The following is a 55,662-nucleotide window of genomic DNA, read 5'->3' as shown; positions in this document are numbered from 1 at the left end:
GCCCGACCGCCGAGGTCGTCGTGTCGTCCCCGGCCTTCGCCCCCCAGGTGGCCAAGATCCTGGCCCCGGGCCACTGGCTCACGGTGACCCAGGTCGCGAATGCCCTGGCCGAGACCGAAGCCGAAACCCAGACCGAAGCCCAGACCGAGGCCGAGGCCACATGAGCACCCCCTCCCGCCCCCTCCGCATCGGCCCCCGCGCCGCCGCCGCACTGCTCCTCGTCACCCTCATCGGCATCGCGGCCTTCGCCTGGCCCCTCCTCGCCGACCGCCAGTCCGGCCTCGCCCACTCCCAGGACGCCCCCTGGCTCTTCGCGGCGCTGCTCCCCCTCCTCGTCGCCGTCGTCGTCGCGACCATCGCCGACCAGGGCATGGACGCCAAGGCGGTGGCGATGCTCGGCGTCCTCGCCGCGGTGGGGGCCGCCCTCAGACCCCTGGGCGCCGGCACGGCCGGCCTGGAGCCGATGTTCTTCCTGATGGTGCTCAGCGGCCGCGTCCTCGGCCCGGGCTTCGGCTTCGTCCTCGGCTCGGTCACGATGTTCGCCTCCGCCCTGCTCACGGGCGGGGTCGGGCCGTGGATGCCGTTCCAGATGCTGGCGATGGGCTGGTTCTCGCTGGGCGCCGGGCTGCTGCCCGGCGCGGTGGGGGTCCCCCCTGCTCGAGCGAAGCCGAGAGCTTGGGGGAGGATCCGGGGCCGGGCGGAGCTGCTGATGCTGGCGGCGTACGGCTTCGTGGGCTCGTTCGCGTACGGCACGATCATGAACCTGCAGGGCTGGGTGCTCCTGCAGGGCATGGGCCAGGGCATCTCCTTCCACCCGGGGGATCCGGTCACCGCCAACCTGGCCCGCTTCCTGGCGTACTGCGCGGCGACGTCGCTGGGCTGGGACCTGGGCCGGGCCGCGCTGACCGTCGTACTGACCCTCGCGGTCGGCGGCACGCTGCTGAAGGCGCTGCGGCGGGCGGTGCGAAAAGCGGCGTTCGAGGCGCCCGTTTCCTTCGGTTCGGGTTGAAAGTGGCCCGGCGCACACACCATTTCGTGTAACGAACCACCACAGAAGGTGACATTCGAGCCTTGTCCCGGTGACTCACCCCATAGGACCCACGTCACATACGACGCGGGGTAGTAGCCCTCACGGACCTCCCCCCACGACCCGGAAACCGGCCCTCGCCTGCAAGAACGCCAACACCCCCGCCGCAAGCCCGCCGGCCCCCGGCTGCGAGGGCGGCTAGTAATCGGGGTCGTTGCCAGAGCCTCGGGGACCTGTCTAACTGGTGTTGTCGCCACGGCGGCCCGGGGCCTTCGCCCCCCGCCCGACGAACCCCTCTCCTCTGCGTGAGTGGCTCACGCATGTCCTCGGCATGCGGCGACCGCCCTTGTCCCCTGCGGAAGGTTTCATCCGTGTCCCACGTCATCCGTCGCATCGCCGCCTCCAAGAAGGCCCTCGCCGGCTCCATCGTCGCCCTGGGCGTCGCCGGCACCATGCTCGCCACGGTCCCCGCTCAGGCGGCCCCGATGAGCGCCAAGGCGATCGCACACCAGATGATCAAGGACCCGGCCCAGTTCGCCGCCTTCGACAAGATCATTTCCCACGAGAGCGGCTGGGACCACACCGCCACGAACGCCTCCTCGGGTGCCTACGGCCTGGCCCAGGCCCTGCCGGCCTCGAAGATGGCCTCCGCGGGTGCGGACTGGAAGACCAACCCGGCCACCCAGATCAAGTGGGGCCTGGACTACATGAACTCCCGCTACGGCAGCCCCGTCGGCGCCTGGAACTTCTGGCAGGCCAACCACTGGTACTAAGCCACCAGTGAGCGCTTTGCCGCACGAGCAGTGCGAAGGCCCCGGTGGCCGGACCTCCCCAGGTCCGGCCACCGGGGCCTTCTGTTTCCCATCCCACAGGGTTCAGTGCACGCCGCGCGCGCTCACAGCCGCTGGATGATCGTCCCGGTCGCCAGCGCGCCTCCCGCGCACATGGTGATCAGCGCGAATTCCTTGTCGCGGCGCTCGAGCTCGTGCAGCGCGGTGGTGATCAGCCGGGCTCCGGTCGCGCCGACGGGGTGGCCGAGTGCGATGCCGCCGCCGTTGACGTTGACCTTCTCCAGGTCCTGCTCGAAGACCTGGGCCCAGCTGAGGACGACCGAGGCGAAGGCCTCGTTGATCTCGACCAGGTCGATGTCCCTGAGGGACATCCCGGCCTTGCCGAGCACGGCCCGCGTCGCGTCGATCGGCCCGTCGAGGTGGTAGTGCGGGTCGGCGCCGACCAGGGTCTGGGCGACGATCCGGGCGCGCGGCCTGAGCTTGAGCGCGCGGGCCATCTTCCGCGAGGCCCACATCACGGCGGCGGCCCCGTCGGATATCTGCGAGGAGTTCCCGGCGGTGTGCACGGCGGTCGGCATGACCGGCTTGAGCCGGGCCAGCGCCTCCATGCTCGTGTCGCGCAGCCCCTCGTCGCGGTCGACCAGCCGCCACATTCCCTGCCCGGCGGCCTGCTCCTCCTCCGTCGTCGGGACCTGGACGGCGAAGGTCTCCCGCTTGAACCGCTCCTCGGCCCATGCGGTGGCGGCCCGCTCCTGGGAGAGCAGCCCGAGCCGGTCGACGTCCTCCCGGGTCAGGCCCCGGTGGCGGGCGATCCGCTCGGCGGCCTCGAACTGGTTGGGGAGGTCGACGTTCCACTCGTCCGGGAACGGCTTGCCGGGGCCGTGCTTGGAGCCGGACCCCAGCGGCACCCGGCTCATCGCCTCGACGCCGCAGGCGATGCCGATGTCCATGACACCGCCGGAGATCATGTTGGCGACCATGTGGTTGGCCTGCTGGGAGCTGCCGCACTGGCAGTCCACGGTGGTCGCGGCGGTCTCGTACGGCAGGCCCATGGCGAGCCACGCGTTGCGCGCCGGGTTCATGGACTGCTCACCGGCGTGGGTGACGGTGCCGCCGACGATCTGCTCGACGCAGTCGGGCTGGATTCCGGTCCGGGCGAGGAGTTCGCGGTACGTCTCGCCGAGCAGGTAGGCGGGATGGAGGTTGGCGAGCGCGCCCCCGCGCTTGCCGATGGGGGTGCGTACGGCTTCGACGATGACGGGTTCCGCGGCCATGAGCTCGTCCTCTCCTGCACTGTGCCGGCGCGGCGGGCCGTCCCGGCGCCCCGCCCGAACTAGTACGCGTTCTAGTTCTCCTCGCAGTCTTATGACCCGGAGGCCCGGCACGCAAGGGTCTTGCACGCGGCTTACACGGATTCCACACGCAACAGTTGGCGCGAGGACCCTTGTCACTTCTGGAACTCGTTACTACCTTCAAGCCAACTTCTGATGGGCCGTCAGACTTTGGAGTCGCCCGATGCCCTGTCCCGCGCTGCCCGAAGGCTTCGACGCCACCGACCCCGACCTCCTCCAGGACCGGGTCCCGTTCCCCGAGTTCGCGCAGCTGCGGCAGACCGCACCCGTGTGGTGGTGCCCCCAGCAGCGCGGCATCACCGGATTCGACGACGAGGGCTACTGGGTCGTGACCCGGCACGCGGACGTCAAGTACGTATCCACGCACCCGGAGTTGTTCTCCTCCACCACCAATACGGCGATCATCCGCTTCAACGAGCACATCCAGCGCGAACAGATAGATGCCCAGCGCTTGATCATGCTGAACATGGACCCGCCGGAACACACCCGCGTACGCCAGATCGTGCAGCGCGGTTTCACCCCGCGGGCCATCCGCGGCCTGGAGGAGGCCCTGCGCGACCGGGCCCGGAAGATCGTCGAGCAGGCGCTGGAGGCCTCGGCCGACGGCAGCTTCGACTTCGTGACGCAGGTCGCGTGCGAGCTCCCGCTGCAGGCCATCGCCGAACTGATCGGCGTACCGCAGGAGGACCGCCTGCGCATCTTCGACTGGTCGAACAAGATGATCGCGTACGACGACCCCGAGTACGCGATCACCGAGGAGGTCGGCTCCAACGCGGCCATGGAGCTCATCGGCTACGCCATGAACCTCTCCGCCGCCCGCAAGGAGTGCCCGGCCAAGGACATCGTCACGCAGCTGGTGGCGGCCGAGGGCCAGGGCAACCTGGGCTCCGACGAGTTCGGCTTCTTCGTGCTGCTCCTGGCGGTCGCCGGCAACGAGACCACGCGCAACGCCATCAGCCACGGCATGCACGCCTTCCTGACCCACCCCGACCAGTGGGAGCTGTACAAGGCGACCCGGCCGGCGACGGCCGCCGAGGAGATCGTCCGCTGGGCCACCCCGGTGGTGTCGTTCCAGCGCACCGCCACCCAGGACACCGAACTGGGCGGGCAGAAGATCAAGGCGGGCGACCGGGTGGGGCTGTTCTACTCCTCCGCCAACCACGACCCCGAGGTCTTCACCGACCCCGACCGCTTCGACATCACCCGCGATCCGAACCCGCACCTGGGCTTCGGCGGCGGCGGCCCGCACTTCTGCCTCGGCAAGTCCCTGGCCATCATGGAGATCGACCTGATCTTCAACGCGCTGGCCGACACCCTGCCCGACCTGCGCCTGACCGGCGAGGAACCGCGCCGGCTGCGGGCCGCCTGGCTCAACGGCATCAAGGAGCTCCGGGTCAGCCACGGTTGAGCACGTGTCCGCGGCCGTACCGGTTCCACGGCGGCAGGGGCCGCTCCTCCCACGCCCCGGCCCCTGCCGTCGCCTGGAATGCCGCCGAGGGCGCGCCCGGCGTACGGGCGGGGCGCATCGGGGGCGCACGTATGCCGGATTGTTGACTTCCGGACCATTGTCCTGAGACCGGTGGGGCGTCACACTGCGCGGATGAACCTTCACGCTGCCGATACAGACACCGCTCACCGGGTGGATGCCCGCTGGCAGCGGCTGCCCACGACGTGGCGGCTGATCCAGGAGCGCGGCGGGCCCGAGACGCTCTGCCGCGGTGTCATCGAGCTCATCGAGGCCGCCTCCGCGCAGCCGCAGCTGCGTCGGCTGTACCCGTTCACCCGCCAGTGGACCCTGTGGTTCAGCTCCCGCACCCGCCACCCCTTCGAGGTGGAGGCACCGGCCGTCGAGCCCACGCCCGACGGCCGCTTCCGGGTGCGCAGCCCCAGCCTGACCACCGTCATCGCCGAGACCGACACCGCCGAGGCCGCCATCGCGCTCGTCGTGGACCGGCTCTCCTCGGGCGGCGCGGCGGGCCACTGATCGCCCCGGGTGGCGCAGGGGCCGCCGACGGCGGATCCTGACAGGACGCGGCGATCCACCGAAGGGGTGCCGGGGCGGGCACACGGCCTGCCCCGGCACCCCTTCGGCCGCCCCTGTGGCACCCCTTCGGCCGCCCCTGTGGCACCCCTTCGCGCTGCGGAACCCGCCCGTCGGGCGCGGCTGCTCAGCGCGCGCTGCTCAGGCGCAGTTGCTCAGGCGCGGTTGCTCAGGCGCGGCTGCGCGTGGCGGCGCCCACGCGCTCCGGCTCGCGCGGCCGCGGCACGCTCAGCCCGGCCGGCAGGGCGGCGCCGCGCGGCCCCGACAGGACGTACACGAGCCCGAACCCGGCGCTGATGACGACCGCGCCGCCGACCGCGTCGAGCACCCAGTGGTTGGCGGTGGCGACGATCGCGCACACCGTGATCAGCGGGTGCAGCGCCCCGAGGAGCTTCTGCCAGCCCTTCGGCGCGAGCGTGATGATCACGATCCCGCACCACAGCGACCAGCCGAAGTGCAGCGAGGGCATCGCCGCGTACTGGTTGGAGATCGCGGTCATCGCCCCGTACTGCGGGTGGGCCAGATCCTGCGGCCCGTGCACGGTGTCGATGAAGCCGAGCGCGGGCATCAGCCGCGGCGGCGCCAGCGGGTACAGCCAGAAGCCGACGAGCGCGAGGACGGTGCCCAGGCCCAGGGAGGCGCGGGCCCAGCGGTAGTCGCCCGGCCTGCGCCAGTACAGGACCGCCAGGATCGTCAGCGGCACCACGAAGTGGAACGACGTGTAGTAGAAGTTGAAGAACTTCTCCAGCCAGGGCAGGTTCACGACGGCGTGGTTGACGGCGTGCTCGATGTCGATGCCCAGCGCCCGCTCGACGGCGTGGATCTGACTCCCGTGCCCCTCGGCGACGCTGCGGCTGCTCGGCGCGGCGGCCCGGATGTGCGAGTACAGCGAGTACCCCACCCGTATCAGCAGCAGCTCCAGCAACAGGTTCGGGCGCGAGAGCACGCGCCGCCAGAACGGCATCAGCGGCACCCGCGACCACCGGGCGGCGGCCGGCCGGCCGTACGCCGTCGCGACGGGCTCGCGCCAGTACGGCGAGGAACGCGGCAGGAACGGCACCGCGCAGGCCGCCGCCAGCGCGGCGAGGAGCAGCACGTTGTCCCGTACGGGGGCCAGCGCGGCCAGGTTGGGCAGCAGCACGTCGCTGGGCAGCGTCATGGCGAGCACCACGGCCACCGGCCACACGGGCCGGTCCGCCGCCCGCTTGCCGACCTTGCCGGCCACCGCGAGCAGCACCCACAGCAGCTGGTGGCGCCAGCCGGTCGGCGCCACGGCGACGGCCACGCAGCCGGTGACGGCCACCGCGAGCAGCAGCTGGCCGTCGCGGGCGTAGCGGGCCGCGCGGCGCAGGCCGACCCAGGCGATCCCGGCCGCGAGGGCCACGTACAGCAGGATCTCGAGGGGGCCGCTCAGGCCGAGCCGCAGCAGCGCGCCGTGCACGGACTGGTTGGCGAGGCTGTCGGGGGCGTCGCCGAGGCCGGTGCCGGCCAGGTGGTGGACCCAGTACGTCCAGGAGTCGCGGGGCAGGGCCGCCCAGGACAACGCGGTGGCTCCGGCGAACGTCACGGCGGCGGTCTTGGCGGTGGGGCGGCGGCCGGTCAGCCACAGCAGCGGCGCGAACAGCAGCAGGGCCGGCTGGAGCGCGGCGGCGAGACCGACGAGGAAGCCGGCCGGGCGCTCGCCGGGCACCCGGAACACGGCCAGCAGCACCAGCAGCACGGGCAGGACGGCGGTCTGGCCCGGCGAGGCGGCCGCCCGGACGGGCAGCGACACCATCATCAGCCCGACCAGCACGGGCGCGGCGAGCAGCGCGGTGCGCCGCGGCACGGGATCGGGCAGACCGCGCGCGGCGACCAGCCCGACGGCGGCGACGAACAGCAGCGTCACACAGGTCCAGGCCACCTCCAGGGAGGGCGCCGCAAGACCGAGGAACGGCCTCAGGACCATCCCGGCGAAGGGGGTCCCGGTGAACTGGCCGCCGTCGTAGAGCGAGCCGGGAAAACTGCTGGGGAGCTGGAACTCGCTGAGCCACTCGCCCGGTGGCACGCGCAGCACTGCGGCGGCCTGTCTGACGGCGAGGACACCGGCCAGCGCCCACAGGAGGAACCGTGCCGCCCCCAGCCTGCCGCTACCGCCTATGACCCCGGCATGTCCGTTCGCACCACCGTGCTCTGCCGCGTTAGCCACGCCTCGCCGGCCTCCCGCCCTGTTGACCGCAACCTTGACTTCGCCTGGCTGCCGCGTTTCATGCACCACTTGATTACCTGGGAGGACGATATCCCGCACGCGATCCCTAGGATGGCGGGCATGAGCATCGTGAAGATCAACGCACTGGCCGTGCCCGCCGAGCAGCGGGAAGTACTGGAGCAGCGGTTCGCCTCGCGGGCGGGCGCCGTGGAGGGTTCGGACGGGTTCGAGTGGTTCGAGCTGCTGCGTCCCGTCGAGGGGACCGACCAGTACCTGGTGTACACGCGGTGGCGCTCGGAGGAGGACTTCCAGGCGTGGATGGAGGGGCCCATGAAGGCGGCGCACCAAGGCGGCGGCGCGGGTTCCGGTGAGCGGCCGAAGCCGGCGGCCTCCGGTTCGACGGTGTGGTCGTTCGAGGTCGTGCAGCAGGCGGCGCCGAAGCCGCAGGGCTGAGTCCGGGGCGGGACGAGGAGGCCGGAACGGCTGGAACGGTCGGCTGGATCAGCCCCAGAAGCGGTCCTCCTCGTCGATGTCCTGCGTGCACTGGTCGACGTCGGTGATCTTCCCGCCGACGATCGTGAAGAAGAGGCCGCCCTGGATCTCGATCCCGTGGTCGCCGCGGTCGCCGCGCGCCGTGTGGAAGGTCATGGCGTGGCCGCGCCCGTCGACCAGCACCGAGTGCAGATCGACCTGGAAGGTGCCGTTCGTCTCCTCGCCGAACCGCCGGTACAGGTCGAGGACGGCTTCACGGCCCTTGTGGTGCCCCGAGAGCGGGTTGCTGCCGGGCACGTGGTGGATGACGTCGGCCGTCATCAGCGTGCCCAGCGTCTCCATGTCGCCCTTGCCGAAGGCCTCGTAACCGCGGCGGATCAGGGCAGCGTCAGGGTGCTCGGACATGGCGTCTCACGCCCTCCGTGTGAGTGATATGCATCTTTTCCTATCATCGGCCCGTACCTGTGGATATTCCACGCGGCGAGACGCGTACGGACTCCACAATGGCGCCATGAACATCAACAGCACGAGCAGCAGCTCCACCGCCCCCGCCCTCCGCGAGGCGGGCGACTGGACCGTCGTCGCCGAGCACTTCGCCACCGCCGACGCCACCGCGCTGCGCCGCGCGTACTACGCGGAGGTCGCCGGCCGGTACTGGGAACGGTCCGTCACCGAGGCCGAGATCGACGCGGGCCTGCGGGACGACCCGGACGACGGGCTGGTCCCGCCGACGGGCCAGTTCGCGGTCGGCCGGCTGGACGGCAGGCCCCTGGCCTGCGGCGGCATACGACTGCTCGACCCCATCACCGCCGAGCTCACCAGGGTGTACGTGGACCCCCGCGCCCGCGGCACCGGCGGCGGGGCGGCGCTGCTCGCCGTCTTGGAGGACGAGGCCCGCGCGCTGGGCGCCGAGCGGGTCCGGCTCGACACCCGGTCGGACCTGGTCGAGGCCCGGGCGTTGTACACGCGGCACGGGTACGCGGAGATACCGGCGTACAACGCGGGCCGGTATGCGGAGCACTGGTTCGAGAAGCCCCTGGTCTGAGCCCGGTCGGCGGACGCCCGGAACGAGGCTGCCTCAGCCGGAGACGGGCGCGAGGTCCGCACCCCTGGACGCCGTATCCGCATCTAGGCAGGAGTCGATCGGCACAGTGAACGGTCGGAGCAGGACTGCTCGGCGCTCAGCGCGCGGAACTCGGTGGGGCTGATCCCGTACGCATCGCGGAAGGAGCGGCTGAAGACCACCGGGCCGCTGAAGCCCCACCGGGCGGCGATGGCCCGCACGGGACGGGCGGCGAGATCACGGCACCCGAGGTCGGCGCGGCACTGCTCCAGGCGGCGTCGGCGGATCCGGGCCTGGACGCTCTCCTTGCGGCCGTGGAAGAGCTGGTGGAGGCTGCGCACCGAGATGTGGTGGTGGGCGGCGATGACCGAAGGGTTCAGCTCCGGGTCGCCGAGGTTGTGCTCGATGAACGCATGGATCCGCTGCAAGAGGGCCTGCTCCCGGACCTCGAAGGGCAGATGGTCCTCGGAGTCCAGGTGCTGGGCCAGGCAGGCCGCCACGAGGTCGAGGGCGACCGCGCCCATGCGTCGTAGGTCTTCCGGCTCGCATTCGGCGCCGTGATCCTCGAGCGCCGTCATGAACGACGCCAGGATCGCCGCCACTCCGCGGTCGCCCGGTATGCGGCCGGCGAGCAACCGGTCGAGACGTTGCGTGCGCAGCGGCATGACGACCCGGGGAAGCATCAGGACCGTCGCCCGCACCTGGCCGCCCTCGGCGAGCATCTCGTTGTCGGAGGGCCGCGAGGTGTCCCAGAGCATGAGGTCCCCGGGTCCGACGGTGGACTCGTTCCGGTGCTGGGACATCCGCGTGGCACCCTTCCGCAGCAGCGCCAGCTGGTACTGCTCCGGATCACCGCGCCGGATCAGCGCGGGGGTGCGCCGCGAACGCAGTGGCGAGAGGGCAAACCTCGCGACACGGAGTTCCCCCAGGTCCAGTACGGCGGCCTCGCCCTGGAAGTCAGCGGGCCGCTCGCTGCTGAGCGCGGCGGGCATCACCTCACGCGAGATGACGTCGGCGTACCAGTCGAACCGCTCCCCCGCGGGCACCCCGCCCGACGACACCACTGACCACATCCTGCGCCCCCTTGCTCAAACGTCCCGAGGGACCCAAGAATGCACGGGCACGTGGGCAGGACACCTGTATTTCGTCAGGCGGCGTGGTCCCGGCGCGGCGCGGAGTCATAGGGCTCCTCGGCGTCGGATCCGCAGAGCTCGGCATTGATCTCCTTGACCAGCTTGACCAGGTCGGTCGGGCGGTCAGGGCCCCACCAGTCGCCGAGCAGCTCGGCGAGCGACTCCTCGCGGGCCTCGGCCAGCTTCTCGGCGTACTCCCGCCCGCGGTGAGTCAGGACGAGCGGCAGTCCATCCCGTACGGCGAGTCCGCGCTCCTCGATCTGGCGGGCGGCGTCCGTGATCACCTTCAGCGGCACGGTGGTCCGTTCCGCGAGCATCGCGGGTTCGGTCGAGCCGTACTTCTTGATCCGCAGCAGCAGCCAGCTGGACGCGGGCAGCAGGTCGAAGCCGGCCTTCTCGGTGATCTTCTCGTAGACGTGGCGGCGGCCCTCACGGGTCCCGAGGACCGTCAGCGCGCGGGCGACCTCGTCGCGGGAGGAGCGGTGGACGGGGTTGGAGGCGAGGGTCTCGGTGACATCGGGCGCGGTGACCGAGCCGCGGAGCACGTCCTCCTTCAAGAACCAGGCGATGACGAAGGCGACGAGGACGACGGGCACGGCGTAGAGGAAGACGTCGGTGATGGAGGAGGCGTACGCGTCGAGCACCCGCGACTGCACCGCGGCGGGCAGCCGTGCGATGGCCCGCGGATCGGCCTCCACCAGCGCGGCCGAACCGGGCGGCACCGGAAGCCCGGTGAAGGCAGTGGCGAGCTTGCCGTCGAGCCGGTTGGTGAACACCGTGCCGAAGATCGCGACGCCGAAGGAGGCGCCGATGGAGCGGAAGAACGTGGCGCCCGAGGTGGCGACGCCGAGATCGGCGTAGCTGACGGCGTTCTGCACGACCAGCACCAGCACCTGCATGACCAGACCCAGCCCGGTACCGAAGACGAAGAAGTAGATGCTCATCTCCCAGGTGCCGCTGGTGCGCTCCAGCTGGTGCAGCAGGAGCAGCCCGATCGCGGTCACGCCCGTGCCCGCGATCGGGAAGACCTTCCACCGTCCGGTGCGGCTGACGATCTGACCGGACGCGGTGGAGGAGATCAGCATGCCGAGCACCATCGGCAGCATGTGGACGCCGGACAGGGTGGGCGAGACGCCCTGGACCACTTGGAGGAAGGTCGGCAGGTAGACCATCGCGCCGAACATCGCGAAACCGACGACGAAGCTGATCACCGAGCAGAGGGTGAAGGTGCGGATCCTGAACAGTCCCAGCGGCAGGACGGGTTCGACGGCCCGCCGCTCGACGAACAGGAACACGGCGAGCAGGACGGCGCCGAGCACGGCCAGGCCGATGATCCGGTCCGAGCCCCAGCCCCAGGTGCCGCCGAGGGAGGCGACGAGCACGAGGCAGGTGGCGACGCAGGCGATGAGGAACGTGCCGAGGTAGTCGATGGTGTGCTTCAGCCGCCGCACGGGGATGTGCAGGACCGCGGCGATGACGACGAGCGCGACGAGACCGATGGGGAGGTTGATGTAGAAGACCCAGCGCCAGGACAGGTTGTCGACGAACAGGCCGCCCAGCAGCGGTCCGAGGACACTGGTCGCCCCGAAGACGGCGCCGAAGAGGCCTTGGTACTTGCCGCGCTCGCGGGGCGGGACGATGTCGCCGACGATCGCCATCGACAGCACGATGAGTCCGCCGCCGCCCAGGCCCTGCAGGGCGCGGAACCCGATGAGCTGCGGCATGTCCTGGGCGAGCCCGCACAGCGCCGATCCGATGAGGAAGAGCACGATGGCGCCCTGGAACAGCTTCTTGCGTCCGTACTGGTCGCCGAGCTTTCCCCACAGCGGCGTGGCGGCGGTGGCGGCCAGCATGTACGCGGTGACGACCCAGGACAGGTGAGCCATCCCGCCCAGCTCGCTGACGATCGTCGGCAGGGCCGTGGAGACGATGGTCTGGTCGAGGGCGGCGATCAGCAGGCCGAGCAGCAGCGCGCCGATGGAGACGAGAACCTCGCGGGAGGCGTGTTCGGCGGCCGGGCCGGACTTCTGCGGGTGGGGAGCGGGGTCCGCGTCGTCCGTGGTCACGTCCTGAGCCATCCGTTCCTCCTCGGGCCGGATCAACATGTCCATCCTGAGCGGTGTGGCCGGTTATGGCCTCTCGGGCGGGTTGGGCAGGCCCCGGAGGGTCTGCATAATCGCAGGCAATGGCCAGGGAGGGATTCCAGTGAGCGCTGAGCGCTGTCCAGAATGCGGCGCCGTGGGCGTCGACTGCGGGTGCGTGTCGGTGGCCGGTTTCGAGCCACTGCGCATCCGGCCGTACGTGACGCTTCCCGACCCCGGCCAGTCCGACGACCCGCCGCCCCCGCATCCGGTGCGGGGCGTGGTGGCCGGTCCCGCGGGCGGGTACGCCCGTCCCGCCGAGGCGCCGCCGGGGGACGACACCCCGGCGTACGGGATACCCGTGTCCGCCTGGCCCGACGCGCCGCCGCAGGCACTCTGGCCTGCCGAGACGGTCCAGCTCGGGGCGGCCGTCCCGGCAGCCGGGACGAGGGGCGGGGGGAGAAGGGGAGGGGGCCCCGAGAAGCGGACCGGCCCGTCCCGCCGACGCCGGCTCCCGACGGTCCTGGCCGGCGCCGGCACCGTGGTCGCCATCGGCACGGCGGCCCTGGCGCTGGGGATGCTCCCGCGCTCCGGTGACAGCGACACCGTCCTGCTCGACGCCAAGCCGTCCGCGCCCGCCGCGAGCCTGGCTCCGGCCGGCCCGACGCAGTCGGCCGCCACGAGCAGCCCGTCCCGCTCGGCCTCGGCCTCGGCTTCGCCGTCAGCGAGCGCCTCCAAGTCGGCATCCCCCTCCGCCTCGCCCACCGCCTCCCGCAGCGCGGCACCCGCATCCCCGACCCCGTCGGCGAGCCCGAGCAGCAGCAAGCCGAGCGCCCCGGCGCCACCCCCGCCCGCGCCGACGCTGCGGTACGGGGATTCGGGCACGGAGGTGGAGAAGATGCAGCGGCTCCTGGCGGGGCAGGGCGTGTACCGGGGGCGGATCAACGGCAGGTTCGACGACCGCACGGAGAAGGCCGTCTCGGATTTCCAGTGGCGCAACGAGATCTGGGACGACCCTGACGGTGTCTACGGTCCGCAGACCCGTCGGGCCCTGGAGGGCACGGGCTGATTCGGGGCGGAGTGGCGCGGACCGCCCGATGTTTTGTATCGTGTGGAAACAAAGTGGTTCCGCCCGCATTCCCTGACCGGTGGGCGGAACCGCTTGTTCTCTTTCCCGCCCCGTCTGGAGCACCGCCGATGTCGGCCAGCACCACCACCGCACCCGCCGTCCTCACCGCCAAGGCCCTGCTCCTGGACATGGACGGCACCATCGTCAACTCCGACGCGGTGGTCGAGCGCTGCTGGCGCGACTGGGCGGTGTCCCACGGGCTGGATCCGCAGGAGGCCCTCAAGGTGGTTCACGGCCGCCAGGGCTACGCCACGATGGCCATCCTCCTGCCGGAGCGCCCGATGGAGCTCAATTACGCCGAGAACACCGTGATGCTCGCCCGCGAGACCGCCGACACCGACGGCGTGGTCCCGGTCGGCGGAGCCGCGGAGTTCATGGCGGCGATCGGCGGGCTGCCGCACGCCCTGGTCACCTCCGCCGACGCGGCCCTGGCCACGGCCCGGATGGCCGCCGCCGCCCTGCCGATGCCCGCGGTACGGGTCACGGCCGAGTCGGTCGGGGCCAGCAAGCCCGACCCCGAGGGCTTCCTCAAGGGCGCCGCCGAACTGGGCGTGGACCCCGCTGACTGCATCGTCTTCGAGGACTCCGCGGCAGGCATCGCCGCGGGCCTGGCTGCGGGCATGCGCGTGATCGGCATAGGCCCCCGCGCCGCGGCCCACGCCCCGACGGCCCACGTCCCCGACCTCACGGCGATCCGCGTGACGACCACCCCGGACGGCTCGATCCACCTGACGCTGACGCCGACGCCGAAGGCCTGAGGGCCGCAGCCGCCCGGCCGGCGACGGAGGGGCGGGCGGGACCTCGGGGCGGGGGTGCGCGCACTCCGCACCGAAGGCCGGCCGGGACCGCCGGGTCGGGTCCGCGGCACTTCCGGCTGGGAAGGTTGGCCGGGACCTCGGGGCGGGGTCCGTGCACTCCGCGCCGGAAAGGCCGGCCGGGACCTTCGGGGCTGGGTCCTTGCACTCCGCACCGGGAAGACCGGCCGGGAGCTTCGGTGCGAGGTCCGCAAACTCGGCGTCACAAGGGCCGGCCGGGATGCCGGGGGGCGGGGGGCGGGGGGCGGGGTCCGCGCACTCCGCGTCGGGAGAGCGTCCGGGGGCGTCCCGGCCAGCCCCCTACTGCTACTGCCCCACCCGCCCGTCGATCCGCTCGCGCAGGAAATCGGCATGGCCGTTGTGGCGGGCGTATTCCTCGATCATGTGGACCAGGACCTCCCGGAGCTCCATCGGCTCTCCGCCGCCGTCGCCCACGACACCCAAGTCCGGGGCTTCGGCCACCAGCTGTTCCGCGAAGGTGATCTCGGCCCGCCAGGTGGCCCACGCGTCCGCGACCACCGCCGGGTCAGCCACCGCCTCCGTGAAGTCCGCCGCGGGATCCTCCGCCGAGCGGTAGTGCCGTCGTACGTCCTCGCCCGCCATCACCTGGCGGAACCAGTACTGCTCCACCCCCGCCAGGTGCCGTACGAGCCCCAGCAGGGAGAGGTTCGACGGCTCCACCGAGCGGCGGGCCATCGCCTCGGCGTCGAGTCCCGCGCACTTCAGCTCCAGCGTCAGCCGCTGGTCGCGCAGGTAACCGGCGAGGACGGCGCGTTCGCCCTGGAAGCCGCCATCGGTGCGGATGTCCTCGTCGGGGTGGACGAACATGTTGGACCAGCCAAAACGCCGATCGGGCTCGAACCCGGACGCGGACGCGGAGTCAGTGCTATCGATCACGCCCGCGAGCGTGCCCCGTACGTCCGCCTCCCGCAACGGGATATCCCCGCGCCCGGCCGGCAGCCCAGTCCGACCCCTGTCCACCCCCGCCCGCACTCCCGTCAGCCCGCGATGGCCTCGTACAGCGAGAACGCGGCCAGCGCCGCCATCACGCCCGCCGCGACCTTCGTGATCAGGCGCAGCGGCACGTACTTCATGAGGGTCTTCCCGCCCAGGATTCCGATGCCCGCGACCGCCCACAGGGCGAGGACGGCGCCCAGGCCGACCGAGACGGGGCTGTCGTAGCGCGCCGCGAGGTTGGCGGTCATGATCTGGGTCAGGTCACCGAACTCGGCCACGAGGATCAGCATGAATCCGGCCCCGGAGACCTTCCAGAAGGACTGGTCGGCAGGTGCCTTGACCTCCTCGTCCCCGTCGCTCTTCTTCAGGAGCAGCATGGCCGCGCCCGCCAGGAAGAGGACACCGACGACGCCCTGGACGAGCCGGTGCGGGAGCAGGGTGAGCACGCTGCCTGCGGCGATGGCGAGTGCGACGTGTACGGCGAAGGCGGCGGCGACCCCGGCGAAGACGTACGAGGCGCGGTAGCGGGTGCCGAGCATCAGGCCGGCGAGAGCGGTCTTGTCGGGGAGTTCCGCGAGGAAGACGACTCCGAAGGCGATCGCCGTGACGGTGATGCTGAAGGTGCTGCTAAACACGGGGGCGGAACCTCAATCGGTCGGGCAGGACGCCATCGATACCGAGAGACCTGGGGTGTTTCAGGCGTCGCTTCGGCTCGGCGGCGCCCTGACTGCGTCCACGCACCCGCGTGTGGACGGGTGCAGATGAACAAGAACAGGACACTGCGGCCGAAGGTCTCGCTGGCCGACCGCTGCATGCGGCCTGCCTCCGGGCGCCGGCTGGAGTGACCCAGCAGTATGTCGACGGTCCGGCGAAGAGCTACTCCCCTTCTGCTCCCCACAGAATACGCGACGGCCCCGCCGCCCGAAATAGGCCCTTGGTCCCGTCTCGACTCCACACCGCTCGCCGCCCCCGGCCGCACCCGCCCCACCTCCACCCCGCTTCCACCCCACCCCCACCACCCCCGCCGCCCCCACCTGGAAGAACAACTTCCGCTTAATCCCTGGGAGTTACCCGCGCACGCACATGACGTGCTCATGTCGCAAGCCTGTAACCTTGCGCCCGCCGCCACGCAATCTGGCGCCGCCACCATGGCCGCGCCCCTCCGGGGCCGACCGGCCACACCCCCCACCCAGGGAGCCCCCTCATGGCCCTCAAGACCCCCATATCCACTGTCTACGCGCGTCGAATCGGCATGTTCGCGTCAGCCGCCACGCTCGCCGCCCTCACCTCCCTCGTAAGCGCGCCCGCCGCCCAGGCCGCCCCGCCCACCCCCATCAGCGCCGCGGCCGCCCGCTCCTACCTCGCCACGGTCACCCCGAAGACCGAAGGCTCTCTCAGCGGCTACAGCCGCAGCCTCTTCCCGCACTGGAGCACCGTCTCCGGAACCTGCAACACCCGCGAGACGGTCCTCAAGCGCGACGGCGTCAACGTCGTCACCGACTCGGCCTGCGCTTCCGTGAGCGGCAGCTGGTACTCCGAGTACGACGGCGCCACCTGGACCGCCGCCGGCGACCTCGACATCGACCACGTCGTCCCGCTCGCCGAGGCCTGGCGCTCCGGGGCCAGCTCCTGGACCACCGCCCAGCGCCAGCAGTTCGCCAACGACCTCACCCGCCCGCAGCTCATCGCGGTCACCGACAACGTCAACCAGGCCAAGGGCGACCTCGACCCGGGCAAGTGGCTGCCGCCGCGGACCGCCTACCGCTGCACCTACGCCCGCATGTGGGTCCAGGTGAAGCAGTACTGGGCCCTGAGCATGGACTCCGGCGAGAAGACGGCCCTGGTGAACATCCTCAACGGCTGCTGATCCGCCGACGGGGCGAGGCCGAACCGGAGGCGGACCCGAAGACCGAACCGAAGGCCGAACCGAAGACCGATCCGAAGGCCGAACCGGCCGCTTGACCGGTCACCCGACCGGTCGCCTGACCGGCCGCTCGACCGGCCACCGACCTCGCCACCGACCATTCACCCGGCCTTTCCCCCGCCAGGGGGAGGCCACGCTCCCCCTCCCCGTCGTACCGTGATCGAAGGGGCTACGGAGGAGGGGGAGTTGCATGGCCGGATTGCGTCTGGGGCCGCTGCTTCGCTATGTCGACTGGGACACGGGCGGTTCGGCCACGATATGGGTCGAGGCCGACCGCCCGTGCACGGCCGAAGTGCGCTGCGCCGACGGGGCCGCCGGCAGCGTGCGCACCTTCCAGGTCGCCGGGCACCACTACGCCCTGGTGCCCGTGACCGGCCTGACCCCGGGGAGCACCACGGCGTACGAGGTGCTGCTCGACGGCGTGCAGGTCTGGCCGCCGGCGGGCACGGCCTTCCCGCCGAGCACGATCACCACGCCCGCCGTCGCGGCGGCCGGGCGGCCGGCCCCGGGGCTGCGGGTGACGTTCGGGTCCTGCCGGCAGGCCGCGCCGCCGGCCGGCCGGCACGGGCCGCACGGTCCGGATGCCCTGGACACCCTCGCGGCGCGGCTGGCCGCCGATCCGGACGAGGTGCGGCCGGATGTGCTGCTCCTGCTGGGCGACCAGGTGTACGCGGACCAGCTGTCCCGGGAGACCAGACAGTGGATCGCGGCCCGGCGGGATCTGCGGGATGCGCCCGGCGCGCAGGTCGCGGACTACGAGGAGTACACGCGGCTCTACTACGAGTCCTGGCTCGACCCGAAGATCCGCTGGCTGCTCTCCACCGTCCCCAGCCTGCAGATATTCGACGACCACGATGTCGTGGACGACTGGAACACCAGCGCGGCCTGGCTGGCGCAGATGCGGGCGACGCCGTGGTGGCAGGAGCGGGTGCTCAGCGGGCTGATGTCGTACTGGGTGTACCAGCACCTGGGGAATCTCTCGCCGGCCGAGCTCGCCGCCGACCCGCTGTACGAGGCCGTACGCAAGACCCCGGACGGTACGGATGCGCTGCGGGCCTTCGCCGCCGCGGCGGATGCCGATCCGGGCTCGGTGCGCTGGAGCTATCGGCGCGACTTCGGCCGGTCGCGGCTGCTCATGGTGGATACGCGGGCGGCGCGGGTGCTGGCCGAGGACGGGCGGGCCATGCTCGATCCGGCGGAGCAGCAGTGGCTCCGCGACAACGCCCTTGCCGGGCACGGCGGTTACGACCACCTCCTCATCGGTTCTTCGCTGCCGTGGCTGATGCCGCCGCTGATACATGACGCGGAGGTGTGGAATGCCGCGCTGTGCCGTGGTGAGCGGGGGTCGCGGTGGGCGCGGATCGGGGAGGATCTGCGGCGGCGCAGCGATCTGGAGCACTGGGCGGCGTTCCCGGCCTCGTTCGCGGTGCTCAGCGATCTGATCGAGGAGGTCGGGACGGGGCCGCGGGCGCCGGCGACGGTGTGCGTGCTGTCCGGGGACGTGCATCACGCGTACGTGGCCGAGCCCCGAATACCCAGTACGGCGCGGGTGTTCCAGTTGACGTGCTCGCCGGTGCACAACTCGATCCACACGGTGGTGAAGTGGGGCTTCCGGCTGGGCTGGTCGCGGGCGGGGCGGTGGCTGGGGCGCGGGTTCTCGCGGCACGGGCGGACGGGGCGTCCGCCACTGAGTTGGCGTCGTACGGGTGGGCCGTGGTTCGGGAACCAGCTGATGACGCTGGCGCTGGCGGGCCGGTCGGCCCGGCTGCGCCTGGACCAGGCGCACAAAGCCGGCAAGGGACAGCAGCGGGCCCGGCTGGTGACGGTGCTGGACCGCGAGCTGACGGCGGCGGACTGAGACGGACGGAGGGGGCTGACACACTGTGGGCCGGGAGGCCCCCGGGCGTACGGCGCACCAACGCCAGGCGTACGCTGTATGGCTGTCAAGCCGCTCCTGCCGCTCCCCCGCGACGTCGCGGCGCTTCATGCCGAAGCACGTCAATCGGACTGGGGAGTCCCGCTTTGTTTGAGACTCTGGGGTCGCTGACCACGAGCCCATGGATCTACGCCGTGGTGGCGCTGTCCGTCGTGCTCGACGTCTTCCTGCCGGTGCTGCCGAGCGGGGTTCTGGTGATCACTGCTGCGGCGGCTGCGGCAGCCGCCGGGGCGGCCGGGCCGGTGCCGGTTCCGGCGCAGGTGCCGGACATCCTGGCGCTGCTGGTCATCGCCGCGACCTCGTCGGTACTGGGTGACATGGCCGCGTTCCGGCTGGCCCGGCGCGGCGGGGCCCGGCTGGACCGCGCCATCGCCCGGTCCCGCCGCCTCACCCAGGCCCAGGAACACCTGGGCGCGGCCCTGGCCCGCGGCGGCGGCGCCCTCGTGGTGATCGCGCGCTTCGCCCCGGCCGGCCGCTCGGTGGTCTCCCTGGGTGCGGGCAAGACCCACCGCAAGCTCATGGAGTTCCTGCCCTGGTCTGTGCTGGCCGGCATGGCCTGGGCCGGGTACAGCGTGGCCCTGGGCTACTTCGGCACCCAGTGGCTCGGCGCCGCCTGGCTCGGCACGGCGGTCTCCGTGATCGCCCTCTTCGCCGCGGGGGCCCTGGCGGCCTTCGTCGTCCGCCGCCCCGCCCCGACAGCGGCGTAGCCCGCAGCCCTCAGCCCGCAGCCCTCTCGTACCGGTTCCCCCGGGCGGAGCAGCGGCTCACCCGTTCACCCGGCCCCGATCGCCGCCCCGGGCCCGGGCTCCTAGCGTCCACAACACGGTGCGCATCCGAATCCGCGTCACATCCGTGGCCTGGCCGTGCCGTTTCGAGGAGCCCGAGGAGTTCTCTCCATGCCCGCCAAGCCGCTCGCCCAGCTGCCGAACCGCCGCCTCCTTGCAAGGGTCGCGGCCGCGACCCTCGTCCTCGCCGCGGCCACTCCCCTCACGATCGCCTACGCGGCCTCGCCCTCTGCCGGAGTCTCCCCCACCGCAGTCGCCCCCGGCGGCCGGGTCAGCCTGAACGTCACCGGCTGCGGGACCAAGACCGGCCTTGCCTCGTCCACCGCCTTCGGCGACGTACGGCTGACGCCGGGCAACCTCGAGGCCACCAACCTCTTCGGCAACGCCACCGTCTTCAGCAACGCCAACGCCGGCGCGCATTCCGTCACCTTCGAGTGCGGCGGCGCGGGCGGTCAGCGCGTCACCGTCTCCCTCCAGGTCACCACCGGCGCGGCACGCGGCGGGCTGGGCGGCAGCATCGGCGCGATGAGCTCCGGCCAGATCGCCCTGGGCGGCACGATGGCCGCAGGCGCACTGGGCACCGGCGTCTGGGTCCTGCGCCGCCGCTCCCGCATGTCGTGACCCCGGGGCGGGTCGAACCTAGGCGGTGACGGCGGCGGTGGCGGTGGCCGCCACCGCGCCTCTGACCTGCAGCCCGTCCAGCAGGTCCCGCGTCGCCTCGGCAATCGCCTCCACGGCGGCCTCGAAGACCTCCTGATTGTGCGCGGCGGGCGCCCGGAACCCGGACACCTTCCGTACGTACTGCAGCGCGGCGGCGCGGATCTCCTCCTCGGTGGCCTTCTCGGGGATGGCGGGCGGGCGCAGAGTCTTGATGGAACGGCACATACCCCCACTATCCCGCTACTGGGGCAGCTCGGCCCCGGACAGTTTCATGATCAAACCAGCTTGCAGCCGCGCCCGCAGCACAGGATCCGCGACCTCGTCGAGCAGCTCGACGGCCTGCTGCATGGCGGCGGCGGCCCGCCGGTCCTCACGCAGGGAGGCGGTCTGATCGGCCATGTGCCTGAGCGCGATGTCGGCCCGCCGGTGAAACAGCTGCCCGACGAGCGTGACGACGACGCCGACCGAGCTCATGACCACGCCGAGGTAGAGATCCCCACTGCTCTCGGCCTTCCACACGGCCAGCGCCACCCCGAGCAGCAGTATGGCGGCGCCGGCCCCGGCAAACCGCTGGCTGGTGGCGAAGCTGCTGCGCGCCTGCGTCAGCCCGTACGCGTAGTACTCCACGAGCACGGTGGTGAACTCGGCGTCCCCGTGCCCCTCCCGCCCGGCCGGCATCCCCCCGACATCGGCGTACTTCGGATCCCCCCCAACCTCCGCTGGCCCCGCCACCCGCGCCAGCAACCGCGCCCGCTCATCATCCCGCCGCCGCTCGAACCCGTCTCTAGCCATGCGGTCCAAAGCGACGTACGCCACGCCGCCGGCCACGACTGCCAGCAACGCGACACCCCCCACCACCCACTCGCCCATCCCCCGACGATCGCCGGGCCCTCAACAACCCGTCAAGGCTCCCGTAACGACGAACTACCCGGTCACGTCAGGACGTTGCCCGCGATCCGGCCACGTGCCGGTGCGCGACCCGTACGCCCGGCCCCTTTGCGTGTCCCACCCCGAGCCCACACCGTGGGGAGGATGCAGCTCGGGCATTCTGACGGCGCAGGGGAGGGCGACGCATGGCGAGTTCGGTATCACTCTGGGCCGGGGAATCGTTCGGAGCCGTGACCGGCGGCCGGCCGAGACGATCCCGACCTGCCTCATGGAAGCCCACGCAAGGGCGCGTCACGCCCATGAACAGGTCCGCCCGCGCGGGCAGCCCGGCGACGAACTCCACGCAGCTCAGTACGAGACGCCCGCCGCCCGTCTGGCACCGATCGACGGGGCGGCTTGCATACGGCTGCAGGGCCGGACGGTGACCCACGCTACGTGCCGCGCACGATGACAAAAGGCCCCCAACCAAGATCGGTTGGGGGACTTGTACTGGTGGGCGTGGACGGTTTCGAACCGCCGACATCTGCTTTGTAAGAGCAGCGCTCTACCCCTGAGCTACACACCCGTGGACGAGTGGACAGCCTACATGGCAGCCGCACCCCCCACGCAAACCCGCATCCGTGGGAGAGAATGGACCGGGGCATGGCGGAGGCGGTACGGGAGAGGGATTGTGACGACGGCATCCCGGCGGTGGTTCGGCGGGCGGGACGAGAGTCGGCGGGCGGATGCGCAGGCGGCGAAGGATGCTGCCGCGGCCGCGTTCTACGAGCTGGACACCGCGCAGCGGGATCTGCGGATCTCCATGGAGACCATCGCGGCCGCCGACGGGTCTCCCGCGGCGCGGCAGGCCGGGGAGGGGTTCGCCGCGCTCGGGCAGCGGATCGACCAGGTCAGCCATGTGTACATCGAGGCCGTCGACGCGCACGACCTTGACCGGGTGGACCTCGAGGGGTCCGTCGCCTCCCGGGCGCGGGAGCAGCTGACGCGGGCGCGGGACGAGCTCGTGCGGGTCAAGGGCGAGCTCGACCGGTTCGCGCAGGGGCTGCAGCCGCTGCTGGACAAGGCCGAGACGCAGCTGGCGCGGGTGGCGCCCGCCCGGGAGCGGGCCAGGGCCGCGCTGCTCGCGGCGAGCACGGCGCTGGACGACGTGCGCGGCAAGGGGATGCGGGCCGACGAGTTCGCTGCGCGGCTGGCCGCGCTGGGGCCGGAGCTGACCCTGCTGAACCAGGGCGCCGCGCAGCACGGGGTGCAGGAGACCGTCCAGCGCGCGGACCGGATCCTGCGGGACGCGGAGGCCATACGGGCCGAGGTCGCGCGGCTCCCGGAGCGGGCCGCGGAGATCGACCGGCGCCTGGTGAGCCTGCGGACCCGCGCGCAGGCGCTGCGCAACCGGGCGGACCGGGTCGATCCGGTCCTCAGTGAGCTGCGCCGGCGGTTCAGTGCCGCGTGCTGGCAGGACCTGCAGCAGGTGCCGGACCAGGCCGTACGGGACGTGGCGCGGGCCGAGGAGCAGCTGAGGGAGGCCGCACGGGCGCGGGAGGAGCAGCGTTGGGCGGACGTCGGGGCGCTGGTCGAGGCGGTCCGGGGTGCGCTGGACGCGACCGACGAGGCGGTGTCGGCCGCGCAGGACCGGCTGTCGCGGCTGGAGGCGGTCGCGCGGGACCCGCAGGCGGAGGTGCAGCGGACCCGGTTCGCGATCCGGGATGCGCAGCGGCTGGCGATGGAGGGCCGCAGTGTGCCCGATCCGCGGCATGCGGGGCCGCTGGACGGGGCGGTGGCGCGGATGGAGCGGGCGCTCGCCGCGCTGGAGGAGCGGCACCCCGACTACTGGCACTTCCTCCAGGAGATGGAGCAGGTGCGCGCGGACGTGGGGCGGGTCGTCTCCGACATCCGAGGCGGACGCGGGAGCGGCTGAGGTCCGCGCCCGCCCCGCCCCGCCCCGCCCCGCCCCGGTGACGACACTGCCCCGCCCCGGTCCCGCCACCGGTCCCGCCCCGCCCCGCCCCGCCCGCGCTTGTCGCAGCGGGGGTGCGGGCGGATGCTGGAAGGTGGCTGGAAGAGGAGGGCGTGATGGCTGCCCACGTTTCGCATACGTCTCGTGCGTCCGGCGCACCCCGCGCGAGCGCACCCCCCGTGACCGCACCGCACGCGGCCTACGGGTGTCACGAACCCCATGAGCACTACGCGCCGTACGTGTCCCATGCGCCGATCGAGCTCCCCGCACCGCACGTCCCCTATCTGGTGCGGCGCGTCGCGCATCCCGTCAATGCCCGGCTCGACGAGCACCTGCCCTCCGACCACAAGCTCAGCAAGGTGTACCGGGTGGGCGCAGGCCTGACGGGTCTGCTGCTGGTCGTCTTCGGGATCCTCGGGCTCATCGACCAGATCGGCTTCTTCGACACCGGCGGCGACCGGGTGCTCGCGCTGAACACCAACGGCGCGCTGAGCGTCCTGTCGATCTGCATCGGGCTGCTGCTCTTCGTCGGGATGGTGATCGGCGGGAACTTCGCCTCCACCCTCAACATCGTGCTGGGGCTGGCCTTCATTGCCAGCGGGTTCGTGAACCTGGCCCTGCTGGACACCGGCCTCAACTTCCTGGCCTTCCAGATCCAGAACGTGCTGTTCAGCTTCGTCGTCGGCGTGATGCTGATGTGGTTCGGGATGTACGGGCGGGTGGGCAGCGCCCTGCCGCACGACAATCCGTACTGGCGCGCCCGCAACCCCGAGCAGGCCGCACGCGAGGACCGGGCACGCGCCGCCGCCCTGCACGGGATCTGAGATCTGAGACTGCGGCGGCGAGCCGAGGCCCTGGCGGGACTCCGAGGCCCTGGCGGCGGGCCCGAGGCCCTGGCCGGGCTCCGAGGCTGTGGCGGGGTCGTCCCGCTCTGTAGCCTTGGGCCATGCCTCGTTACGAATTCCGCTGCCGGACCTGCGACGACACCTTTGAGGTCAGCCGGCCCATGGCCGAGTCGTCCGCTCCCGCCGACTGCCCCGCCGGGCACGCCGACACCGTCAAGCTGCTGTCCGCCGTCGCCGTGGGCGGGACCAGCAGCGCCCCCGCCCCCTCCGGCGGGGGCTGCTGCGGCGGTGGGGGCTGCTGCTGACCCGGCGCTGCCGCGCTACCGGCGCTTGCGCGACAGGGTGATGCCGTCCGAGATCGCCAGCAGGACCGACTCCATGCGCGAGTCGGCCGCGACGTGGTCGTTGTAGGCGCGCACCCCCGCCGCCGCGCCCTGGGCGGACTCGTCCAGGACCGTGCCGTGGTACAGCGTGTTGTCCGTGACGATCAGCCCGCCCGGGCGCAGCCGCGGAACGAGCTCCTCCCAGTACGCGATCTGGCTTTCCTTGTCCGCGTCCACGTACGCCATGTCGATGTGCGGCTCCTGCGGCATGGCGCGCAGGGTGTCCAGCGCCGGGGCGATGCGCAGGTCGATCCGGTCGGCGACGCCCGCCGCCTCCCACGCCTCACGGCCGTACGCGGTCCACTCCTCCGAGACGTCGCAGGCGACGAGCCTGCCGTCCGCCGGCAGTGCCTGCGCCATCGACAGGGTCGAGAAACCGGTGAAGGTGCCGATCTCGACGATGTGCCGGGCGCCCGTCAGCCGGACCAGGAAGGCCAGCAGCGGGCCCTGCTCCTCCGCCGACTGCATGCCGGCCACGTCCGGGAACTTCCCGTACGTCGTCGCCACCAGCCCCCGCTGGATCTCGTCCAGTGGGGGGTTGTGGTCGAGCATGTAGCGGTACAGCTCGTCAGTGATCTTGGTGCTGTTGCCCTTGGTCATGCACCCAGTGTGCCGAGTTCACCGCCCGGCCGGACCCCCTCCTGGGCAACCGCCCGGGCGAAGGCGCGCACGATTTCCTCGCCCGCCAGGACGCCCGCCGTGGCCAGGGGCGTGACCGTCGGTGCGGTCCAGCCCGCGTCGGCCAGCTCGCCGTGGCCCGGGCGCCAGGCCGCGTCCGCCGCGAGCAGCAGGTCCGCGTCCAGCAGGGAGTCGCCGGCGGCGAGGGTCGTGGACGCACCGGTACGGCGGGCCACCTCGTGCATGGCCGCGCTCTTCGTCAGCGGGCGCGGCACGGCGTAGATCTTGCGGCCCTGGAGGGAGACCGTCCAGCCGCGCCCGTCGGCCCATTCCGCCAGCGCCTTGACCCACTCCTCCGGGACCAGGGCGCGTTCGACGACCAGGTACGCGAACAGGTCCTCCGCGACCCGCGCCTTGCGCAGCCACGCCGGGTCCGCCGTGGCCAGCAGGTGCCCGTGCACCTCCTCCAGCGGGGCGCACTCCTCCGCAAGCCGCGCCGCCACCTGGCGCCGCCAGTCCCGGTCCGGGACCCCGTCGACCAGCAGCTGCCCGCCGTTGGCGCAGATCGCGTACTGCGCCGGGCGCCCGGGGAAGCGGATGCGCTGGTACTGCTTGCGCGTACGGGTCGTGGTCGGGACGAAGACCACCGCGGGATCGGCGGTCAGCTCGGCCAGCAGCACCGCGGCCGCCTCCGTCATGAACGACAGCGGCTTGCTCTCGTGCACCTCGACGCACAGCAGCCGCGGGGCCACCGGGTCGGGCATGGTCAGGCCGAGCGCGGCCGCCGAGTAGATGAGCGTGCGGTCGAGATCACTGGCTACCAGGACAGTCACTTGGAGGCCACAGCCTTTCCGTCGGCGCCCGTGGCGCCGCGCGTGAAACGGGGATGGATGAGTCCTACACACGTGTAAGGCAGCCCGTCGACCTCTTCCACCGGCACGCCCCGCTGCTCGGCGAGCAGCCGTACGTGGTCCAGGTCGGCCCCGGCGCCGCGCTGCGCCAGGATCTTCCACGGCACGCGCCGCAGCAGCACCCGCGTCGTCTCGCCGACGCCGGGCTTGACCAGGTTCACGTCGTGGATGCCGTACTCCTCGCTGATCCGCTCGACCGCCGCCCAGCCTTCCCAGGTGGGTGTGCGGTCCGCGGCGAGGAGCTCCTTGACCTCGGCGTCGACGGTCTCGGCCACCTCGTCGAAGCGGGCGGCGACGGCGTCGATGAAGCCGGTGGAGACATCGGCTCCGGCGAGCTCGCGGTAGAACTTCGCGCCGTGGAAGTCGGCGGGCCCGACCAGATCGGACCTGAGCACCGTACGCGAGATCAGTCCGGAAACGGTGGAGTTGAGGCAGGCGGAGGGGATCAGGAAGTCCTCGCGGGTGCCGTACGTGCGCACGCAGGAGCCCGGATCGGCGAGGACCACGATCTCCGGATCGAAGCCCGGGAACTCCCGAAGAGCCGCCGACAGCTCGCGCGTGATGGCGCCCTTGCCCGTCCAGCCGTCCACGAAGACCACGTCGGCGGGGTCGTGGTGGGCGGCCAGCCAGCGCAGCGCGTTGGGGTCGATGCCGCGGCCGCGCACGATGGAGACGGCGTAGTGCGGCAGGTCCAGGCCGTGCCGGGCCTGGGCCCAGCGGCGCATGAGGACGCCGACGGGGGTGCCGGCGCGGGCGAGCGAGACGAGGACCGGTGAGGGGGACCGCTCGGCGAGGACCGTCTCGGTGACCGTGCCGACGGCCCGGGCCATGCGGGCGGCGGACGCGGCCAGCGCGCTCCGGTACAGCTCCTGGTACTGGGGGGACGGCTGGTACTCGACGGGCAGCGATTCGGCGTAGTGCGCACCGCCCGCCTGGATGGCCTCCTCGCGCTCCTCGGTCGGGGCCTCGAGCGCCACGTCGGAGAGGTCCTGGAGCAGCCAGCCGCAGTCCTCGGCGGCGTACGAGGAGAAGGCGGGTCCGCGCAGGGGCTCGGGCAGGATCGGCTCGGGCATGATCGGCTCCCGCCGGTTGGAGGAAACGTCGGGGGTGTACGAGGGGATCACCGCGAGCAGGACCCGGCCCGCGTGCGCGGCCAGGCGCGCGAGGAGCCCGTCGGGGGCGTGCAGCGCGCCGGTGTCCCCGTGGCTGTCGACGACGGCGACGACGGTGTCGAAGCCGGCGCCCGCGACGTTGTACGCGTACCGGTCGCCGGGCCCGTCGGCGGGAAGGTCGTGGGCGGGGAAGACGAGCCGGGTGCGGATGGCGTAGCCGGGGTCGTCGACGGCGAGCACGGGCGAGCGGGTGGTGGTCGAGAACCGGACCTCGGCCGCGGCGCCCGACTCCTCCAGGGCCCGCGCGAGGCGCAGCGGCGCGTACATCAGCTCCTCGTTGCCGAGTACGAGGACCTTCCCGGGCTCGGCTCCGAGTGCGTCGGCGAGCTGCCGGGCCAGCGCGGGCAGGGCGGCCTCGAGCCGGGCCCGGTGCTCGGGGGTGAACCCGTGCCGACCGCCGTCGGGGACCCCGTCGGGCCAGTCCAGTACGACCTGCCCGACCGGGGCGGCGGCCGGAGCCGGAGCGGCCGCGGAAGAGCCCGCGCCTTGCTCCTCGTACTGCTCGACCAGCGCCTGCCCCTTGGCCAGGACCCCCTCGGGGAGGTGCACCGTGCCGGAGGCCAGGGCTATCAGGTCGACGCGCGCGCCGAGCTCGGCGGCGAAGGCGGTGAGCCGGTCGCGGTCGGCCGGGGAGCGCATGTCGACGAGGGCGACGACCACGTAGTGCCCGCGGGGGTGGCGGGCGTGCAGGTCGCGGATGGTGTTCAGGACCGTGTTGCCGGTGGAGAACTCGTCGTCGACGAGGACCAGCGGCCCGCTGCCGGCCAGCAGCTTCGGGTCCTGCGGCAGCAGCAGGTGCGAGGTGGCGTGCGAGTGGGCCTCCTCGAACCCGCCGGCGGGCTCCACACCCGGCACGGGGCGGCGGGTGGAATGCAGGTAGGGGGCCGCCCCGAGGCCGTCGGCCACGCAGTGGCCCAGCCCCGTCGCGGTCTCGGCGTACCCGAGGACCACCGCGGAGGCGGCATCGTCGCCCAGCAGGGCGCGGACCCGCTCGCCGAGTCCGTGTCCGGCGGCGTAGACGGCCTCCGGGGACTGCGGGACGTGCTTGCCCAGCACCTGCGAGACCAGCAGGTGGGCCCGCTTCGGGTTGCGCCGCAGCGCCAGCCCGAGCAGCCCCTCCAGCCGTGGCGATCCCGGGTCGCCGGCCTCCTCCAGGCGTACGCCCAGCCGGTCCGCGACCCAGGTTCCCGACCACACCGCGTCGATCGTCTTGCCTCTCTCCGTGTTCAAGCCGTTCATGTTTTTCGAGGAACTCGAGGGGTTCGAGGGCGGGCTCACACCTGGAGCCCCGCCGTGAGCAGGTCGACGAAGCCGACCTCCTCCTTCGCCACACCGAAGACCTCGGCGCGCAGCATGGTGCGCTCGGCCCAGGCCCGGTGGGGCTTCACTTCGTTCATCTTGTTCGTGTAGGCGGAGCGCATGACTCCACCCCCGCCGCGCTCGGGGCGCAGGATGTCCTGGGCGTCGCTGAACTCCTCGTGGGAGACCACCGACAGTGCGTGGACGGGTGTGACGTGGGCGGGGTGGATGCAGGTCTTGCCGAGGAGTCCGTTGGCCCGGTCGAGTTCGATCTCGCGCAGCAGCCCGTCGAGGTCGTGCTCGATGAGGGTGGTGCGCAGCTCTTCGGCACCTTCCTGGAGGAAGGGGCTGCGGCGCAGCTGGGGCTTGAACAGGCGCTGCTGGCTGCGGAAGTACTCCCAGACGGGTCCGGTCACCGTGAAGCCGGTGCCGTCGGCGCGGCTGAGCACGTTCACCACGTCGGCGATCACTCCGGCGACGATCTGGACGTCGTAGGCGGTCATGTCCGGGGTGCGGCGCAGTCCGTAGACCGAGCAGAAGTCGGTGACGCCCAGGCGCAGGGCCAGGACGCGGTCGCGGTACCGGTTGACGGTGCGGGAGATGCCGGCGAGGGCTTCGACGCGGGTTTCGAGGTGGAGGAGGTCGGGGGTCTCCAGGACGGGCATCGCGTACAGCGGGTGCTGTCCGCTTTCCGCCTCGGCCTGGGCGACGGCGTCGAGAAAGGCGGTTCCGCGGTTCTCGGTGAACTTGGGGAGTACGAATCCGGCCAGTCTTCGTGCGGAGCCGCCGAGGCGGTGCACGAGGTCGGGTATCTGCTCGGGGGTGCGGACCCGGATGAAGAGGAGCGGGAGCTCCCCGCCGTCGGCGTCGAGGGCGGCGAACTGCCGGACGAGGTTGTCCTCTGCGTCCGCGACCTCGGCATCGCTGATGGAATCCTCCAGGCAGAGGACCATGGAGACGACTCCGCGGCCGGCCTGCTTGTGGACGTCCGCGGCGAGGTGGGGGCGGGTGGCGGGGCTGTAGAGGGTGGCTCCGAGGGCGGCGGCCAGAATGCGGGCGGGCGAGGCGGCGGTGAACTCGGCCGGCTCCTGGTGGAAGAGGTCCTTACGGACGGTGGGCGATACGTGCCCAAAGTGACGCATGTGCTTCCCCCGTACTGCCTCGGCGGCCCAACTGGCGTGGCCGGTAATAGTACGTACGAATATGAGTCAAGAGTTCCTCAAGCACATGAAGTTCAGGTAACCCTCTTGCACCATGCCCAGGTCTTTCGTCCGGGACAAGGCCCTGCGGGGGGCCGCGTTGTTCCGCGCCGCCCCGGGAGGGCAGGATGACGGGCATGACGCACGCGATGCAGAAGGGCTCGAACATCCCGGTGACCGCCGTGGCGGTCCGGGCGGTGCTGCGCTGGACCGGCGGCCCCGAGGTGCCGGACGTCGATGCCTCGGCGCTGCTCGTGGGCCCGGACGGGCGCGTGCGCTCGGACGAGGACTTCGTGTTCTACAACCAGCCCCGGCACCCCTCGGGATCCGTCTGGCGGCTCGGCAAGAAGCAGCTCGGCGACGGGATCACCGATGCCGTGCAGGCGGACCTGCGTGCGGTGCCGCCGGTCGTGGACCGGGTCCTGGTGGTGGCCTCGGCCGAGGACGTGCCGTTCGAGCGGGTCCGGGACCTGCGGATCCTGCTGTACGACGCCACGGCGACCGGTGGCTCCGAGCCGCTGGCCTACTTCGACGTACAGCCCGAGACCGGCGCCGAGACGGCCCTGATCTGCGGGGAGCTGTACCGCCGCGGTGACGGGTGGAAGTTCCGCGCACTGGGCGAGGGCTACTCGAACGGCCTCGTCGGGCTGGCGACCGACCACGGGATCTCCGTCGACGAGAACGCCGCCGAGGCCTCGTCCGGAGCGGCTCCCGCCGCCGGGCCGACCGCCGAGCAGACGGCCGCGATGCGCCCGCCGACCCCGCCGGCGCCGCTGACGCAGGCCCCGCCGGCCGCGCAGCCGGCGTACGGGTACCCGCAGCCGGTGTCCCCGGCGCCGGTGCCGGCGCCGGGCGGCGACCCGACGTTCCGGCTTCCGGTGCAGGGCCCGCAGTTCATCCGCCGCTGACGCCCGCCTGACCGGGACCCCGCCCGGGGCCCCGGTCAGCCCCGGTCAGCCCTCGGACAGGGACCCGGTCAGGCCTTGGTGCTCTTGTAGCCCCGCCCCCACTGCAGGCCCCACCCGTACAGCCGGTCCAGCTCGGCCTGGAACCCGTACACGAACTTCACCTCGCGCCGCACGATCAGCTCGCCCTTGACGTGCTCCAGGCTGAGCACCGCGCAGGAGCGGGCCTGCGGCTGGCGCTCCTCCAGCGGGATCTCGATTCGCGGCCCGGTGATCGGGTACAGGGTGACCATGGCGTGCGTCCGGTCGAAGGCCGGGGTCTGGTCGTAGATGTAGACGAACACCAGCAGCCGCTTGATCTCGTCGGCGTGGTCGAGGTTGACGAAGACCGTCTCCCCGGAGGGCGCCCCGAACCTGTCGTCGCCGCTGAGCTTCACGTACGGCGGGCTGTTGATGTCGCCGTGCAGGTTGCCCAGCGGCTGGACGACGCCCCGGGTGCCGTCGGCCAGCTCGTAGAGGCAGCCGAGGTCCAGGTCGACGTTGACCATGCCCTGGGTGTGCGCCTGCACCATGTCGGGCTTGAACAGCTTGAACGGGTGGCGCAGAAGCCGGCCGCCCTCGCTGCCGCTGCGGCCGCCGATGTCCGAGCTGCGCATGCGCCAGGACAGGTTGACCCGGAGGTTGCCGTGGACCGCCCCCTGTTTGGTGAGCGACACCGTCGGATGCCGCTTGGTCAGCTCGATCGCCGCCGAAGCGCCGCCCGAGTCGAACTGCAGGGCCCGGCTGCCCCTGATCCCGTCGAAGAATCCCATTCCCCTACCCCCCTCATGCTGTGCGGACAGCGCTGTGCGGACAGCGCTTTGCGGACAGCGCGGCCTACGCGGACGGGGCGGCCGGGAAGGTCCGCAGACCAGCCCGGCCGCCCCGCAGATGGAGCGTTCCGCATTACCGCCGTGATCATGCCTCGGCGGCGGAACCCTCCAGTTCCAAGCGCTTGTTGCGGCGCACCGAGGACCAGAAGGACCAGGCGATGAGCAGCACGCCGACGAGGCCGGTGATGACCTCGTGGATCTCGTACTGGATGGTGACGAGCAGGATCACGGCGAGCGCGCCGATGGCGTAGTGCGCGCCGTGCTCCAGGTAGACGTAGTCGTCGAGGGTGCCCTGGCGGACCAGGTAGACCGTGAGCGACCGGACGTACATGGCACCGATGCCGAGGCCGAGGGCCATCAGCACGATGTCGTTGGTGATGGCGAAGGCGCCGATGACCCCGTCGAAGGAGAAGGAGGCGTCGAGGACTTCGAGGTAGAGGAACATGAAGAAGGCTGCCTTGCCGGCCATGGCGACGGCCGAGACGGGATTGCCGCTCTTCTTGGCCGCTTCCTCGGCCTCGTGCTCGGCCTCTTCCTCTTCTTCGAGGCGGTTCTCGAAGTATCCGGAGAGACCGCCGACGATCATGTAGGTGATCAGGCCGGCGATGCCGGAGACCAGGACGGTCTGCGCCTTGTCCACGTGCGCCCCGCCGTGCTGGTGGGCGTTGGCGGCGAAGGTCGCGGAGGTGATCAGCAGGGCGATCAGCGCGATGCACGCCGACAGCATGTCGATCTTGCCCAGCTTGGCGAGCGGGCGTTCCAGCCACGCGAGCCACTTGATGTCCCGGTCCTCGAAGATGAAGTCGAGGAAGATCATCAGCAGGAACATGCCGCCGAAGGCCGCGATCGCCGGGTGGGCGTCCGTGACCAGCTGCTGGTACATGTCCTTGTCGTTCAGCGCCAGGTCGACGGCCTCGATGGGGCCGATGCCTGCGGTGACCGCGACGATCACGACGGGGAAGACCAGGCGCATGCCGAACACAGCGATGAGCACGCCGATCGTGAGGAAGATCTTCTGCCAGAAGGCGTTCATCTTCTTCAGGATTCCGGCGTTGACCACCGCGTTGTCGAAGGACAGCGAGATCTCAAGGATGGACAGGATCGCGACGATCCCGAGTCCGGTCATTCCCCCGTAGAACCCCGCTGCGACCAGACCGAGCGCAGTGACTGCGAACGACCAGCCGAAGGTTTTGAGAACCACTGGCACCCCATCGTCTTGTACGGCTTTACGAAACGTTGACCCCGAAGTCTAGAGCGATGCCCCGGAGCCCCGACGCGTACCCCTGCCCCACCGCTCGGAACTTCCATTCGCCGCCGTACCGGTAGACCTCGCCGAAGATCATCGCGGTCTCGCTGGAGGCGTCCTCGGTGAGGTCGTAACGCGCCAGTTCCTGGCCGTCCGATTCGTTCACCACGCGGATGAAGGCATTGCTGACCTGGCCGAAGCTCTGGCGGCGGGCCTCCGCCTCGTGGATCGAGACCGGGAAGACGATCTTGTCGACCTCGACCGGCACCTTGGTCAGGTCGATGATGATCGATTCGTCGTCGCCCTCACCCTCGCCGGTGAGGTTGTCCCCCGTGTGTTCGACGGAGCCCTCGGGGCTCTTCAGATTGTTGTAGAAGACGAAGTACGCGTCCCCCAGGACCCGGCCGTCGCGGCACAGCAGCGCGCTGGCGTCGAGGTCGAAATCGGCCCCCGTGGTCGAGCGCGCGTCCCAACCGAGACCGACCAGGACCCGGGTGAGGTTCGGTGCGGCCTTGGACAGGGAGACGTTGCCCCCCTTGGCGAGTGTGACGCCCATGTTGTGGTCCTCCCCGGACGACGTGGTGATCGCGGCGCGCCCGCATGGCGGGCCGGCGGTGAAGCCCGGCCGGTGATCTCGGCCGGTGGATCGTTGTAAAGCGCGTCCGGCGCCGTACACACAGTGCACGGCGCCGGACGGGTGACTGCTGGCAGGCTCAGACGTTGACGCCGAAGTCCTGGGCGATGCCGCGCAGGCCGGAGGCGTAGCCCTGGCCGATGGCGCGGAACTTCCACTCCGCACCGTTGCGGTACAGCTCGCCGAAGACCATGGCGGTCTCGGTCGAGGCGTCCTCGGAGAGGTCGTAGCGGGCGAGCTCGGAGTTGTCGGCCTGGTTCACGACGCGGATGTAGGCGTTGCGGACCTGGCCGAAGCTCTGCTGGCGGCTCTCGGCCTCGTAGATCGAGACCGGGAAGACGATCTTGGCGACATCGGCCGGGACACCGGCCAGGTTCACCTTGATGGCCTCGTCGTCGCCCTCGCCCTCACCGGTGGTGTTGTCACCGGTGTGCTCGACCGAGCCGTCCGGGCTCTTCAGGTTGTTGAAGAACACGAAGTTCGAGTCGTTGGCGACCTTGCCCTGGTCGTTGGTCAGGATCGCGCTGGCGTCGAGGTCGAAGTCGACGCCGGTGGTGGTGCGAGCGTCCCAGCCCAGACCGACGATGACCGCCGTCAGATTCGGCGCGGCCTTGGTCAGCGAGACGTTTCCGCCCTTGCTGAGGCTGACTCCCACGGGTCCTCCATTGGGTTCATGTGTGGGGCGGCGCCCCGTCGTGCGGTTTCTACCGGGATCAACGTTTCGATCCTAGTGACGGGTTCCCGCCTGCCGGCGTCTTTCCCGGTGAACAGTTGCCGGAACCCGCTGGAAGTGCACCAAGTGCCCGAGGTTCCCGACGGGGCTCAGAGGCTGTCGAGGGCCTTGATGTACTCGTTCAGGTCACGCGCGTCGGGCAGGCCGTTGACGACCGTCCAGCGCACGATGCCGTCCTTGTCGATGATGAAGGTGCCGCGGACCGCGCAGCCCTTCTGCTCGTCGAAGACGCCGTACGCGCGGGAGGTCTCGCCGTGCGGCCAGAAGTCCGACAGCAGCGGGTAGTCCAGGTTCTCCTGCTCGCCGAAGACCCGCAGGGTCGGCACGGAGTCGTTGGAGACCGCGAGGAGCTGGACGTCCTCGTTCTGGAACCGCGGCAGCTGGTCGCGCAGCTCGCACAGCTCGCCGGTGCAGACACCGGTGAAGGCGAACGGGTAGAAGAGCAGCACCACGGCCTTCTCGCCGCGGAAGTCGGAGAGCCGCACGGTGGCGCCGTGGTTGTCCTTGAGCTCGAAGTCCGGGGCCTTGCTGCCGACCTCGATCGCCATCTCTCGCATCCCTTCGTTCCTGCATCCCTGCATTGGGCTGTTCGGGTGGGCCCAGCCTATGGGGATCAGGTGCCCGCAACGCACGCACCCCGCCGACCGGGTGGGAATCCGGTCGGCGGGGTGCCTGTCCGCTTGGCTGCGGGCGCGGTTCAGCGCTTGGTCTTGGCCGCGGTCTTGGGCGTCACCAGCTTCGTGGACGTCCACTGCTTGCCGACGGGCAGGCCCTTGGCGAGGGAGAGGCCGGCGGTCTCGGCGGCCTCGCTGATGTCGCTGGCCTCGACGAAGCCGTCACGGCCCGTCTTGGGGGTCAGCAGCAGGATCAGTGCGCCGTCCTCGACCAGCTCGGTCGCGTCGACCAGGGCGTCCGTCAGATCGCCGTCCTCGTCGCGGAACCACAGCAACACCGCGTCGGCGACGTCGTCGTAGTCCTCGTCTGCGAGCTCGCTGACGAGCTTCTCGACGGCATCACGGAATTCCTGATCGACGTCCTCGTCGTAGCCGATCTCCTGGACCACCTGTTCGGACTGGAAACCCAGCCGGGCGGCCAGGCTCTCCGCGTGGTCCGCGGTCGCGCTCACGGGGTGCCTCCTGCTCATGTTCGGTGAATGTCTTCGGCGGCGCGCGTACGCGCAGCATTGGGCGTAGTCCACACGGGCGCGGCGGATCGCGCAAGTACCCGGCCGCCGAGACCGTCGAAACGGTGACGATTACGGCCGTCTCGCCGCAACTTTCAGCCTTCCCGCACGCACGTCTGGTGATTCATCCCACACCATTCCAGCTCATTCGGCATCATCGGCGACGCTAGACGGCTTTCCTACCAGTTTGAGGGACGAACGGCCTTACGAACCCTCTGATCATCTTGGGCGTAGGGTTGCCGTTTGGCCGGACCGGCCGCCGACTGCGCCCCGAATCGCCGCGGACTCCGGTGATTACCCAGTGGTACAGGTGACGATTCCGACCAAGAGTAAGACGATGGGAGGCGGCGAAACCCCATGGCACGACTCCCCTGACAGCGAAGGAACAGCGTGGCTTCCGCATCCGATCGCAATCCGATCATCATTGGCGGCCTGCCGAGCCAGGTCCCGGACTTCGATCCGGAGGAGACGCAGGAGTGGCTCGACTCCCTGGACGCCGCCGTCGACGAGCGGGGCCGTGAGCGCGCCCGCTATCTGATGCTGCGGCTGATCGAGCGGGCCCGCGAGAAGCGCGTGGCCGTGCCCGAGATGCGCAGCACGGACTACGTCAACACGATCGCCACCAAGGACGAGCCGTTCTTCCCCGGCAACGAGGAGATCGAGCGCAAGGTCCTGAACGCCACCCGGTGGAACGCGGCCGTCATGGTCTCGCGCGCCCAGCGTCCGGGGATCGGCGTCGGCGGCCACATCGCCACGTTCGCCTCCTCCGCCTCCCTCTACGACGTGGGCTTCAACCACTTCTTCCGGGGCAAGGACGAGGGCGACGGCGGCGACCAGATCTTCTTCCAGGGCCATGCCTCGCCCGGCATCTACGCGCGCGCCTACCTCCTGGACCGGCTCTCCGAGCAGCAGCTCGACGCGTTCCGGCAGGAGAAGTCGAAGGCCCCGTACGGCCTGTCCAGCTACCCGCACCCGCGGCTGATGCCGGACTTCTGGGAGTTCCCGACCGTCTCGATGGGCCTCGGCCCGCTCGGCGCGATCTACCAGGCCCGGATGAACCGGTACATGGAGGCGCGCGGGATCGCCGACACCTCGAAGTCACACGTTTGGGCGTATCTCGGCGACGGCGAGATGGACGAGCCGGAGTCGCTCGGCCAGCTGTCGATCGCGGCGCGCGAGGGCCTGGACAACCTGACCTTCGTCGTGAACTGCAACCTGCAGCGGCTCGACGGCCCGGTGCGCGGCAACGGCAAGATCATCCAGGAGCTGGAGTCGCAGTTCCGCGGCGCCGGCTGGAACGTCATCAAGCTGATCTGGGACCGCTCCTGGGACCCGCTGCTGGCGCAGGACCGCGACGGCATCCTGGTCAACAGGATGAACTCGACGCCGGACGGACAGTTCCAGACGTACGCCACCGAGACGGGCGCGTACATCCGCGACCACTTCTTCGGCGACGACCAGCGGCTGCGGGCGATGGTCGAGAACATGAGCGACCAGCAGCTGCTGCACCTGGGCCGCGGCGGCCACGACCACAAGAAGATCTACGCGGCGTACGCGGCGGCCAAGGCGCACAAGGGCCAGCCGACGGTGATCCTGGCGCAGACGGTCAAGGGCTGGACGCTCGGCCCGAACTTCGAGGGCCGCAACGCGACGCACCAGATGAAGAAGCTGACGGTCGACGACCTCAAGCGCTTCCGCGACCGCCTGCACATCCCGATCACGGACGCGCAGCTGGAGGACGGCGCCCCGCCCTACTACCACCCGGGCCCGGGCTCGCCGGAGATCCAGTACATGCACGACCGCCGCAGCTCGCTGGGCGGCTACGTGCCGACCCGCGTGGTGCGCGCGAAGCCGCTGCAGCTGCCGGACGACAAGGCGTACGCGGCGGCCAAGAAGGGCTCGGGCCAGCAGTCGATCGCCACGACGATGGCGTTCGTGCGCATCCTGAAGGACCTGATGCGGGACAAGGAGATCGGCAGGCGCTTCGTGCTGATCGCCCCGGACGAGTACCGCACCTTCGGCATGGACGCGTTCTTCCCGAGCGCCAAGATCTACAACCCGCTGGGCCAGCAGTACGAGGCGGTCGACCGCGACCTGCTGCTCGCGTACAAGGAGTCGCCGACCGGCCAGATGCTGCACGACGGCATCTCGGAGGCGGGCTGCACGGCCTCGCTGATCGCCGCGGGTTCGGCGTACGCGACGCACGGCGAGCCGCTGATCCCGGTCTACGTCTTCTACTCGATGTTCGGTTTCCAGCGCACGGGTGACCAGTTCTGGCAGATGGCCGATCAGCTGGCGCGCGGTTTCGTCCTGGGTGCGACCGCCGGCCGGACCACCCTGACGGGTGAGGGCCTGCAGCACGCCGACGGCCACTCCCAGCTGCTGGCGTCGACGAACCCGGGTTGCGTGGCGTACGACCCGGCGTACGGGTACGAGATCGCGCACATCGTCAAGGACGGCCTGCGGCGGATGTACGGGCCCGAGTCCGAGGACGTCTTCTACTACCTGACCGTCTACAACGAGCCGATCCAGCACCCGGCCGAGCCGGCCGGTGTCGACGTGGACGGGATCCTCAAGGGCATCCACCGGGTGTCCACGGGCTCGGCGGGCTCCATCGGGGCGCAGATCATGGCCTCGGGCGTGGCGGTGCCGTGGGCGCTGGAGGCCCAGCGGATCCTGGCCGAGGAGTGGAACGTCCGGGCGGACGTCTGGTCGGCGACCTCCTGGAACGAGCTGCGCCGTGAGGCCGTCGAGGTGGAGGAGCACAACCTGCTCCACCCGGAGGAGGAGCAGCGCGTCCCGTACGTGACGCGGAAGCTGTCGGGTGCGGAGGGACCGTTCGTGGCGGTCTCGGACTGGATGCGGTCCGTGCCGGACCAGATCTCGCGGTGGGTGCCCGGCGCGTACACCTCGCTGGGTGCGGACGGCTTCGGCTTCGCGGACACGCGCGGCGCGGCCCGGCGCTTCTTCCACATCGACGCGCAGTCGGTGGTGCTGGCGGTGCTCACCGAGCTGGCCAAGGAGGGCAAGATCGACCGTTCCGCGCTGAAGCAGGCCGTGGACCGGTACCGGCTGCTGGACGTCTCGGCGGCCGACCCGGGCGCCGCGGGTGGCGACGCGTAGCGCTGCGCTGGGGCGGACGGCCGACGGCGGCGGGCCGGGGTGTGCGGGAGCGCGCCCCGGCCCGCTTCCGTTGCCCCTGCCTCTGCGGCACTGCGCCGGCCCGTTCTGCTTTACCTGTTCCTTACGATGCTCCGTATGAAGGAACCCTCCCGCCAGCTGCGGTGGGAGCGGCGGAGCCAGACCCCGCTGCTCGTGCTCGCCGTGGCCTTCACCGTCGCCTACGCCGTGCCGATCGTCGCGCCCGACGCGGATGCGGTCGTGCACCGGGCGTGCACGGTCACCGAGTGGGTGGTGTGGGGGGCCTTCGCCGCCGACTACCTGATGAGGCTGGGCCTGTCGACGGCGAAGAAGGCGTTCGTGCGGACCCACTGGCTGGACCTGGGCGCGGTGCTGCTGCCGATGCTCCAGCCGCTGCGGCTGCTGCGGCTGGTGTCCACGCTGCTGCTGGTGGGCCGGCGGGCCCGGATGGCCCCGCAGATCCGGCTGACCACGTACGTGGCGGGGGCGGTGGTCGGGCTGCTGATGTTCGGCTCGCTCGCCGTGCTGAGCGTGGAGCGGGACGCGCCCGACGGCAACATCAAGAACCTGGGCGATGCCGTGTGGTGGAGCTTCACCACCATGACGACCGTCGGGTACGGGGACCACTCCCCCACCACCGGGCTCGGCCGGGTGCTCGCGGTGGGGCTGATGCTGTCGGGGATCGCCCTGCTCGGTGTGGTCACCGCCAACATCGCGGCCTGGTTCATCTCCCGTTTCGAGCGCGACGACCGGGTGGAGCGGGCGCAGACCGCCGCGATCGCCGAACTGGCCGCGGAGGTACGGGCGCTGCGCGCCGAGATCGGGCGCCTCGGCGGGGCGGCCGCCCCGGGCGCGGGAGCCGACGTACCGGCCCGGGTGCCCGAAGCGGCCCCGGCGGCGGGCGGCGCTAGCGTTCCCACACCTTGAAGGCCCTGACCAGGTAGAGCGATTGGGGCAGCTGGACCCCGTCGCCCGGGTAGGTCTGGAACTCGCCGGTCTCGGCGCATTCGGCCGACTGGTAGGTGGTCACCGGCCGCCCGGTGCGGTTGACCAGCGACTGGGCGCTGGTCCCGGCGGGCAGTGCCGTACAGCTGTTGATGTCCATGGTGCTCAGCTCGTGGGCGTGGCGGGTGCCCTTGAACTCCGGCTTCGCCCACAGGCACAGCTGCCCGGCGGCGCAGGCGGGGGCCTTGCCCGGCGGCGGGCCGGCGGCGTGTGCGGTGCCTGCCGTGCTCGGGACGAACGCGGCGAGGGCCAGGACGGTCGCGGCGAGGACGGTGGTGGACCGTGCGGGTGAACTCGTACGCATGACAGGTCAACTCCTTGTGGACCAGGGCTCCCCGGACTGGTTCCGGAGCGCCTCGGACCCCACGCTGACCTGCGAGGACGGCCGTGCGGAAGGGGCCGCGGGCGGGTCCACCCTGATAGGCGACGGCCCCGCCGGAACCGCCCCCCGGCGCTCTCGTGCGGACGCGGTTGACGCCGGTGCGGTGAGCTGCGGGGAGCGGGGCGGCGGCGCCTGCTCCCGGCTGTCCCCGATCGGGTTGCCGGCCGGGGCGGCCGTGCGGGCCGCGGCCCTCACCAACGGGTTAACGGGACGGTGGCCGCCAGGTCCGTCACGGGTAACCTGACCGCTCACTCGGCGTCGGATTCGGCATGCGGAGCATGCGGGAAGGACACCCCCGGTGAGGACCGACGAGCGGCCGGCGGCGGCGCCCGGGCTGCGCGAACGCAAGAAGCGGCGCACCCGGGACGCGCTGCTGCGCGCCGCCCTGCTCCTCTTCGTCGCGCAGGGGTACGAGCACACCACCGTCGACGAGATCACCGACGCCGTGGACGTCTCCCAGCGGACCTTCTTCCGGTACTTCGCCAACAAGGAGGAGGCCGCCTTCGCCGTCCAGGACCTGGTCGAGTCGCACTTCGTCGCCGCGCTGCGCTCCCGGCCGCCCGCCGAGGGGCCGCTCGAGGCGCTGCGGGGCGCCGTGCTCGGCGCCTGGGACACCCTCGACGAGGCCCTCTGCGACGTGGTCCCGGTCGACCTGTACATGCGCACGTACCGGCTCATCGAGTCGACCCCGGCGCTGCTCGCCGTCCACCTGCGCCGCTCCACCGGGCTCGAGGAGCGGATCGCCCGGCTGATCGCCGAGCGTGAGGGGCTGGACGTGGACAGCGACCCGCGGCCGCGGCTGGCGGTCGCCGCGTTCTACGGAGTGATGAGGGTCACCGGGCGTCTGTGGGGGCAGGGAGAGGACGCCAGCGTGGCCTCGATCCGGCGGATGACCGAGGCCTGCCTTGACCAGATCGGCCCCGCGCTCGCCGCGGAGTGGCGCTGAACATCCGTACGGGGTCGCACGGTCGGCCGTGAACCCGGTCACCCTGGGCGCCGCGCCCGGATCCGGTCTCCTACGCTGGTCCCAGTGAACCTGCCCGGCCTCGCCCACTCCACCGCCTTCGGCGCCGACCCGCGCCCCGCCGCCCTGCGCACCCTGCTCGCGCTCGCGGTGGTCTTCATCATGCTGGCGACCACCGGCTGGACCGCCGTGCACCGGCCCGACGCCGGGACCTCCCTGCGCGCCGCCGCCCTCGCCTCCTGGTCCACGGCCCGGATCGACGGCCGCCCGGTGCCGCCCGCCGATGCCCCCGTACGGACCGTGGCCCGGTTCTTCGCCGAGCTCGACGGATCCCAGCGGGCCCGGCTCGCCGAGGGGTACCCCCTGGTCGTCGGGAACCTCGACGGGGCGCCGGCCGCGCTGCGCTACCGGGCCAACCTGCGCGGCCTGGAGCAGGCCGAGCGCGTGGAGGAGGCCCGCAGCCGGGACGTCAGCCTCACCCCGGCAGACCGCACCACGGCCGGCCGGCGCTCCCACCGCTTCGAGTCCCTGGCCCTGCCGGGCCGGCAGATCCTCGCCTTCGACCCGACCGGCGGCGGCCGCGTCGCCGAGGTGTTCGGCGACCTGGACGGGGCCGACCGGGTCTCGGTGATCGTCCCCGGCGTCGACACCGACGTGCTCACCTTCGAGCGCACCCAGCGCCGCCTCATCGCGCCCGTCGGCATGGCGCAGTCGCTGTACGAGGCCCAGCGCACGCAGGCTCCCGGCAGCCGGACCGCCGTCATCGCCTGGGCCGGCTACACCGCTCCCACCGGGGTCGGCATGGACGCGGCGACCGGCCGGATGGCGATGGACGGGGCCGTACGGCTGGAGTCCCTGGCCGCTGCGCTGCCCGGCGACGCGAGCGTGGCGCTGTTCTGCCACAGCTACGGCTCGGTGGTGTGCGGGGTCGCCGCGCACGCGCTGCCGAAGCGGGTGACGGACGTGGTGGTGGCGGGCAGTCCCGGGATGCGCGCGGGGTCGGCGGCCGAGCTGCACACGTCGGCGCGGGTGTGGGCGACGCGGGACGCCGGGGACTGGATCGCGGACGTACCGCACCTGGAGGTCGGCGGGGTCGGCCACGGGGCGGACCCGGTGTCGCCGGACTTCGGATCGCGGCTGCTGTCCTCGGCCGGGGCGAAGCTCCACACCGGCTATTTCGAGCCAGGTACGGGATCCCTGGACAACTTCGCCAAAATCGGAACCGGCGCGTTCGGTTCCGTGGTGTGCGCGACCGGCGACGATGCGTGCCGCCGTGGAATTTCCGGGACAGACGGGGACTGACACGTGTAGAGCCTCGGAAAACGGGCTCTGCATCGAGGGGGACGCGCGGGGGTACGTCCCCTTACGATGTGCCGCATGGGTGACGTACTGGCCGGAAACCATGCCGTCTGGGAGTTCGACTCGGACTCGGTGCTCATCCGCTTCGCACGGGGGATAAGAACGCCGAGGAGTCCGAGACTCCTGCACGCCCTCGGGGCGCGGCGGATCCCCTTCGAGGCGTTGTCGGGGGTGAGCGTGAACGCGACCGGGTCCGGGGGGAAACGGGACGCGGTGGTTCTGCACGCCGTGCCGCGGGCGGGCGCGGATCCGCTGATGGAGGCCGCCGCCGGGCAGCTGCGCGCGGTCTGCGATCCGTACCGGCTGGTGCTGCCCGGGGACCGGGCCGCGCAGGCGGCCGAGTTCGCGGACGCCGTACGGGCCCGGCTGGGCCCGGATGCCGCCGATCCGGCGGAACGTTTCCTTGTCGAGGTGCCGCAGCCGCCGCTGCAGCTGAAGGCGTACGACGCGCGGCTGGGCTTCGACGGCTCGGCCGTCACCTTCCACTGGTCGCGCACGGGCGCCACGAGCACCAAGTGGAAGGCGGGCGACCAGCGTTACCCGCTGTCCGCGCTGACCGGCGTCGAGTGGAGCTCGCCGGAGGCGCCGGGCGGCCACCTGCGGCTGCTCCGGCGGGACGCCACCGGCGACCCGCGGCCCGACCACGACCTGGCGGCCGCGGTGTTCGGCGTCGGATACGGGGCGGTGCACGAGTCGCTGCCGTTCGCGGCGGCCGTCCTCGCCGCCCTGCGCGGCCGCACCCCGGTGGCGGCGGTCCCGGCGGCCCGCACGGACGAACGCCTGCACCACCTGAGCGAGCTGTACAGCGCGGGCCTGCTGACGGACGCGGAGTACGCCGCCCTGCGCGACCGCTTCGCCGCCGACGCCTGACCTCCGCCCGCCACCGCGCCGGGACCCCGGCGCGGTGGCTGCGGCCTAGCCCTCGCGGGCCGCCGACGTCGAGCTCATGTCCGGGTAGCGGTCGCCCGCGACCTGGGCGGCGATCGGCTCCAGCAGCGCCAGCTCCGCCGGCGTCAGGGTGATCCGGGTCGCCCCGGTGTTCTCCGCGAGGCGGCTCGGCTTGCGGGTGCCGGGGATCGGGACGACCGTCAGCCCGTGCACCTGCGCCTGCTGGTGCACCCAGGCCAGCGCGATCTGCGCCGGGGTCGCCCCGTGCGCCTGCGCGATCTGCCGCACCGGCTCCAGCAGCGCCGCGTTGGCCTTGGCGTTGTCGCCGGTGAAACGGGGCTGGAAGGCGCGGAAGTCGCCCGCCGACAGCTCCGCCGCGTCCTTGAACGCGCCGGTCAGGAAACCGCGCCCGAGCGGGGAGTACGGCACGAAGGCCACGCCCAGCTCCGCCGCCGCGCCCACCGCGCTGCGCTCCACGTCCCGGCTGAACAGCGACCACTCCGACTGGAGCGCCGCGATCGGGTGCACCGCGTACGCCTCGCGCAGCTCGGCGCCGGTGACCTCGCTGAGCCCCAGGTGGCGCACCTTCCCCTCCTGCACCAGCTCGGCCATCGCACCCACCGACTCGGCGAACGGCACGGCCGGGTCGCGCCGGTGCATGTAGTAGAGGTCGATCACCTCGGTCCCCAGCCGCCGCAGGCTGTCCTCCACGGCCCCGCGGATGTACGCGCGGTCGTTGCGGATCCCCCGGTACTGCGCGTCGTCGGTGCGCTCGATGGCGAACTTGGTGGCGAGGGTGATCCCGTCCCGGTGCGCCGCCACGAACGGCGCGAGGAACTCCTCGTTGCGGCCCCGCCCGTAGACGTCCGCGGTGTCGAAGAGGGTGACCCCGGCGGCCAGGGCCGCGTCCAGGGTCTCGCGGGCCACTGCCTCGTCGGTGTCCCCGTAGAACTCGCTCATGCCCATGCAGCCGAGACCCTGGACACCGACCCGCGGGCCGCCCTTGCCGAGTTCGACCTGCTCGATGGTGGTGTTCTTCGTCATTGCTCTTTCGCCTTCCCCGCGGTCGTGACCGTGGCATACATGCCGATCTTGAAGTCCAGTACGGCGAGCGCGTCGGTCAGCTCCGTTATGCGCGTGCGCACCTCGCGCCGCGTCTGCTCCAGCAGTTCGCGGCGCCGGTCGACGGTGTGCTCGCCCTCGCGCACGAGTTCCGCGTAGCGGACCATGTCGGCCACCGACATCCCGGTGGCGCGCAGCTTGCCCACGAAGGCCAGCCAGTGGAGGTCCTTGTCCGTGAACCGGCGCTGTCCCGAGTGGGAGCGGTCCACGTGCGGCATCAGGCCGATCCGCTCGTACCAGCGCAGGGTGTGCTGGGTCAGACCGGTCCGGGCCTCGACCTCGCTGATCGTGTACCGCGTCTGCGTCAGGCTCATGGCGACCACGCTAAAACCTTGGAGTGCACTCCAAGCAAGTAGGCTCGGCCGCATGGAGAGCGTGGAAACCCTGCAGAGTCTGCGGATCATCGAGAACTGGCCGGTTCCGACCGCCGCGGCGGCCGTCGTACGCGCCGACGGGAGCCTGGCCGGCTCCCACGGGCCCGTCGACCACCGCTTCGCGCTGGCCTCGGTGACCAAGCCGCTCGCCGCGTACGCCGCGCTCGTCGCGTACGAGGAGGGGGCGGTCGAGCTGGACGAGCCGGCCGGACCCGAGGGCTCGACGGTCCGTCACCTGCTCGCCCACACCAGCGGGCTGGCCTTCGACGAGCACCGCGCGATGGCGGCGCCCGGCACGCGCCGGCTGTACTCGAACGCCGGTTTCGAGGTGCTCGGCGACCACATCACGAAGGCCACCGGCATCCCCTTCTCGGAGTACGTGCACCAGGCGGTGTTCGAGCCGCTCGGCATGGCGTCGACGACGCTGGAGGGCTCGCCGGCCAAGGACGGCGTCTCGACCGTCTGCGACCTGGTCCGCTTCGCGGCGGAACTCCAGGCGCCCCGGCTGCTCGACGTCCGTACGGTCGCGGAAGCCACCTCCGTCGTCCACCCCGGCCTCAAGGGCGTGCTCCCGGGGTACGGGATCCAGTCCCCCAACGACTGGGGGCTGGGCCTGGAGATCCGCGACGGCAAGGCCCCGCACTGGACCGGCGCCACGTCCTCGGCCCGCACGTTCGGCCACTTCGGGCAGGCCGGCACCTTCCTGTGGGTGGACCCGGACGCGCGCGCCGCGTGTGTCGCGCTGGCCGACCGCGCCTTCGGCCCGTGGGCCGTGGAGGCCTGGCCTCCGTTCACCGACGCGGTCCTCGCCGAACTCGCCGGCCGCTGACCGCCGCCCGCTGACCGCCGGTCGCCAACCCCCTAGGGCAGCTCCCAGATCAGCAGCTCCCCCGGGGATCCGGCGACGATCTCCAGGCCCGGCTCGCCGGTGATCCGCGCCGCGTCCCCGGGCCCGAGCTCCTCCCCGTCCAGGCGCAGGTCCCCGCGGACCACGTGCAGGTAGACCCGCTCCGCCGCCGGTACGGCGAGCCGCTCGCCCGCGCCGGGCCTGCGCACGTGCAGGACGGCGCCGGCCGCGGGGACCTCGTACGGGGCGTCGTCGCGGATCCCGCGGACGAGCGTGTACGAGGGCTCCCCGCCGGAGGCGAGGGGCGCGAGCCACGTCTGCACGAAGCGCAGCGGCACCGCGCCGTCGTTGCGCTCGATGTGCCGGGCGCCGGATCCGGCGCCGAGGTGCTGCACGTCGCCCGGCCGGACCACGGTGCTCTCGCCGGTGCTGCCCTTGTGCGTGAGCTCGCCCTGGACGACCCACGTCACGATCTCGGTGTGGCTGTGCGGGTGCTCGTCGAAGCCGGCGCCCGGGGCGAGGGTCTCCTCGTTGCAGGCCAGGACCGGGCCGAAGCGCACGTTGTCCGGGTCGTAGAACCGGCCGAAGGAGAAGGCGTGCAAGGTGGTGATCCCGCTGTCCGGATCCCCGCCCCCGTACCGGTCGGCCCCGCGGCGTACGTCAATCATGGGGGTCACCGTAGCCCCCCCGGCGGAAGGCCGCCGTGGGACCGGACTCCGCGCCGCCGTCCCGATAAGGCAGTCTTGTCCCGTGCCCCAAGCCGAACGTGAGCATTCCCCCGCGCATCCCGCTCCCGCCCATCCGCACGCCGCGACGCTGCGCCGACTGGAGAAGTCCTCCGGCCGGCTCGCCGCCAACGCGATCGCCCGCATGGACGAGACCCTGCCGTGGTACCGGGCGATGCCCCCGGAGAACCGGTCCTGGATCGGCCTGGTCGCCCAGGCCGGCATCGCCGCGTTCACGGAGTGGTTCCGGCACCCGGAGACCCCGCAGGCGATCTCGACGGACGTCTTCGGGACGGCTCCGCGCGAGCTGACCCGGGCGATCACGCTGCGCCAGACCGTGGAGATGGTCCGTACGACGATCGAGGTCATGGAGGCCGCGATCGAGGAGGTCGCGGCCCCGGGCGACGAGTCGATCCTGCGCGAGGCGCTGCTGGTGTACGCCCGGGAGATCGCGTTCGCGACGGCCCAGGTGTACGCGCAGGCCGCCGAGGCGCGCGGGGCGTGGGACGCCCGCCTGGAGTCCCTCGTCGTGAACGCGGTGCTGTCCGGCGAGGCCGACGAGGGCGCGCTGTCGCGGGCCGCGGCGCTGGGCTGGAACTCGCCGGAGCACGTGTGCGTGGTGCTGGGCACCGCGCCGGAGGGCGACAGCGAGCTGACGGTCGAGGCGATCAGGCGCGCGGCCCGGCACCACAAGCTGCAGGTCCTCACCGGTGTGCTCGGTGACCGCCTGGTCGTGATCGCGGGCGGCAGCGACAACCCGATCCAGGTGGCGAAGTCGCTGATCGGGCCGTTCGCGGCGGGTCCGGTGGTGGCCGGTCCGGTGGTTCCGGACCTGCTGAACGCCACCAAGTCCGCGCAGGCCGCGGCGGCCGGGCTGAAGGCGTGCACGGCCTGGCAGGACGCCCCGCGGCCGGTGCTTGCGGACGATCTCCTGCCCGAGCGAGCGATCGCCTCGGATCCCTCCGCCCGGGAGCAGTTGGTGGAGGAGATCTACAGACCGCTGGAAGAGGCGGGGTCGGCGCTGCTGGAGACGCTGAGCGTGTATCTGGAACAGGCGAGCAGCCTGGAAGGGGCGGCACGGATGTTGTTCGTGCACCCGAACACGGTGCGCTACCGGCTGCGACGTGTGACCGACGTCACCGGCTGGTCACCCTCCGATGTCCGCTCCGCGTTCACACTGCGGATCGCCTTGATCCTCGGGCGTCTGGCCGACGGCGATCCGCAGTCCTAGACTTTTGTCGGACATCAACAATTACCCCGACGGTTCTTCGTCCCTGTCCCCACGGGCGGGCGGGACCATCCACAAGAGAGAGTGTGAGGGTGCTCGTACTCGTCGCTCCCGGCCAAGGCGCACAGACGCCCGGCTTCCTGACTCCCTGGCTCGACCTTCCCGGCGCCGCTGACCGCGTCGCCGAGTGGTCCGACGCCATCGGGCTCGACCTTGCCCACTACGGCACGAAGGCCGATGCGGACGAGATCCGCGACACGGCGGTGGCCCAGCCGCTGCTGGTGGCCGCCGGTCTGCTGTCCGCTTCGGCGCTCACCGCGACGCTCGAGAAGGGCCGTGCGGCCTTCGGCGCCGTCGCGGGCCACAGCGTCGGCGAGATCACCGCCGCCGCGTACGCCGGTGTGCTGTCCGACGCGGACGCGCTGTCGTTCGTACGGACCCGCGGCCTGGCCATGGCCGAGGCCGCCGCCGTCACCGAGACGGGCATGGCCGCGGTGCTCGGCGGCGACCAGGACGTGGTCGTCGCACACCTGGAGAAGCTGGGGCTGACCCCGGCGAACATCAACGGTGCCGGCCAGATCGCGGCTGCGGGCACGATGGAGCAGATCGAGGCCCTGGTGGCCGAGAAGCCCGAGGGCTCCATGAAGGTCGTCGCCCTCAAGGTCGCGGGCGCCTTCCACACGCACCACATGGCTCCTGCGGTCGCCACGCTGGAGAAGGCCGCGCAGGCCCTCGCCCCGGCCGACCCGGAGCTGACGTACGTCTCGAACAAGGACGGCCACGTCGTCACCGCGGGCGCCGACGTCGTCGCCCGCCTGGTCGGCCAGGTCGCGAACCCGGTCCGCTGGGACCTGTGCATGGAGCGGTTCCGCGAGCTGGGCGTCACCGGGATCATCGAGCTCAGCCCGGGTGGCACTCTGACGGGTCTGGCCAAGCGTGCGCTCAAGGGCGTTCCGAACGTGGCCCTGAAGACGCCGGACGATCTCGAAAAGGCCGCGGCACTCGTCGCCGAGCACGCGGCCTGAGAGAAGGAGCCCACACAGCATGTCGAAGATCAAGCCTGCCAAGGGCTCCCCGTACGCCCGCATCCTCGGCGTCGGCGGCTACCGTCCGATCCGCGTGGTCTCCAACGAGGTCATCCTCGAGACGATCGACTCGTCGGACGAGTGGATCCGCTCCCGCTCCGGCATCGCGACCCGGCACTGGGCCTCGCCCCAGGAGACGGTCGCCGCGATGTCGGTGGAGGCCGCCGGCAAGGCACTGGCCGATGCGGGCGTCTCGCCGGAGCAGATCGGTGCCGTGATCGTCTCGACGGTCTCGCACTTCAAGCAGACCCCGGCCGTCGCGACCGAGATCGCGCACCGGGTCGGAGCGATCAAGCCCGCCGCGTTCGACATCTCCGCGGGCTGCGCCGGCTTCGGGTACGGACTGACCCTCGCCAAGGGCCTCGTGGTGGAAGGTTCCGCCCAGTACGTCCTCGTCATCGGCGTGGAGCGGCTGTCGGACCTGACCGACCTGGAGGACCGCACGACGGCCTTCCTGTTCGGCGACGGCGCCGGCGCCGTGATCGTCGGCCCCTCGGACGAGCCGGCCATAGGCCCCACGGTGTGGGGTTCCGAGGGCGACAAGTCCGAGACGATCAAGCAGACCGTGCCGTGGGACGAGTACCGCAGCACGGACAGCGACCAGAAGTTCCCGGCCATCACGCAGGAGGGTCAGGCGGTCTTCCGCTGGGCCGTCTTCGAGATGGCCAAGGTGGCCCAGCAGGCGCTCGACGCGGCCGGGATCACCGCCGAAGACCTGGACGTCTTCATCCCGCACCAGGCAAACATGCGGATCATCGACTCGATGGTGAAGACTCTGAAGCTGCCGGAGCACGTCACGGTCGCCCGTGACGTGGAGACCACCGGCAACACGTCGGCCGCCTCGATCCCGCTCGCTATGGAGCGGCTCCTGGCGACCGGAGCGGCGAAGAGCGGCGACACCGCGCTCGTCATCGGCTTCGGGGCGGGACTCGTCTACGCCGCGACGGTCGTTACCCTCCCCTAGGGCCCGGGATCCACATCCCGACCCTGCTTCACCCCAGTTAGCTATAGAAGGAGCGCCACATGGCCGCCACGCAGGAAGAGATCATCGAGGGTCTCGCGGAGATCGTCAACGAGATCGCCGGCATCCCCGTCGAGGACGTCGAGTTCGGGAAGTCCTTCACCGACGACCTGGACGTCGACTCGCTCTCCATGGTCGAGGTCGTCGTCGCCGCCGAAGAGCGCTTCGACGTCAAGATCCCGGACGAGGACGTCAAGAACCTCAAGACGGTCGGCGACGCCGCGGACTACATCCTGAAGCACCAGGCCTGAGCCTGACGAGCGTTTGTCGCCACCCTGCGGTGGCGCCGTGACAATTCAGCACCCCCTGAGACGTGGAGAAAGAATTCCTGTGAGCCCGACCAATCGCACCGTGGTCGTCACCGGTATCGGCGCAACCACTCCGCTGGGTGGCGACAGCGCTTCGACCTGGGAAGGTCTGCTCGCCGGTCGTTCCGGCGTCAAGCCCCTCGAGGGCGAGCGCTTCGCCGAACTCCCGGTTCGTATCGCCGCCCCGGTCGCCGTGGACCCGAGTGAGGTCCTGCCGCGCCCGCTGGCCCGCAAGCTGGACCGCTCGGCCCAGTTCGCCGTCATCGCCGCCCGTGAGGCGTGGGCCGACGCCGGCTACACCGCCCCGGCGGGCGAGGACGCGGCCATCATGCCCGAACGCCTGGGCACCGTGATCGCCTCCGGTATCGGCGGCGTCACCACCCTGCTCGACCAGTACGACGTACTGAAGGAAAAGGGTGTGCGCCGGGTCTCCCCGCACACCGTCCCCATGCTCATGCCGAACGGCCCGTCGGCCAACGTCGGCCTGGAGGTCAACGCCCAGGCGGGCGTGCACACTCCGGTCAGCGCGTGCGCCTCGGGCGCCGAGGCCATCGGCTACGCCGTCGAGATGATCCGTACCGGCCGCGCCGACGTGGTCGTCGCGGGCGGCACCGAGGCGGCGATCCACCCGCTGCCGATCGCCGCTTTCGCCAACATGATGGCGATGTCCAAGAACAACGACAACCCGCAGCAGGCCTCCCGCCCGTACGACAAGGCCCGCGACGGCTTCGTCCTCGGCGAGGGCGCGGGCGTCGTCATCCTGGAGTCCGCCGAGCACGCCGCCGCGCGCGGCGCCCGGGTCTACTGCGAGGTGCTGGGCCAGGGCCTGTCCGCGGACAGCCACCACATCGCGCAGCCGGAGCCGACCGGCCGCGGTGTCGCGGCCGCGGTGCAGAACCTGCTGGACAACACGGGTCTCGACCCGGCCGAGCTGGTCCACCTGAACGCGCACGCCACGTCGACCCCGCAGGGTGACACGGCCGAGCTGAAGGCCCTGCGCAAGGTCCTGGGCGACGACCTCGACCACATCGCGATCTCCGCGACGAAGTCGATGACCGGTCACCTGCTGGGCGGCGCCGGCGGTATCGAGACCGTCGCGACCGTACTCGCGCTGTACCACCGGATCGCCCCGGCGACCATCAACGTCGACGAGCTCGACGAGGACATCGACGCGGACATCGTCGTCGGCGAGCCGCGCAAGCTGCCGGCCGAGGGCCCGATCTCCGCGATCAACAACTCGTTCGGCTTCGGCGGCCACAACGTGACCCTCGCCTTCCGCAGCGTCTGATCGACGAGCAGTACGTACGAAAGGGCCCGCCCGGCACTCGCCGGGCGGGCCCTTTCCGTATGCCCCGAGTCTCAGACGACCTGGTGGAGCCAGCGGACCGGGGCGCCCTCGCCCGCGTAGCGGAAGGGCTCCAGCTCGTCGTCCCAGGGCTTGCCGAGCAGTTTGGCGATCTCCGCCTCCAGGTCGGTCTCGCCGCGCGCGGACCGGGCGAGGGCGGCGCGCAGCCGGTCCTCGGGGATCAGGATGTCGCCGTGCATGCCGGTGACGGCGTGGAAGATGCCGAGTTCCGGGGTGGAGCTGTAGCGCTCGCCCTCGGCGGTCGGGCAGGGTTCCGCGGTCACCTCGAAGCGCAGCAGGTGCCAGCCGCGCAGCGCGGAGGCGAGCTTCGACGCGGTGCCCGCTTCGGCCTGCCAGGAGAACTCGGCTCTCCAGGTGCCCGGGGAGGCGGGCTGCCTGATCCAGTCGAGGTTCACCCGCACCCCGAGCACGCCCGCAACAGCCCATTCCACGTGCGGGCAGAGCGCGCGCGGTGCGGAATGCACGTACAGAACTCCACGTGTCGTCACCGGGACCTCCAGTGTGGGACGAGGTCGGGAATAAACTCCAGAAAACGGACAGTATGTGACGTGATGTAATGTAACGGAAATTATTTGACAATGCGCTACGGGACCTGCGGCCGAAACGCCACGGGAAAAAGCTACCGTGCGCCAGGGGTCATGGTGTGACGTACGGTCGGTCCGAGGCTGCCAAACACCGAGCATTCACTCAGCAGGACGCCCCCGGAGGACGTGGGGCGACGAGGAGGGGACCACCCGATGTGCACCACCGCCCTGCGCCGCCGCGCGCGCCGGACTCTCGCGGGCGCGGGCGTGGCGACGGCCCTCCTGGCCGGGGTGTTGACCGGGTGTCAGTCGGGCGGGTCGGCCACGGAGGGTGAGCGGGGAGCGCAGGCCGGGCCGCGCTGGAACACCGCACCCTCGTCGATCGCCGCCGTCGGCGACTCCATCACACGGGGTTTCGACGCCTGTTCGGTGCTGGCGGACTGCCCGGAGGTGTCCTGGGCCACTGGCAGCGATCCCGCCGTCCACTCCCTCGCCACCCGGCTGCTCGGGGAGGCCGAGGTGCCCGCGCGCAGCTGGAACTACGCGGTGACGGGCTCTCGGATGGCGGACCTGGCCGGTCAGCTGGCCTCGGCCGCGGAGCACAAGCCCGACCTGGTCACGGTGATGGTGGGCTCGAACGACGCCTGCCGCCCGTCGGCTTCGTCGATGACACCGGTGGCGGATTTCCGGGCCGGTTTCGAGAAGGCCCTCGCCGGTCTGCGGGCGGCCTCCCCCGCGTCCCAGGTGTACGTCTCCAGCGTGCCGGACCTGCAGCGCCTGTGGGAGCAGGGCAAGGACAGCCCGATGGTGCGGCAGATCTGGAAGCTGGGGATCTGTCAGTCGATGCTGGCGGATCCGCTGTCGGGGGCCTCCGGGGCGACGGCCCGGCGCGAGCAGGTGCGGGCGCGGGTGGTCGAGTACAACGAGGTGCTCCGCGAGGTCTGCAAGAAGGACGCGCTGTGCCGCTACGACGGCGGAGCGGTGTTCCAGTACCCCTTCGCCGCCGACCAGTTGAGCCGCTGGGACTGGTTCCACCCGGGCAAGGACGGGCAGGCCCGGCTCGCGGAGCTGGCGCACCGCCAGGTGACGGCGGCCGAGCCGCCGCGCTGACGTGGGACATGGGGACCGGGGGCGGGTGTCAGGGCCCGCCCCCGGTCCGGTTCATGGGTGTTTTCCGGCCACCCCTGGAGGTTCTAGATCTCCAGGGTCGCCGTCAGCCGCGTGTCGCCGTGGGCGTGGCTCGCGCGGACCTCGTACGCACCGCCGATCCGCTGCCAGCCGCGGGCTTCCTCGTCCCAGATCTCGAAGGCCCGGGCGGGCAGGGCGATCTCGGCCTCGACGCTCTCGCCGGGGCCCGCCTCGACGCCCGCGAACGCGGCCAGCCAGCTCGCCGGACGCTCCGCGGCGTCGGGCGTGGCGGCGGGGGCGAGGTAGACCTGGACGACCTCGCGGCCGGGCCGGCTGCCGGTGTTGGTGACGCGGACCCGGGCCGTGGTGGCGGTGACCTCCAGGGACTCGTACGCCCAGTCGGTGTAGCCGAGGCCGTGCCCGAACGGGAAGGCGGGGGCGATGCCCTGCTGCTCGTACGCCCGGTACCCGATGAAGAGGCCCTCGGTGTACTCCAGGCGCCCCACGGTCGGGATCACCTCGGTGACGGGCGCATCGGCGAACCGCGCGGGCCAGGTGGTGGGCAGCCGCCCGCCCGGCTCCGCGTGCCCGAGGAGTACGTCGGCCAGCGCGGCCCCGCCCTCCTGCCCGGGGAACCAGGTCAGCAGTACGGCGGCCACCTCGTCCCGCCACGGCAGTTCCACCGGGGATCCGGCGTTGACGACGACCACGGTGTTCGGGTTGGCGGTGGCGACGGCCCGCACGAGGTCGTCCTGACGGCCCGGCAGGGCGAGGTCGCGCCGGTCGAAGCCCTCGGACTCCACGCGTTCGGTGGTGGCGACGACCACGACGGCGGTGTCGGCGGCCCGGGCGGCCGCGACGGCCTCGGCGATCAGCTCGTCGGCGTCGCGCCGCGGGCCGAGGTGGAGCAGCGAGAACATGATCGCCTTGAGCGGCAGGGTGCTGGTGTCGGGGACCTGGAAGGTCAGCGAGACCTCGACGGCCCGGCCCTCGGTGAGATCGATGCGGGCGCGCTCGCTGGGGGCGCCGAAGAAGGCCTCGAACGGGTCTGCCTCGTTGCCCATCGCCTGGACGCCCTCCCAGCGGGTCTCGCCGTCGACGGCGAGGGCGAAGGCGCCGAGTCCGCGGGTGCCGAAGGTGTGCTCGCCGCTCTCGCGCGGCACGAACGTACCCGTGACCTCGATGCTCGCCATGGTCTCGTACGAGACGCCCGCGGGCAGGTCGTCGCCGATCCACTGGACCTGGCCGGTCGGCAGGCTGCCCTCGCCGAGGACGGCGCCGGAGGCGTCGCGGCAGATGGCCCGGAGCTCGAAGCCCTTGTCGGCGGGGCCGGCTTCCTCACTGGGGTCGGCTCCGACGGTGAAGGTCAGGGCCCCTTCCGGGAGGGCGGCGGTCAGGCCGTCCAGCGGGGAGACGATCCGCTCGGGGAACACGGTGGCCGAGCCGCCGCCGAGAACGCGGGCGCCCTGGGCGGCGGCGCCGATCAGGGCGACGCTGCGGCCGGAGGCGGCGTCCAGCGGGAGGGTCCCGTTCTCGTTGCGCACGAGGACGAAGCCGCGGGCGGCGAGCTCCCGGGCCAGCGCCTGGCCGTCGATCGGGGCCGGGGTCTCGGTGACGGCGGCGGGGGCGCCCTCCAGGATCCCGACGCGGGCGGCGAGGCGCAGGACGTTGCGCACGGCCTCGTCCACGGCGGACTCGGGGACCTCGCCGGCCCGGACGGCCTCGGCGAGGGCGGGCCCGTAGACGGTCTGCGGTCCGGGCATGGCGACGTCGAGGCCGCCGAGGATGTCGCCGGTGGTGGAGCGGGCGGCCATCCAGTCGGAGACGTTGTACCCGTCGAAGCCCCATTCGCCGCGCAGGACTTCGTTCACGAGGTAGCGGTGCTCGCTCATCGTCGTGCCGTTGACCTGGTTGTACGCCGTCATGACGCCCCAGGGGTGGGCGTTCGCGACGATGGCTTCGAAGGGGGCCAGGTACAGCTCGCGCAGCGGGCGCGGGGCGATGACGCTGTCGACGGTGAACCGCTCGGTCTCGGCGTCGTTGCCGACGAAGTGCTTGACGGTGGTGCCGACGCCGCCGTCCTGGACGCCCTTCACGTAGCCGGCGCCGATGGCGCCGGTGAGGTACGGGTCCTCGGAGTAGCACTCGAAGTGCCGGCCGCCGAGCGGGGAGCGGTGCAGGTTGACGGTGGGGGCCAGCAGGACGTGGACGCCCTTGCGGCGGGCCTCCTGGGCGAGGAGGAGGCCGGCGCGGCGGGCGAGCGCGGGGTCCCAGGCGGCGGCGAGCGCGGTCGGGGAGGGCAGGGCGATCGAGGGGTCGTCGGCGGTCCAGCGCACGCCGCGGACCCCGATGGGGCCGTCGGACATGACGAGGGATTCGAGCCCGATCCCGGGGACGGCGGGCAGGGACCACATGTCCTGGCCGGCCAGCAGTCGGGCCTTGGTGTCGAGGTCGAGTTTGCCGAGCGCCGCCTCTACGGCGTCGTTGCGGACCTGATCGGCATCGGTCACGGCCGTGCCTCCTCGTTGAGTGCGTGCGGGTGCATGCGTGCGGGTGCATGCGGCGGGGTGTGGTGCGGGTGCCGCGGGGGTGTCCCCCATCGTGGACCCGATGCCAGTAGAGCGGTAGGGTTCGTAATGTGTTCGTGATATTCCGATAACGTACGGAGGGCGCCGCCGACGAGGCGGGGCACGGCGTGAACGGGAGAGGTGCCGGGGCGATGGCCAGGGCGAGAAGCGAGGAGCGGCGCGGCGACATCGTGCGCGCGGCGGTCGAGGTGATCGCGGAGCGCGGCTACCGCGGTGCGTCGCTGGGCGCGGTGGCCGAACGCGTCGGCCTGACCCAGCAGGGGCTGCTGCACTACTTCCCGACCAAGGAGGCGCTGCTGGTCGCGGTGCTGGAGGAGCGCGACCGCTGGGACACCGGCGGCGGCTCGCGCGCCTCGGCCGGCGCCTGGCGCCTGGACCTGCTGGCCTCGCT

55 protein-coding genes and 1 tRNA gene (2 of these 56 running past the window's edge) are annotated in these 55,662 nt (G+C 71.8%); 30 read left to right on the top strand and 26 right to left on the bottom strand.

Translation table 11 applies throughout. The annotated features are described in order from the left end of the window. The 3 genes from OG299_RS26905 to OG299_RS26895 all read left to right on the top strand — a co-directional run. Positions 1–164, top strand: partial view of an ABC transporter ATP-binding protein gene (locus OG299_RS26905; RefSeq protein ID WP_266629640.1) — the end only. 1,882 nt of this gene lie to the left of the window's left edge; only the last 164 of its 2,046 coding nucleotides appear in the window; its start codon lies beyond the left edge, outside the window; its stop codon occupies positions 162–164. Continuing rightward, positions 161–1,009: an ECF transporter S component gene (locus tag OG299_RS26900; protein ID WP_266629638.1), complete on the top strand. Its 849-nt coding sequence runs from the start codon at positions 161–163 to the stop codon at positions 1,007–1,009. Before OG299_RS26905 ends, OG299_RS26900 begins: the two co-directional genes overlap by 4 nt. 338 nt (positions 1,010–1,347) lie before the next feature. Beyond that, on the top strand, positions 1,348–1,800 hold the full coding sequence (locus tag OG299_RS26895) for an aggregation-promoting factor C-terminal-like domain-containing protein (RefSeq protein ID WP_266629636.1): 453 nt from the start codon (positions 1,348–1,350) through the stop codon (positions 1,798–1,800). Between the two features lie 122 nt (positions 1,801–1,922). Here OG299_RS26895 and OG299_RS26890 read toward each other — a convergent pair whose 3' ends face one another. Beyond that, positions 1,923–3,092, bottom strand: a complete 1,170-nt coding sequence (locus OG299_RS26890) for a steroid 3-ketoacyl-CoA thiolase (RefSeq protein WP_266667407.1) — start codon at positions 3,090–3,092, stop codon at positions 1,923–1,925. A gap of 241 nt (positions 3,093–3,333) precedes the next feature. Here OG299_RS26890 and OG299_RS26885 point away from each other — a divergent pair, with 241 nt between their 5' ends. Together OG299_RS26885 and OG299_RS26880 are read left to right on the top strand one after the other, a co-directional pair. Next, positions 3,334–4,578 carry a cytochrome P450 gene (locus OG299_RS26885; protein ID WP_327362869.1) on the top strand — a complete coding sequence of 415 codons (1,245 nt, stop codon included), beginning with the start codon at positions 3,334–3,336 and terminating at the stop codon, positions 4,576–4,578. 192 nt (positions 4,579–4,770) lie between these two features. Next, the gene (locus OG299_RS26880; RefSeq protein WP_266629630.1) at positions 4,771–5,154 is read left to right on the top strand and encodes a DUF6193 family natural product biosynthesis protein; all 384 of its coding nucleotides are present in this window, start codon (positions 4,771–4,773) and stop codon (positions 5,152–5,154) included. Positions 5,155–5,380: 226 nt separating this feature from the next. On the opposite strand, the gene OG299_RS26875 is transcribed toward OG299_RS26880, so the two are convergent. After that, positions 5,381–7,399: a bifunctional glycosyltransferase 87/phosphatase PAP2 family protein gene (locus OG299_RS26875; protein WP_327362868.1), complete on the bottom strand. Its 2,019-nt coding sequence runs from the start codon at positions 7,397–7,399 to the stop codon at positions 5,381–5,383. 120 nt (positions 7,400–7,519) lie between these two features. Here OG299_RS26875 and OG299_RS26870 point away from each other — a divergent pair, with 120 nt between their 5' ends. Further along, a complete protein-coding gene (locus OG299_RS26870; RefSeq protein WP_327362867.1) occupies positions 7,520–7,852 on the top strand; it encodes an antibiotic biosynthesis monooxygenase family protein in 333 nt (110 codons plus the stop codon). A gap of 48 nt (positions 7,853–7,900) precedes the next feature. On the opposite strand, the gene OG299_RS26865 is transcribed toward OG299_RS26870, so the two are convergent. Continuing rightward, positions 7,901–8,296, bottom strand: coding sequence for a nuclear transport factor 2 family protein (locus OG299_RS26865; protein ID WP_266629627.1), 396 nt, complete (start codon positions 8,294–8,296; stop codon positions 7,901–7,903). A gap of 106 nt (positions 8,297–8,402) precedes the next feature. Here OG299_RS26865 and OG299_RS26860 point away from each other — a divergent pair, with 106 nt between their 5' ends. Further along, positions 8,403–8,936 carry a GNAT family N-acetyltransferase gene (locus tag OG299_RS26860; protein WP_266629625.1) on the top strand — a complete coding sequence of 178 codons (534 nt, stop codon included), beginning with the start codon at positions 8,403–8,405 and terminating at the stop codon, positions 8,934–8,936. An 83-nt stretch (positions 8,937–9,019) separates the two neighbouring features. On the opposite strand, the gene OG299_RS26855 is transcribed toward OG299_RS26860, so the two are convergent. Continuing rightward, the gene (locus OG299_RS26855; protein WP_266629623.1) at positions 9,020–10,027 is read right to left on the bottom strand and encodes an AraC-like ligand-binding domain-containing protein; all 1,008 of its coding nucleotides are present in this window, start codon (positions 10,025–10,027) and stop codon (positions 9,020–9,022) included. Positions 10,028–10,101: 74 nt separating this feature from the next. Further along, the gene (locus OG299_RS26850; RefSeq protein ID WP_327362866.1) at positions 10,102–12,165 is read right to left on the bottom strand and encodes a DHA2 family efflux MFS transporter permease subunit; all 2,064 of its coding nucleotides are present in this window, start codon (positions 12,163–12,165) and stop codon (positions 10,102–10,104) included. A gap of 160 nt (positions 12,166–12,325) precedes the next feature. On the opposite strand from OG299_RS26850, the gene OG299_RS26845 reads away from it, so the two are divergent. Both OG299_RS26845 and OG299_RS26840 read left to right on the top strand, forming a co-directional pair. After that, entirely contained in the window at positions 12,326–13,237 is a 912-nt protein-coding gene (locus OG299_RS26845; RefSeq protein ID WP_327362865.1) for a peptidoglycan-binding domain-containing protein, read from the top strand. 128 nt (positions 13,238–13,365) lie between these two features. After that, complete coding sequence (locus OG299_RS26840) at positions 13,366–14,055, top strand: HAD-IA family hydrolase (RefSeq protein WP_327362864.1); 690 nt, start codon at positions 13,366–13,368, stop codon at positions 14,053–14,055. Positions 14,056–14,418: 363 nt separating this feature from the next. On the opposite strand, the gene OG299_RS26835 is transcribed toward OG299_RS26840, so the two are convergent. Both OG299_RS26835 and OG299_RS26830 read right to left on the bottom strand, forming a co-directional pair. Beyond that, positions 14,419–14,940, bottom strand: coding sequence for a DinB family protein (locus OG299_RS26835; protein ID WP_266633577.1), 522 nt, complete (start codon positions 14,938–14,940; stop codon positions 14,419–14,421). 170 nt (positions 14,941–15,110) lie between these two features. After that, positions 15,111–15,704, bottom strand: coding sequence for a TMEM165/GDT1 family protein (locus tag OG299_RS26830; protein ID WP_266629615.1), 594 nt, complete (start codon positions 15,702–15,704; stop codon positions 15,111–15,113). Between the two features lie 569 nt (positions 15,705–16,273). Between OG299_RS26830 and OG299_RS26825 the strand changes: the two genes are divergently transcribed. The 4 genes from OG299_RS26825 (at position 16,274) to OG299_RS26810 (ending at position 20,335) form a co-directional block, all read left to right on the top strand. Beyond that, entirely contained in the window at positions 16,274–16,936 is a 663-nt protein-coding gene (locus tag OG299_RS26825) for an HNH endonuclease family protein (RefSeq protein ID WP_327362863.1), read from the top strand. 247 nt (positions 16,937–17,183) lie between these two features. After that, complete coding sequence (locus OG299_RS26820) at positions 17,184–18,851, top strand: DUF7800 domain-containing protein (RefSeq protein WP_327362862.1); 1,668 nt, start codon at positions 17,184–17,186, stop codon at positions 18,849–18,851. Between the two features lie 164 nt (positions 18,852–19,015). After that, on the top strand, positions 19,016–19,636 hold the full coding sequence (locus OG299_RS26815) for a DedA family protein (protein WP_327362861.1): 621 nt from the start codon (positions 19,016–19,018) through the stop codon (positions 19,634–19,636). Positions 19,637–19,825: 189 nt separating this feature from the next. Beyond that, positions 19,826–20,335: a hypothetical protein gene (locus OG299_RS26810; protein ID WP_327362860.1), complete on the top strand. Its 510-nt coding sequence runs from the start codon at positions 19,826–19,828 to the stop codon at positions 20,333–20,335. 18 nt (positions 20,336–20,353) lie between these two features. Here OG299_RS26810 and OG299_RS26805 read toward each other — a convergent pair whose 3' ends face one another. The 3 genes from OG299_RS26805 to OG299_RS26795 form a co-directional block, all read right to left on the bottom strand. Further along, positions 20,354–20,599 (bottom strand): DUF2277 domain-containing protein, encoded by a 246-nt coding sequence (locus OG299_RS26805; protein ID WP_266629605.1) that lies wholly within the window; start codon positions 20,597–20,599, stop codon positions 20,354–20,356. 15 nt (positions 20,600–20,614) lie between these two features. Further along, positions 20,615–21,244 carry a TRADD-N-associated membrane domain-containing protein gene (locus OG299_RS26800; RefSeq protein ID WP_327362859.1) on the bottom strand — a complete coding sequence of 210 codons (630 nt, stop codon included), beginning with the start codon at positions 21,242–21,244 and terminating at the stop codon, positions 20,615–20,617. Positions 21,245–21,752: 508 nt separating this feature from the next. Then, positions 21,753–21,827 (bottom strand) — tRNA-Val (locus OG299_RS26795). A gap of 105 nt (positions 21,828–21,932) precedes the next feature. Here OG299_RS26795 and OG299_RS26790 point away from each other — a divergent pair. The 3 genes from OG299_RS26790 to OG299_RS26780 all read left to right on the top strand — a co-directional run bounded on the left by OG299_RS26790 (position 21,933) and on the right by OG299_RS26780 (position 24,366). Then, positions 21,933–23,177 (top strand): hypothetical protein, encoded by a 1,245-nt coding sequence (locus OG299_RS26790; protein WP_266629582.1) that lies wholly within the window; start codon positions 21,933–21,935, stop codon positions 23,175–23,177. A 155-nt stretch (positions 23,178–23,332) separates the two neighbouring features. Continuing rightward, positions 23,333–24,040, top strand: a complete 708-nt coding sequence (locus tag OG299_RS26785; protein ID WP_266629579.1) for a DUF4383 domain-containing protein — start codon at positions 23,333–23,335, stop codon at positions 24,038–24,040. Positions 24,041–24,162: 122 nt separating this feature from the next. Beyond that, the gene (locus OG299_RS26780) at positions 24,163–24,366 is read left to right on the top strand and encodes an FmdB family zinc ribbon protein (RefSeq protein ID WP_266629577.1); all 204 of its coding nucleotides are present in this window, start codon (positions 24,163–24,165) and stop codon (positions 24,364–24,366) included. A 15-nt stretch (positions 24,367–24,381) separates the two neighbouring features. Here the strand turns inward: OG299_RS26780 and OG299_RS26775 are convergent, their stop codons facing one another. From OG299_RS26775 to OG299_RS26760, 4 genes are all read right to left on the bottom strand, one after another. After that, on the bottom strand, positions 24,382–25,044 hold the full coding sequence (locus tag OG299_RS26775; protein WP_327362858.1) for an O-methyltransferase: 663 nt from the start codon (positions 25,042–25,044) through the stop codon (positions 24,382–24,384). Further along, complete coding sequence (locus tag OG299_RS26770) at positions 25,041–25,895, bottom strand: HAD family hydrolase (RefSeq protein ID WP_327362857.1); 855 nt, start codon at positions 25,893–25,895, stop codon at positions 25,041–25,043. The genes OG299_RS26775 and OG299_RS26770 overlap by 4 nt, the downstream gene beginning before the upstream one ends. Further along, positions 25,892–28,351, bottom strand: a complete 2,460-nt coding sequence (locus OG299_RS26765) for a phosphoribosyltransferase (protein WP_327364599.1) — start codon at positions 28,349–28,351, stop codon at positions 25,892–25,894. Before OG299_RS26765 ends, OG299_RS26770 begins: the two co-directional genes overlap by 4 nt. Before the next feature lie 68 nt (positions 28,352–28,419). Further along, entirely contained in the window at positions 28,420–29,586 is a 1,167-nt protein-coding gene (locus OG299_RS26760; RefSeq protein WP_327362856.1) for an HpcH/HpaI aldolase/citrate lyase family protein, read from the bottom strand. Between the two features lie 194 nt (positions 29,587–29,780). Here OG299_RS26760 and OG299_RS26755 point away from each other — a divergent pair, with 194 nt between their 5' ends. Continuing rightward, positions 29,781–30,551 carry a TerD family protein gene (locus OG299_RS26755; RefSeq protein WP_327362855.1) on the top strand — a complete coding sequence of 257 codons (771 nt, stop codon included), beginning with the start codon at positions 29,781–29,783 and terminating at the stop codon, positions 30,549–30,551. Positions 30,552–30,619: 68 nt separating this feature from the next. On the opposite strand, the gene OG299_RS26750 is transcribed toward OG299_RS26755, so the two are convergent. The 6 genes from OG299_RS26750 to OG299_RS26725 all read right to left on the bottom strand — a co-directional run bounded on the left by OG299_RS26750 (position 30,620) and on the right by OG299_RS26725 (position 35,159). Next, a complete protein-coding gene (locus tag OG299_RS26750; RefSeq protein WP_266629567.1) occupies positions 30,620–31,360 on the bottom strand; it encodes a TerD family protein in 741 nt (246 codons plus the stop codon). A 145-nt stretch (positions 31,361–31,505) separates the two neighbouring features. Beyond that, positions 31,506–32,621 (bottom strand): DUF475 domain-containing protein, encoded by a 1,116-nt coding sequence (locus OG299_RS26745; protein WP_266629565.1) that lies wholly within the window; start codon positions 32,619–32,621, stop codon positions 31,506–31,508. Positions 32,622–32,646: 25 nt separating this feature from the next. Continuing rightward, positions 32,647–33,222, bottom strand: coding sequence for a TerD family protein (locus tag OG299_RS26740; RefSeq protein WP_053688414.1), 576 nt, complete (start codon positions 33,220–33,222; stop codon positions 32,647–32,649). A gap of 157 nt (positions 33,223–33,379) precedes the next feature. Beyond that, positions 33,380–33,955, bottom strand: a complete 576-nt coding sequence (locus OG299_RS26735) for a TerD family protein (RefSeq protein WP_030160471.1) — start codon at positions 33,953–33,955, stop codon at positions 33,380–33,382. A 167-nt stretch (positions 33,956–34,122) separates the two neighbouring features. Next, complete coding sequence (locus tag OG299_RS26730) at positions 34,123–34,581, bottom strand: peroxiredoxin (protein ID WP_266633570.1); 459 nt, start codon at positions 34,579–34,581, stop codon at positions 34,123–34,125. A gap of 149 nt (positions 34,582–34,730) precedes the next feature. Beyond that, a complete protein-coding gene (locus OG299_RS26725) occupies positions 34,731–35,159 on the bottom strand; it encodes a DUF3052 domain-containing protein (RefSeq protein WP_266629561.1) in 429 nt (142 codons plus the stop codon). A 447-nt stretch (positions 35,160–35,606) separates the two neighbouring features. Here OG299_RS26725 and aceE point away from each other — a divergent pair, with 447 nt between their 5' ends. Next, a complete protein-coding gene (aceE, locus tag OG299_RS26720) occupies positions 35,607–38,339 on the top strand; it encodes a pyruvate dehydrogenase (acetyl-transferring), homodimeric type (RefSeq protein ID WP_266629559.1) in 2,733 nt (910 codons plus the stop codon). Between the two features lie 135 nt (positions 38,340–38,474). After that, a complete protein-coding gene (locus tag OG299_RS26715; protein WP_266629557.1) occupies positions 38,475–39,284 on the top strand; it encodes a potassium channel family protein in 810 nt (269 codons plus the stop codon). Here the strand turns inward: OG299_RS26715 and OG299_RS26710 are convergent. Next, positions 39,265–39,666 carry a peptidase inhibitor family I36 protein gene (locus OG299_RS26710; RefSeq protein ID WP_266629555.1) on the bottom strand — a complete coding sequence of 134 codons (402 nt, stop codon included), beginning with the start codon at positions 39,664–39,666 and terminating at the stop codon, positions 39,265–39,267. The genes OG299_RS26715 and OG299_RS26710 overlap by 20 nt on opposite strands. 376 nt (positions 39,667–40,042) lie before the next feature. Here OG299_RS26710 and OG299_RS26705 point away from each other — a divergent pair, with 376 nt between their 5' ends. The 3 genes from OG299_RS26705 (at position 40,043) to OG299_RS26695 (ending at position 42,937) form a co-directional block, all read left to right on the top strand. After that, positions 40,043–40,690 (top strand): TetR family transcriptional regulator, encoded by a 648-nt coding sequence (locus OG299_RS26705; protein WP_266629553.1) that lies wholly within the window; start codon positions 40,043–40,045, stop codon positions 40,688–40,690. A 168-nt stretch (positions 40,691–40,858) separates the two neighbouring features. Continuing rightward, positions 40,859–42,010 (top strand): alpha/beta hydrolase, encoded by a 1,152-nt coding sequence (locus tag OG299_RS26700; RefSeq protein WP_405706472.1) that lies wholly within the window; start codon positions 40,859–40,861, stop codon positions 42,008–42,010. A 66-nt stretch (positions 42,011–42,076) separates the two neighbouring features. After that, positions 42,077–42,937 carry a DUF4429 domain-containing protein gene (locus OG299_RS26695; protein WP_266629551.1) on the top strand — a complete coding sequence of 287 codons (861 nt, stop codon included), beginning with the start codon at positions 42,077–42,079 and terminating at the stop codon, positions 42,935–42,937. A 45-nt stretch (positions 42,938–42,982) separates the two neighbouring features. On the opposite strand, the gene OG299_RS26690 is transcribed toward OG299_RS26695, so the two are convergent. Together OG299_RS26690 and OG299_RS26685 are read right to left on the bottom strand one after the other, a co-directional pair. Beyond that, positions 42,983–43,999, bottom strand: a complete 1,017-nt coding sequence (locus OG299_RS26690; protein ID WP_327362854.1) for an aldo/keto reductase — start codon at positions 43,997–43,999, stop codon at positions 42,983–42,985. Next, positions 43,996–44,391, bottom strand: a complete 396-nt coding sequence (locus OG299_RS26685; protein WP_266629547.1) for a MerR family transcriptional regulator — start codon at positions 44,389–44,391, stop codon at positions 43,996–43,998. The genes OG299_RS26690 and OG299_RS26685 overlap by 4 nt, the downstream gene beginning before the upstream one ends. A 70-nt stretch (positions 44,392–44,461) precedes the next feature. On the opposite strand from OG299_RS26685, the gene OG299_RS26680 reads away from it, so the two are divergent. Next, a complete protein-coding gene (locus tag OG299_RS26680) occupies positions 44,462–45,280 on the top strand; it encodes a serine hydrolase domain-containing protein (RefSeq protein WP_327364598.1) in 819 nt (272 codons plus the stop codon). Positions 45,281–45,312: 32 nt separating this feature from the next. Here the strand turns inward: OG299_RS26680 and OG299_RS26675 are convergent, their stop codons facing one another. After that, complete coding sequence (locus OG299_RS26675; RefSeq protein ID WP_327362853.1) at positions 45,313–45,966, bottom strand: pirin family protein; 654 nt, start codon at positions 45,964–45,966, stop codon at positions 45,313–45,315. Between the two features lie 82 nt (positions 45,967–46,048). Here OG299_RS26675 and OG299_RS26670 point away from each other — a divergent pair, with 82 nt between their 5' ends. The 5 genes from OG299_RS26670 (at position 46,049) to fabF (ending at position 50,953) form a co-directional block, all read left to right on the top strand. Beyond that, the gene (locus tag OG299_RS26670) at positions 46,049–47,254 is read left to right on the top strand and encodes a PucR family transcriptional regulator (protein ID WP_266629543.1); all 1,206 of its coding nucleotides are present in this window, start codon (positions 46,049–46,051) and stop codon (positions 47,252–47,254) included. Positions 47,255–47,343: 89 nt separating this feature from the next. Continuing rightward, the gene (locus OG299_RS26665) at positions 47,344–48,276 is read left to right on the top strand and encodes an ACP S-malonyltransferase (RefSeq protein ID WP_266629541.1); all 933 of its coding nucleotides are present in this window, start codon (positions 47,344–47,346) and stop codon (positions 48,274–48,276) included. A gap of 19 nt (positions 48,277–48,295) precedes the next feature. Further along, positions 48,296–49,300 carry a ketoacyl-ACP synthase III gene (locus tag OG299_RS26660; protein ID WP_327362852.1) on the top strand — a complete coding sequence of 335 codons (1,005 nt, stop codon included), beginning with the start codon at positions 48,296–48,298 and terminating at the stop codon, positions 49,298–49,300. A gap of 59 nt (positions 49,301–49,359) precedes the next feature. Continuing rightward, on the top strand, positions 49,360–49,608 hold the full coding sequence (locus tag OG299_RS26655; protein ID WP_266629538.1) for an acyl carrier protein: 249 nt from the start codon (positions 49,360–49,362) through the stop codon (positions 49,606–49,608). Between the two features lie 79 nt (positions 49,609–49,687). Beyond that, positions 49,688–50,953, top strand: a complete 1,266-nt coding sequence (gene fabF, locus OG299_RS26650) for a beta-ketoacyl-ACP synthase II (protein WP_266629536.1) — start codon at positions 49,688–49,690, stop codon at positions 50,951–50,953. A 71-nt stretch (positions 50,954–51,024) separates the two neighbouring features. On the opposite strand, the gene OG299_RS26645 is transcribed toward fabF, so the two are convergent. After that, entirely contained in the window at positions 51,025–51,519 is a 495-nt protein-coding gene (locus OG299_RS26645) for a DUF3145 domain-containing protein (RefSeq protein ID WP_030160508.1), read from the bottom strand. A 249-nt stretch (positions 51,520–51,768) separates the two neighbouring features. Here OG299_RS26645 and OG299_RS26640 point away from each other — a divergent pair, with 249 nt between their 5' ends. After that, positions 51,769–52,665: an SGNH/GDSL hydrolase family protein gene (locus OG299_RS26640; protein ID WP_266629533.1), complete on the top strand. Its 897-nt coding sequence runs from the start codon at positions 51,769–51,771 to the stop codon at positions 52,663–52,665. A gap of 83 nt (positions 52,666–52,748) precedes the next feature. Here the strand turns inward: OG299_RS26640 and OG299_RS26635 are convergent, their stop codons facing one another. Continuing rightward, a complete protein-coding gene (locus OG299_RS26635; RefSeq protein WP_442817535.1) occupies positions 52,749–55,283 on the bottom strand; it encodes a glycoside hydrolase family 3 protein in 2,535 nt (844 codons plus the stop codon). A 119-nt stretch (positions 55,284–55,402) separates the two neighbouring features. On the opposite strand from OG299_RS26635, the gene OG299_RS26630 reads away from it, so the two are divergent. After that, positions 55,403–55,662, top strand: partial view of a TetR/AcrR family transcriptional regulator gene (locus OG299_RS26630; RefSeq protein ID WP_327362850.1) — the beginning only. 319 nt of this gene lie beyond the right edge of the window; the window shows 260 of its 579 coding nt (coding positions 1–260); its start codon is at positions 55,403–55,405; its stop codon lies off the right edge, out of view.

Source organism: Streptomyces sp. NBC_01296 (genome assembly GCF_035984415.1).
Classification (GTDB): domain Bacteria; phylum Actinomycetota; class Actinomycetes; order Streptomycetales; family Streptomycetaceae; genus Streptomyces.
This window is presented reverse-complemented; position numbering and strand designations above follow the sequence as displayed.

Coding starts and splice junctions, on each gene's coding strand:
- OG299_RS26785 (WP_266629579.1), top strand. CDS start 23,333: ATGGCTGCCCACGTTTCGCATACGTCTCGTGCGTCCGGCGCACCCCGC.
- OG299_RS26880 (WP_266629630.1), top strand. CDS start 4,771: ATGAACCTTCACGCTGCCGATACAGACACCGCTCACCGGGTGGATGCC.
- OG299_RS26760 (WP_327362856.1), bottom strand. CDS start 29,586: ATGCGTCACTTTGGGCACGTATCGCCCACCGTCCGTAAGGACCTCTTC.
- OG299_RS26775 (WP_327362858.1), bottom strand. CDS start 25,044: ATGACCAAGGGCAACAGCACCAAGATCACTGACGAGCTGTACCGCTAC.
- OG299_RS26890 (WP_266667407.1), bottom strand. CDS start 3,092: ATGGCCGCGGAACCCGTCATCGTCGAAGCCGTACGCACCCCCATCGGC.
- OG299_RS26640 (WP_266629533.1), top strand. CDS start 51,769: ATGTGCACCACCGCCCTGCGCCGCCGCGCGCGCCGGACTCTCGCGGGC.
- OG299_RS26740 (WP_053688414.1), bottom strand. CDS start 33,222: ATGGGCGTCACACTCGCCAAGGGGGGCAACGTCTCCCTGTCCAAGGCC.
- OG299_RS26635 (WP_442817535.1), bottom strand. CDS start 55,283: ATGGGGGACACCCCCGCGGCACCCGCACCACACCCCGCCGCATGCACC.
- OG299_RS26800 (WP_327362859.1), bottom strand. CDS start 21,244: ATGGGCGAGTGGGTGGTGGGGGGTGTCGCGTTGCTGGCAGTCGTGGCC.
- OG299_RS26810 (WP_327362860.1), top strand. CDS start 19,826: ATGCCCGCCAAGCCGCTCGCCCAGCTGCCGAACCGCCGCCTCCTTGCA.
- OG299_RS26860 (WP_266629625.1), top strand. CDS start 8,403: ATGAACATCAACAGCACGAGCAGCAGCTCCACCGCCCCCGCCCTCCGC.
- OG299_RS26685 (WP_266629547.1), bottom strand. CDS start 44,391: ATGAGCCTGACGCAGACGCGGTACACGATCAGCGAGGTCGAGGCCCGG.
- OG299_RS26675 (WP_327362853.1), bottom strand. CDS start 45,966: ATGATTGACGTACGCCGCGGGGCCGACCGGTACGGGGGCGGGGATCCG.
- OG299_RS26865 (WP_266629627.1), bottom strand. CDS start 8,296: ATGTCCGAGCACCCTGACGCTGCCCTGATCCGCCGCGGTTACGAGGCC.
- OG299_RS26660 (WP_327362852.1), top strand. CDS start 48,296: ATGTCGAAGATCAAGCCTGCCAAGGGCTCCCCGTACGCCCGCATCCTC.
- OG299_RS26690 (WP_327362854.1), bottom strand. CDS start 43,999: ATGACGAAGAACACCACCATCGAGCAGGTCGAACTCGGCAAGGGCGGC.
- OG299_RS26850 (WP_327362866.1), bottom strand. CDS start 12,165: ATGGCTCAGGACGTGACCACGGACGACGCGGACCCCGCTCCCCACCCG.
- OG299_RS26885 (WP_327362869.1), top strand. CDS start 3,334: ATGCCCTGTCCCGCGCTGCCCGAAGGCTTCGACGCCACCGACCCCGAC.
- OG299_RS26895 (WP_266629636.1), top strand. CDS start 1,348: ATGTCCTCGGCATGCGGCGACCGCCCTTGTCCCCTGCGGAAGGTTTCA.
- OG299_RS26900 (WP_266629638.1), top strand. CDS start 161: ATGAGCACCCCCTCCCGCCCCCTCCGCATCGGCCCCCGCGCCGCCGCC.
- OG299_RS26855 (WP_266629623.1), bottom strand. CDS start 10,027: ATGTGGTCAGTGGTGTCGTCGGGCGGGGTGCCCGCGGGGGAGCGGTTC.
- OG299_RS26710 (WP_266629555.1), bottom strand. CDS start 39,666: ATGCGTACGAGTTCACCCGCACGGTCCACCACCGTCCTCGCCGCGACC.
- OG299_RS26870 (WP_327362867.1), top strand. CDS start 7,520: ATGAGCATCGTGAAGATCAACGCACTGGCCGTGCCCGCCGAGCAGCGG.
- OG299_RS26655 (WP_266629538.1), top strand. CDS start 49,360: ATGGCCGCCACGCAGGAAGAGATCATCGAGGGTCTCGCGGAGATCGTC.
- OG299_RS26730 (WP_266633570.1), bottom strand. CDS start 34,581: ATGGCGATCGAGGTCGGCAGCAAGGCCCCGGACTTCGAGCTCAAGGAC.
- OG299_RS26780 (WP_266629577.1), top strand. CDS start 24,163: ATGCCTCGTTACGAATTCCGCTGCCGGACCTGCGACGACACCTTTGAG.
- OG299_RS26715 (WP_266629557.1), top strand. CDS start 38,475: ATGAAGGAACCCTCCCGCCAGCTGCGGTGGGAGCGGCGGAGCCAGACC.
- OG299_RS26825 (WP_327362863.1), top strand. CDS start 16,274: ATGGCCCTCAAGACCCCCATATCCACTGTCTACGCGCGTCGAATCGGC.
- OG299_RS26820 (WP_327362862.1), top strand. CDS start 17,184: ATGGCCGGATTGCGTCTGGGGCCGCTGCTTCGCTATGTCGACTGGGAC.
- OG299_RS26695 (WP_266629551.1), top strand. CDS start 42,077: ATGTGCCGCATGGGTGACGTACTGGCCGGAAACCATGCCGTCTGGGAG.
- OG299_RS26805 (WP_266629605.1), bottom strand. CDS start 20,599: ATGTGCCGTTCCATCAAGACTCTGCGCCCGCCCGCCATCCCCGAGAAG.
- OG299_RS26755 (WP_327362855.1), top strand. CDS start 29,781: ATGACGCACGCGATGCAGAAGGGCTCGAACATCCCGGTGACCGCCGTG.
- OG299_RS26750 (WP_266629567.1), bottom strand. CDS start 31,360: ATGGGATTCTTCGACGGGATCAGGGGCAGCCGGGCCCTGCAGTTCGAC.
- OG299_RS26840 (WP_327362864.1), top strand. CDS start 13,366: ATGTCGGCCAGCACCACCACCGCACCCGCCGTCCTCACCGCCAAGGCC.
- OG299_RS26835 (WP_266633577.1), bottom strand. CDS start 14,940: ATGTTCGTCCACCCCGACGAGGACATCCGCACCGATGGCGGCTTCCAG.